This is a genomic window from Maritalea porphyrae (assembly GCF_027213965.1).
Classification (GTDB): Bacteria; Pseudomonadota; Alphaproteobacteria; order Rhizobiales; family Devosiaceae; genus Maritalea; species Maritalea porphyrae_A.
Window position 1 is genome coordinate 169,970 of the sequence record NZ_JAPWGX010000004.1, and the last position, 57,671, is coordinate 227,640.

Here is a 57,671-nt window from a genome sequence, read left to right on the forward strand (position 1 = left end):
GCGGGTGGATTAATCACCTTAAAGCAATCACTTGATAGGCTTCGCCAGCTTTCTGAAGGTGAGGACGGAATCTTTTCGCTTGGCCGACGTCTGGTTCAAACAAGACAATTGGTTTTTCTTGAATTGGCGGCAACGCAACAAAGTCTTTCTCGATTTCAAAGTAAGCTTTCTGCAATAGGTTCTGAACGACGCAATATTGCAGCGCAGGTTGCTGGCAGTGCCTTAGAGGGCATGCAAATGGCGAGCGGTAGAGTGGTTGCGCTGACCATCGCGGGCCTTTTGGCTGCAACCGCAATTGTTGTGTTTTATGTTCGCCGGCGGATTGTTGCGCGCCTTCGTGAATTGTCTGTGACTTTGCGGGCAATTGCGCGGGGGGAAACAGAAGGTACACCAATACCGAGTGGTAGTGATGAGATTGGGCGGATGGGACACGCTGTTGAGGTGTTTCGTCGTTCGGTTCGTGAAAGGGAAGAAAACCTTTTGCGGCTTGAAACCGAAATCGTTGAACGTGAACGAACGAACCAGCAATTGCAGAAAACACAGGCAGATTTGGTGCAGGCCGGAAAATTGGCGGCGCTGGGGCAATTGTCGGCAGGGATTTCACACGAACTCAATCAACCTATTTCTGCGACACGGTTTGCTGCGCATAACACTCTTACAAGACTGCGGGCCGGAATTGATGAACAGGCAATGGAAAAGGCGCTACTGAAAATCATAAGGATGACAGATCGAATGTCGGCGCTGGTAAAGCAGTTCGCCCGTTTTGCACGCAGGTCTGACTATACAGTCGCTCGTATGTCTCTTTTGCAATCTGTAGATCGTTCTATTGAGCTGTTGCAAGCGCGACTGGCCGAGCACTCAAATATTGCAATTGAAATTGTTCGGGACGGGCTTGACCATGAAGTGCTGGCGGATCCTTTGTTGGTTGAGCAAGTTTTGGTGAATTTGATTTCGAATGCAGTAGATGCGATTGAAGAAGCTAGCCAACAAGACGGATTGATATCCCTAACGGGAAGTGTTTCAGGTCAGTTCTTGACCATTACGATAAAGGACAATGGCGTTGGGTTACAGCATACGTCTCAAGATCCGTTCGATCCATTTGTAACAACAAAAGAAGTTGGTAAGGGGACAGGTTTGGGGCTCAGCATTTCCTATACGATCGTTCAAGATCTTGGCGGCACATTGCGGCTTGAAGACAATATTGGTGCGGGTGCATCCGCGCACCTGGAGCTGAGGCTTGCAACATGAAGAAACGCCAGAAACAAGAAATCATTCTCGTCGATGATGACACGGATTTGTTGGAAGAAATCGCCGAAAACCTAGAGTTAGCAAACCATGCCGTTACCACTTTTTCTGACCCGACTGTTGCGTTGGAGCACATAAATCAAGGGCATGATGGTATTATTATCAGCGATGTTCGTATGCCTAATTTGGACGGTCACGCTTTGCTTGATGCGGTGCAAAAGATTGATCGCGATATTCCATTTGTCATGATCACTGGACATGGCCAGGTTACACAAGCAACCACCGCCATGAAGGCGGGTGCTTACGATTTCTTGGAGAAACCAATTGATCCCGATCAGCTGCATGCTGTTGTGGGGCGAGCTTTGGAAAAACGAAATCTGCATTTGCAGAATGAACGCTTCAAGTCCCTTTTATCGACCGGCGATCTTGAAGCGAAAATAATTGGTACTTCGAAACAGGCCCAGCAGTTGCGTCAGCAGGTTTCTGTGCTGGCGTCGCTTCATGTTGATCTGATAATCAAAGGTGAAACGGGCACGGGAAAAGACCTCGTTGCCAGATGTTTGCACGAGCATTCCCCGCGCAAAGATGGTCCCTTCGTTGCGGTCAATTGCGGAGCGTTGCCGGCGAGTTTGATTGATAGTGCATTTTTTGGCCATGAGCGCGGTGCATTCACCGGAGCTGAGGGGAGCCACAAGGGATACTTTGAAGCCGCCGATGGTGGCACATTGTTTTTGGATGAATTGGAATCGATGCCCATTGCATTTCAGGCATTGCTGCTGCGGGTGTTGGAAACGCGAGAGGTAACGCGTCTTGGCAGCTCGCAAGTGATTAAATTGGATTTCAGAGTTGTTGCTGCGATCAAAGGTGAACTGAGCGAACTCGTGGATGAAAATCGTTTGCGCTCGGATTTAATGTATCGCTTAAATGTTGCTGCATTGGATTTACCTGATTTGGCTGAGCGCAAGCAGGACATTGAAATGCTGTTTTCTCGATTTGCAGAAGTGGCGGCGGTGACGCATGATCGGCCAGTTCCCGATCTTGACGAAAAAACACGGCGTTTGATCAAACTGCACAATTGGCCGGGCAATATTCGTGAACTTAAGAATGCGGCCGAGCGCTTTGTAATCGGACTGCCGTTCGATTTTATCGAAAGGCCGACCGGACGCGATGGTTCACCCGAGCAGGGTCTGGATGCCGCGTTAGCAAGTTTTGAGAAACAACGAATTCAAGATGCGCTAAATCAGTCAGACGGTGTCATTGGGGAGGCGGCCTCGCTCTTGTGTATCCCGCGTAAGAAACTCTACTTACGCATGAAAAAACACGGCATTTCAAAGCAGTTTCTATCAGATTAGTTTGGGTCAAAATTGACACATTTGCGTCGATATTTGAAATAGCTCAGACTTTTCGATGTTCTTCTGCGATTAAAAATTCTTTATAGTTCAAATGTTTAGCCGTTTTGGCTGAGTTGGCACACCCTTTGCAATTAATAGGCTGTAGGCGCAATCGCTTACGCGACATTAATTGGGAGGAAATTAAATGAATATACTGCGCAAAGTCTTATTGGCGAGCGTGGCGCTCACAACCATTGCAAGTTCTGTTGCGATGGCAGGTGAGAAGCTAGTTGTAGTGACATCTTTTCCAAAGACTCTAACCACTCCATTCGAGAATGGCTTTGAGGCCATGTATCCTGACATCGATGTTGAGGTGATCAACAAGTCGACTTCTTCTTCTGTGAAGTACATTCAGGAAACCGCAACGTCAAACACCAGCGACATCTTTTGGGCATCCGCACCTGATGCGTTTGAAGTGCTCAAAGGCGATAATTTGCTGATCAAATCTGGTGTGTCAAACGCAAAAATTCCATCTGATGTTGGTGGTTATCCCATTAACGACCCAGATGGTTTTTACAACGGTTTTGCCGCTGCAGGCTACGGCATAATGTACAACGAACGGTATTTGGCTGCCAAGAATTTGCAACCTGCACAACAATGGGATGATCTGCAAAAGGCTGAGTACTATGGACATGTGGGCATGTCTGCCCCATCTCGTTCTGGCACAACTCATCTAACAGTTGAAACCCTTATACAAGGGGATGGATGGGAAGAAGGATGGTCCAAGTGGAAGTTCATTGCGGGTAACTTCTCCAACGTTACAGAACGTAGTTTTGGTGTTCCCGATGGTGTGAACTCTGGCCAATTTGGCTTGGGTATTGTTATTGATTTCTTCGGGCTTGCCTCTCGAGCATCTGGTTTTCCAGTTGATTTTATCTACCCGGAAACAACTGCGATCGTTCCAGCAAACGTTGGCGTTATTGCCAATGCGCCAAACGAGGATGCAGCGAAAGCGTTCATTTCATATCTTTTGTCTGTTGAAGGGCAAGAGCTTTTGATGCTGCCTGAAATTCGCCGTCTACCTGTAAACGCAGACGCATATTTTAATGCGCCAGAAGGTTTCCCCAATCCATTTGACGGTTCAATCAAAGCTTCTGTGAGTTTTGACGTGAACAAGTCTGGGGACCGTTACAATGTGGTCAATTCGCTCTTTGACGTGATGATTACCTATAGATTGGACGATTTGCGCGCTGCTGTGCGGGCCGTGCAGTTGGCTGAAGAAAAGCTTGGCGACAAAGACAATGCACAAGCAAGAGCCTTGATTGCTGAAGCACGTGCATTGATCGCTGAAATGCCAATTGACGAAGCAAAGTCTTTGGATCCTGATTTTTCGGCGATCTTTAAGAAAAAGCGTAAAGCAGCGACCGACGTTATTGAAGGTCGTCAGGCAGAAATCGAGCAACAGTGGGATGCAATGGTAGTGGCAAACTACAAACGCGCCACAGAGCTCGCAAATGAAGCTGCTAGCCTTTTGTAGCTTCCTCCCTCCGAGGGTGTGCTGACGCAAACTGCGTCAGCACATTCTGTCTGTCAAAGGACCCATCATGGATACGTCATCTTTACGTGCCGGCCAAGAGCCGCGCACAAAGCGATCCCTCACGGATCGTTTGTTCCCATCTTTATCGGGGACCGCCCTTGCTGCCATCTTTATCGCCACTCTGCTCTTTGGCTTTCTCATCTTGCCGGTTGCCAAGGTTATCTATGTTGCATTCCTTGATCCCAATTCAGGTGCAATAACACTTCAAAATTTTGGCGATTTCTTTTCGTCGGCACTCTTTCGAGAGTCGTTTTTCAACTCGTTCTATGTTTCCGCGATGTCGGTTGTGCTGGCGAGTGTTTTTGCTCTGCCGCTAGCCTACATAACGTCACGCTTTGAGTTTAGTGGCGCCATGGTTATTCAGAGCCTTGGTTTTATACCGTTGATCATGCCGCCTTTTGTTGGCGCAATCGCAATGCAGTTGCTGTTTGGTCGCAACGGATCGTTCAATTTGCTGCTATCCAACTACGGCATCAACATTCCCTTTATGGAGGGTTTGAATGGCGTCATTTTGGTCCAAAGTGTGCACTATTTTCCATTCATTCTGATCAATCTTTCTGCAAGCTTGCGCAATATTGACCGATCAATGGAAGAAAGCGCGCAGAACCTTGGAGCGCATGGATTACGCCTGTTTAGACGAGTGGTATTTCCTTTGGCGGCACCAGGGTATCTTGCCGGGGCTTCATTGGTGTTCATCAAAGTGTTTGATGATCTTGGTACACCCCTCCTATTGAACGTCAATAATATGCTCGCCCCCCAAGCGTACTTGCGCATTTCATCCATTGGGATTTCCGATCCAATGGGGTATGTGATCTCATTTATCCTTGTGGCATTTTCTGTGTTTTCATTGTGGGCAAGCTTTTTGCTAATGCGTGGCAAAGACTATGCGACCACTCAAAAAGGTGGTGGTGGACTAAGTCGGCGAAAACTATCGACGCGCGAAAATGTTGTTGCCTACGCAATCGTAATCGCAATTCTATTGCTTGTTTTGTCGCCGCATATCGCACTTGGTTTGTTGGCATTTGGGACCATTTGGTCTTACAGCCCCTTGCCAGATGGATATACGCTTGAGAACTTCAATACAATGTTTGGCCAATCCGGCGCGTACATCAAAAACACGTTGGTTTATGCAGGCGCTGCGGCCTTTTTGGACATCGTGCTTGCGACCGCAATTGCCTATATCGTGCTGCGAACCAAAATTGTGGGTCGCAAGTGGTTGGACTATATGGCGACAGCGGCGCTCGCTGTTCCCGGCGTTGTGCTTGGCATCGGCTATTTGAGGACCTTTAACGACTTTAATGTTCCGTTTGTTGATAAGCCTCTTGCGAGTTGGTGGGTGATTATCGTTGTTGCGCTAATGATCCGGCGGTTGCCTTACGCATTGCGAGCCTGCATGGCAGCGCTTCAGCAAGTCAGCATTGCATTGGAAGAGGCAGCCGAAAACCTTGGTGCTACACGTTCACGGACCATTCGCAAAGTGGTTATTCCATTGATGTCAGGTGGAATTCTGGCGGGATTTGTGACGAGTTTTGCAACTGCGGCAGTTGAGCTTTCTGCAACCATCATGCTGGTGTCTTCAGACAGTGATGCCCCACTCGCATATGGTATCTACTTGTTCATGCAAACTCCATCTGGACGTGGGGCAGGAGCGGCACTCGGTATTCTTGCTGTAGTAATTGTTGCTGCTGGGACGATGTTTGCCCAATTTATTATCGATCGTGAACGCAAAGCACGGACCGGTGAGCACTAGTTGCGCACCTAAATCAGGGAGAAGATTTATGACGAAACGTACAACAACTGCAGGAATAAGTGTTCGCGATCTACACCTTTCGTTTGGAAATACGAAAGTGTTAACGGGCGTTAACCTAGAAATCAAAGCCGGCGAATTCTTTGCCTTTTTGGGACCTTCTGGTTCTGGAAAATCGACCCTCTTGCGTGCAATCGCTGGCTTCGGGCCAGACCCAGTCGGGGAGATCAAGGTTGGCGACAGAAACTTGTCGGGTTTGCCACCTTGGGAGCGCAATGTTGGTATGGTTTTTCAAAGTTATGCGCTTTGGCCCCATATGTCGGTTCGAAAAAACGTTGCATTCGGTTTGGTCGAGAAAAAAATACCGACAAAGCAAATTGATGACAAAGTTGAAGCTGCTCTTTCATTGGTTGGGCTGTTAGATTACGCAGAGCGGATGCCATCACAATTGTCTGGCGGGCAGCAACAACGGGTCGCCCTTGCGCGCACAATTGTAACGGAGCCAGACGTCTTGTTGCTTGATGAACCCTTGTCAAACCTAGATGCCAGTCTTCGCGTACAAATGCGTCGCGAGCTGTTGTCTTTACAACGTAAGCTTGGTCTAACGACCATTTTTGTGACCCATGACCAGGAAGAGGCGAACACAACGGCTGACCGCATGGCCGTGCTCGATCAGGGTGTTGTTCAGCAGATTGGCTCACCCCAGTCGTTGTATGATCATCCTGAGAACTTGTTCGTCGCTGGGTTTCTGGGGACGGCCAATATTTTGACGGGAAAATTGGTGAATTCAAATGGTGTGACAAGGCTTTTGCTGCCTACCGGCGAACAACTAGCAATTGACAACTCGGCAATTGGTGCGGGCAGTCTTATTTTGCGACCACAAAACATCACGCTTTCTGAGCAGGTAGAACTATCTGGCTTACGGGGGCAGATTTCCCACCGGGAGTTTTTGGGTGCGCAGGTGCGCTATTTGGTTGACGTTGCCAATACTCAAATTGTGGTAGATCAAAGCCATGCGGTAGATCAGCCAATTCTTGAGGTTGGGGCAACAGTTGGGCTCGTTATCAACTCGCGGAGTGCGGTGTTTTTGCCAGAGATGCGAGCCGCTGATGCCGCCTAAACTTGAAGCGGTGGTCTTTGATCTGGATGGAACGTTGGTGGATAGTCTTGGCGACTTCCACCACGCCGCCACAGTTATGCTCGACAGCTTGGGGCTTGAAGAGATTTCCCGCGACGAACTCAAAGGGTTTATTGGTAACGGTCAGGAACTCTTCATCGCTCGCTGTCTTGTGCGGGCAGGTGCATCACTTACAGCAAATCAGTTGGCAACGGCCACCACGACCTTTGAAAAAGCTTACGATGGGGCGAAAGGCCGGTTTACCAAGTTGTACCCTGGGATTTCTACTTTGCTTGAGGCGTTGCGGTTGAATGGGGTCAAGATTGGGCTATGTACGAACCGTCCTGTAGTTCGTGCGCAATCGATTTTGGAAGCGGTTGGCGTTTTGCAGTTCTTCAATGTTATTGCTGGGTTTGAGACCACGCCGCGACCAAAACCCGACCCCGGCCCCATTTTGTATTGCCTAAATGAAATTGGTGTTGAAGCGCACCATGCGCTTTTTATTGGTGATAGTCATGTCGATGCAATTGCGGCAAAAGAGGCGCACGTTGAATTTGCATTTCACACTGGCGGTTTCGGAACCCTTGGCAGTGAATACGCGCACATGATGATCAGTGATTTCAAGCGTTTTGAGGTCTTGCAGCTATTGGAGCGTTGAGTTCATCACCCAGCACCGATGTTGTTGCGGGCTGGGAACTAGCTTCTTCCCAAAAGAATGGGGCGGATTTATCCGCCCCATTTGTGTTTAGTTCGTTTTGCGCAGCTGTTCTCCATCCCAATCTAGCAAAAATACGTCACTGCGCGCATCACCTTGATTGTCTTCGCCGCCGATGAACAATACGCCACCATCAAGTGTAATGGATGCGCCGTAGGCCAACCCTTCTTCCAAAACGCCAACTTGTGTCCAAGTGTCATTCTGGAACGCAAAGACGCCATCAGCGCGCGTTTTGCTCAGCCCCTCATGTGCAAACCACTCGCCGCGATCGGCCTTCGCGCGTGCTCCAGGGAAATTGGCTCCGCCTGCAACCAGAACGGCACCGTTCGTTGCCATGCCAACATATGGTGCAGCCAAACCCTCTTGGACTTGTGATCCATCTTGCGCAGGCAGCGCGGGATTCAAAGTCCAGCTTACGTCGTTGCTGTTAATAGCAATTGACTTGACTTGATCGGTTCTAAGGCCGGGTTTGATTTCGCCATTGATGACCATGAAGTTGTCAGAGCCGAGTGCTGCGATGCCACTGCCAGTGTTAGGATCATAAGGGTTTTCCCCAAGATCTGCCCAAGTTGCTTTCGCTGGATCGAAGGCCCAAACCTGTTTGTTCCAAAGATAGTCAGCTGGCTCCATGCCCATGTAATCGCCAACGATCTTGTTCCATTTCTTAGGTTCCGCTGCTTTATCGGTTGTAAGAACTTCCAGCAGGTACTTGTCGAACAGTTTCTTATTATAGCCCCCAACAATTGCGATACGGCCGTCTGACAGCGAAAGCCCCGACGCGCCCAAGAAGCCAGTTGGCGTTTTGGTTTCAATTTTCTGCCAGGTGTCGGAGGATGGGTTGTAGGCATGCACATCTTCAAAGATGATGGGGGCTACGTCAGCTTCTGTCTGTTTGCCAGACCCGCTAAACACAAATAGCTTTCCATCAGAAATGCCGAACGCTGGTTGAGCGGGGGCAGAACCTGTAAATCCTGCCTTGTCCTGCCAGCCTGCGCTTGGGTTGTCCAAGTCTAGGGCATAAAGCGCGTTGCCCGCCGTACCTAGTCCGGCAAAGATCTGATTACCGATCTTCACCGCGATGCCGTTTTTCAATCCAACAGGCAAGTCTGGCCAAGTGTCGGCCAGGGTCGGTTATACGCCGCCAAGCAGCATTGTTGCCCCGAATACGGCGCCCATAAGTTTAGTTTTCAGATGCATCTTTTCCTCCTGTGAATGCAATGTGAACTCGCTTTTTTGTGATTGTTATTTCGCCAACCATTGTTGGTATTCAGGTGATTGAATAAGGCTTCTGACGGCACTCTCACCTTTTGCTGACTGCACCATAAAAGGTGCTCGTGTTGGGCCACAGTCGACGCCAATTTCTTGAAGGGCAATCTTTACGCCTGGCAGGACGCCCGTTAAAAGAATGGTCGCGACAAACTCTTGAGATAGCTCTTGAAGTTCGCGCGCTTGAACGAGGTCGTGATTGGCAATTGCTGAATGAAGTGCGGCATATAGTTTGCCTAAAATATTGTAAGTTGTGCCGATGCCGCCATCAACGCCAAGGGCAGCCGCCGCTAGGTAAACCTCGTCAAATCCAAAAAAGACAAGCTTTTGGGGGTGTGCTTTGCGCAATCTCGCCATTTTGAACATGTCATTTGAGGTGAATTTTATTCCCGCAACATTTTTGATGTCCAGAAGCTGTGCCAAGACGTCGTTGCTCAAAGGACGGCCCGTGCGGATCGGCACTTCATAGACAATCATGGGGAGGTCTGTCGCAGCGCTAAGTTCTTTGTAATAGGCGATGATTTCTTGATCTGAGAACGGGTATGCGTGTGGCGGCAAGGCACTTAGTGCGTTGTATCCAAGTTTCGCCGCCGAACGGGCAAGTTGGATTGAATCGCGCAAATTTGGCGCGCCCACATGCGCGATGAGTTGGCAGTCTTGTGATCGTGCGTCTTCAGCGACAATTGCCTGTTGGTCTAACAATTCGCCCGCAGTGAGTAGTCCAGACTCACCACTGCTGCCTCCGACATAAAGGCCGTCCAGGCCTTGTCGTAAAACATACGCATTGATGCTGCGTTGGCGCTCCGGTGAAAACTCACCATCGTCTGAAAGCCCGGTAAGTAGCGCTGCGTACATGCCTTTTAGCCGATTCATTGTCATTCCTTACGTCTCTTCGTGGAAGAATCTCACCTGGATGACATTCTTGTATGTCTAAAATTGTTATATCTATTATTTTTGTTTGACAATACGAAATTTTAGTAATACCAAAATGACAACTTGGTAAACCAGTGACTTGAGCGACAGGCGCTCTTGCCCTATCAATGGGGTGTCTTTGTTTATCAGGAGGAGGACTGAAAATTGGCGACAGTAAATCAAATGCAAGAACCCAAACGCGCAGCTGATGCGATTGCGGATGCATTGATCGGCCAAATTCGCAATGGTTCTATTACATTAAATGACGCATTGCCCACTGAGCGGGAGCTGTGTGAACAGTACTCTGCTTCAAGGCCGACTGTGCGTGAGGCGCTGACTCAAATGCAAATGCGCGGTTATGTCGAAACAGGTGGCGGTAAACGTCCGCGTGCGGCCAAACCATCGATTCAAGCTATCTTACTGACCACGGGTTCGCATCTGCGCGAGATTTTGGGGGATGCTGAGAGCGCCGCACATCTGGAGCAAATGCGTCAATTTATTGAGGCTGGGGCTGCCAGAGAGGCTGCAAATCGTGCTGACAATGTACAGATCACAAAGTTACAGACGGCTCTGGAAAAGAACTTTACCTCAATCGGAACTGTTGATTTCCCGGCAACTGACATCGCTTTTCACAGGGCAATTGTGTCGGTTGTGGGCAACCCGGTGATTTTGCAACTGCACGACATGTTTGTCAGTGCGTTGCTCGAGCATCGACCAGCCATGTCAGAGCCTGAGAAGCATGACACAATCGCATACGAAGAGCATCGCGAGATCTATCAGGCGATTCTGAATGGCGATGTAGTTACCGCAACAAATGTAACTGAAAAGCATTTGGCACGTTCGTATCGGGCAAGATTGCGGGTCCCCAAACACGCTGACCTTTCAAACCAAACTAAACTTTCAGGGCAAGAACAAAAGCCTTGATCGACTGGCGGAGCTTGTCTTTGCCATTCATCATCAAACGGAGGAAACGATGAAAAACAATAAAACAATCCTAGGTAGCTTGGCTGCCATATTGTTAGCAACGACAAGTGTGCACGCCACAGAACTAACTTTTGGTATGCAAGACAATGAAGTGTCAAACGTCTATCAAGGCGCGTTGGAATTTAAGGCAAAGCTGGAAGCACTATCTGGCGGCGAAATGAAGGTTAAACTTTTCCCTTCAGCTACATTGGGTGATTTCAAAGCCATGGTTGCCCAAGTGCAAGCCGGTGAGCTTGATATGGTCATGACTGGCTATCCAGACATGAGCTACACGATCCCTGAGCTTAAACTAATTGGTGCGCCATATGTTGTTGAAAGCTACGATCACCTAAAGAAGATCGTTGCCGGCCCATGGGGTCAAAAGATGGACGCAAAGTTCCAAGACCAAGGCGTGATGCTTCTTGACGTTTGGTATTATGGAACGCGCCAAACAACTTCTAACCGCGCGATTAACTCAATGGACGACATGAAGGGTTTGCGTTTGCGTACACCAAACGTGCCGTTCTTGATTGCTTTTGCTGAAAACACTGGCGCAACGCCTGCGCCTGTTGCCTTCCAGGAAGTGTATCTTGCGCTGCAAACCAATCAAGTTGATGCGGAAGAAAACCCGCTCCCAACGATTGACGCTATGAAGTTTTACGAAGTGCAAAGCCACATTGCTATGACAAATCACTTCATCGCATCGGCTGCAATTCAGATTTCAAAGTCAACTTGGGACGGATTGAATGCGCAAGAACAGGCTTGGGTTGCTGCTGCTGTAAATGCGGGTGGTGACAAATCCAACGGTCTGACAATTGACGCTGAAAACGACCTAATCGACACATTCAAAGAGCGTGGTCTGGAAATTACATATCCTGATCTAACACCATTCCGCGCTGCAATGAAGCCATACTACGATACGCTTGAAGCCGAGTTCGGCGAAGGCGCAATCGCTGAAGTAATTGGCGAGTAACTCCCTCGGGCTGGGGGGAGACCCCCAGCTCACTTAAAAGGTAATCACAGTGAAATCGAACTCCAGATACAGCTTTGAAGGCATCATCGCATCAGTCATATTTATCATGCTGTTGCTTGTTGTTCTGCTGCAGATCTTGGGCCGTACCAATATTGTTGCGGGACCCGTGTGGACAGAGGAATTGGCCCGTTGGCTCTGGGTTTGGATGGCATTTTTAGCCATTGCAGAAGTAGAGCGAAACGATGCTCAGCTGAACATGGGATTCATTACCGAGCTCTTCGCAAAGCGCGTTCGTATCGCCTTGTTCACACTGATTGATTTAGTCTATTTGGCTGTTTTGTGCAATCTGAGTTGGATCGGTTACAAAACAGTTCTGCGCACCTTGCGCAATGAATCTGTGACCCTGCCAACGAGCGACGCTGCGCTTTACGCATCCGCTTTTGTGGCTTCATTCTTCATAATATTTCGTGTTTTGCAGCGCTTGAACAAGCGCAAAAATGAACTCCTGGCTGAGGCATAGCAAAATGATCCTTGGAACAATTGGACTTGTTTGGCTCTTTCTCGTGCTGTTCGGTGTGCCTATTGGCATAGCGATGATCTTCGTATCGATGGGGTATTTCTATTTCACTGGCATGGGGTTAGCCTTTGCCGTTCAGCGCATGGTTGATGGGCTAAACAGCTTTCCTATGTTGGCCGTCCCGTTTTTTATTCTTGCTGCTGCCATTTTGAATTCATCAAGAATTACCCATCATTTGTTTGGGTTTGCGCGCGCACTTGTGGGGCATATAACAGGCGGGCTTGGCCATGTGAATGTGCTTGCTTCACTCTTCTTTTCTGGCATGTCCGGATCGGCGCTTGCAGACGCGGGTGGATTGGGCAAAATGGAAATTGAAGTGATGCGCGAGGCTGGATATGACGACGAGTTTTCAGGCTCGGTGACCGCAGCATCTTCCATGATCGGTCCGTTGGTTCCCCCCTCGATTACAATGGTCCTTTATGGTGTTGCCTCAAATACGTCTATCGGCAAACTCTTTCTCGGTGGCATTGTACCAGGCGTTTTATGTGCATTGGCGCTGATGGCCATGGTCTATTTTGTTGCGAAACGCCGGAACTATCCGGTTGATCCGAAAAGCACAAAACGAGAAATTGGTGGTCTGTTTATACGCTCATTCCCGGCGCTATTGACACCAGTTGTCATTGTTGGCGGCATTTTCAGCGGGCTGTTTTCGCCGACCGAAGCTGCTGCGATCACCGTCGTTTATGCGATTGCCATAGATTTGATTTTTTACCGCGAGCTGACGTTTCGCCGTCTGTGGGACGCGTTGTACGAAACGGTGACAACGTCTGCTTCTATCGCCACCATTATTGCTGGGGTGAGTTTGCTTGGATACGTTTTGGCCCGAGAGCAAGCACCCCAGCAAATCGCGCAAATGTTCCTTACAATTGCGAATGATCCGATCTCATTTTTGATTGCGGTTAATCTGATGATTTTTGCTTTGGGATGTTTTGTGGAGTCCCTAGCGATATTGCTGATCATTGTTCCGATCTTGGTGCCAATTGCACTTGGTTTTGGAATTGATCCTGTGCACTTTGGGATCATCATTGTGTTGAATTTGATGATTTCAATTCTGACACCACCGATGGGTATGGCCCTGTTCGTTGTGGCGCAGGTTGGGGGCATTGAATATCAGAAACTGGCAAAAGCCATCTTGCCGTGGCTGCTTCCGCCAATCGTGGTTTTGGTACTTGTTTGCATGTTCCCAATACTGGCAACTGGCCTACCAAGTTTGATGGGATAAATCATGAGCCTTTTGGATAGTCTAAATGGTGGGGTGGTGGTTTCCTGCCAGCCCGTTTCCAATGGTCCTATGGATCAACCAAGTATCGTTGGCGCCATGGCTTGCGCTGCTGTGGCCGGTGGTGCTGTTGCGGTGCGTGTTGAGGGCATTGAAAATGTTAGAGCAGTGCGCCCTTTGGTCGATGTTCCGCTTATTGCAATTACAAAGCGTGATTTGCGTGTTTCCGATGTGCGGATCACGCCGTCGGTAGAAGATGTCAACGTGCTGGCTGCTTGTGGCGCAGATGTTATTGCCTATGACGCCACCGACCGGTTGAGAACAGACCGTCGCGAAGACATTGTGCGAGCCATTCTAGATAATGATATTCTTGCAATGGCGGACAGCGCCAGTGTGGAGGACGCTAAACAGGCCATCCAAGATGGGGCTGCAATAATCGGCACGACACTTTCCGGCTACATCGGTACACCAGCCCAATCAACGGACGCGCCGGATTTGGAGTTGGTGCGCGAATTTGCCAAGCTTAATGCCTTTGTTATGGCTGAGGGGCGCTACCGCACGCCGGAGCTCGTGGCGGCAGCAATTAATTGCGGCGCAAATGCCGTGACTGTTGGCAGTGCATTGACGCGTCTGGAAGTGGCCACACATTGGTTTGTTGAGGCGGCGTCACGCAAATGACGGCTGTGACCGATATGGACGGGATAAATGGGTTCGCTGTTGACCTTGGCGGGACGAAGCTAGCTGCAGCTCGCGTGGAACATGGAAGAGTTGTTGAACGCATTCAGAACGTTACCGAAGCAGAAGCACCAGCTGATAAGCAGGTTGAGGCGATAGAGGCTTTGTTGCGTAAAATTGGTTGGAATCATTCGTATCCGGTCAGTGTTGCTGTGGCGGGGCGCGTTTCCGACGACGGCACTTGGTCGGCGGTTAATACTGGAACCTTGACGAGTATTGCGGACATACCAATTAAAGCCCTGCTTACTCATCAACTCAACACAGACGTTTATGTGTGCAATGACGCCAATGCGGCGGCATTCGCTGAGGCAAGCTTTGGCAGCGGTGTTGGCGTGTCGCACTTTGCCTACATCACAGTTTCAACGGGTGTTGGCGGCGGCATTGTGATTGAGGGAAAACCCCTTACCAGTGCCAACGGTTTGGCCGGTCATGTTGGGTTTGTCTCCAGCCGGTTTTCAACCGCAATTTGCGGCAGTGGTCGGCGTTCCACAGTGGAAAGCGTTGCAGGGGGAAGGGCAATTTCAGCCATTGCACAGGAGCAAGGGCATGGGGTTGCTACCGCCCGTGAGGTTTTTGATGCGGCGGCAGGTGGAAACGAGTGGGCGCAAACAATTATTGAAACGTCTGCACAAGCGATTGCAGCTTTGTGCTCAGATTTAACGGCAATATTTGGCCTGGATATGGTTGCATTGGGTGGATCAATTGGCATGGCACCGGGATATATCGCATCAGTGGAACGGCATCTGAAGTGTGAGCCTGCGCTATTTCGCCCCAAAATTGCGGCGGCCGACTTTTCACATGATAGCGCTTTGATTGGTGTGATTGCGCTTAGCCAGTCTTCCAAGAGGACTGAAAAAAGACATACAATACGATGCAATGGAGTGTCAGAATGAGTACCAATGTCGCTTACCGCGGTGAAGGGGTTTTTGATGGCACGAAGCTTCATTGGGGGAAAAGTCTAGTTCTCTCAGATGGGATTGTTGAAGGCTTTGTTGAAAACGAGCTTGTTTCCCCGGACTGCAATATCAAAGATTTTACAGGACAAATTGTGTCGCCCGGCTTCGTTGATCTGCAGGTCAATGGAGGCGGTGGTGTTTTGCTCAGCAATGATCCATCACTTGAAACTATTGAGCGGATGTCCAACGCCCATCTGCGCACTGGCACGACTGCGTTGTTACCAACATTGACAACGGATACACCGGACAAAGTTGATCGGGCAATTGACGCTGTTTCAAAGGCGATCAAAAGTAAAGTGCCAGGTATCGTTGGGTTGCATTTAGAGGGCCCACACCTTGCCAAGTCGAAAAAGGGTGCTCATGACGCATCGTTAATTCGGTCAATGGAAGCGCGTGATTTAGAAACGCTTTGCAACGCCGCCAAGCATTTGCCCAGCCTGATGATTACTGTTGCAATTGAATCCGTTTCGTCCGAGCAAATCCGGAAACTGAGCGAAGCCGGTGCTATTGTTTCATTGGGGCATACAAATGGCGATTATGAAGCCTGCATGGCGGCTGTAGCGGCGGGAGCAACCTGCGCGACGCATTTGTTTAACGCCATGAGCCAAACATGCGGGCGTTCGCCTGGTTTGGTTGGCGCGGTGCTGTCCAATAGTCAGTTATCGGCCGGAATAATTGCTGACGGGCATCATGTTCATCCAGCCAATATCGACATTGCTTATCACGCCAAAGCGCCAACACAGGGCCTTTTTCTGGTGTCCGACGCGATGGCGTTGACAGGCTCAAGTGCGACACAGTTCGAATTTGGTGGCCGCATCGTCGAGCGTCGAAATGGGCGCTTAGAATTGGCAGATGGTACACTTTCTGGTGCCGATATTGACTTGGCCAGCAGCGTTCAAAATCTAATGAAGTTCGCCCATCTCGATTTGGCACAAGCCTTGGCTTGTGCCACAAGCGTTCCAGCAAGCGCGATCAAACGATCGTCTGAATTTGGACGTTTCTGCGTTGGAGAGCCTGTGCAATCTGTCATTTGCCTTGAAGCAAATAATGTGAGCTCAGTGACATATGTGAAGACTTCAGGTTTTTCAAACCAATGCAAAAGCTCCAGTTTGCCCCTGGGTTTCAACGATCCAATTGTGGGAAATTCGTTGCGCTAAGTCTACTGTTGTAGGTGGTCGTGCCAGTGAAAAGCTCTTGCTTGCCGGTTTTGAACCAATGACGCCCAAACTGGAAAGGTCTCTTAAACCCTAGTAGCCATGGCTCGTCGTTCCTGTTTCAACTAGTCCGCTTTCATAAGCAAAAATGACTGCTTGGGTGCGATCGCGCAAACCAAGTTTGCTCAGGATGCTTGAAATGTGTGTTTTTACCGTAGCGACTTCAACGAACAGTTCACTTGCGACTTCTTGATTGCTGAGCCCTTGCGCAACGGCCGTCAATACTGCTCTTTCTCGGTTTGTAAGTCTTTCAAGGCGCTTTGCGATCCGCTCGTCAATAAATCCTCGCTTTGCGAAACTACCGATAAGGCGTTTGGTAATGGATGGGGCAAGCAAAGCACCACCCCCGGCAATCGTTCGAACTGCACTAATTAGTTCCACCGGTGGCGTGTCTTTGAGCAAGAAGCCACTGGCACCTGCTTGCAGTGCCCTATAGATGTATTCGTCTGGGTCAAAAGTTGTCAGCACCAACACACGAGCGGCCAATTCTGGGTCTTGCACTATCTTTTCGGTGGCCAACAGGCCGTCCATTTCTGGCATACGAATATCCATAAGCACAATGTCTGGTTTATGGATTTTCGTTAGGGCAATAGCTTGGTTTCCCGTTCCCGCTTCTGCAACGATATCAATATCATTTTCATTGCCAAGGATCATGGCAAATCCGCTGCGCACCAATGCCTGATCGTCTGCTACGATAATACGAATAGTCATGAGGCGAGTTGGGGATGTGGCAAGCAGGCGCGCACCTCATATCCGCCCACAGAACGTTTGCCAGCGCTGAAGGTGGCCCCCAATAGGCTCGCCCTTTCCGCCATACCGATGAGACCGTGCCCAACACGGGACACATTCGCTGACGCGACACCATCATCGCAAACTGTGATTTCGGTGCTGCTTTGGTTTACGATCACACTGACCTTTGATGTTGCCTTTGGCCCTGCATGTTTGAGCACGTTTGTCAGGGCCTCTTGGATAATGCGATAGGCCGCTAAGTTGCTTCCTTTGGTTAGCATTTCTGAGTTGCCTTCAATTTGCAAGTCTATGCGAAGCCCTGCATCTCGCATTTGTTCAACCAGTCGAGGCACATCATCAAGCCCAGGTTGGGGATCAAGTGCATCATTTTCATTCCCCAGCCGCAAAACGCCTAATAGCTGCCTCAACTCGGTTAGTGCTTCTCTCCCGACCTGTTCAACCGCTTCCATAGCATCGATTGCACGCGGCAGGTCCTTTTGTGCAATAGTTCTTGCTGCGGCGGCCTGCACCGTCATCAAACTGACGTGGTGCGCTACGATATCGTGCAGGTCTCGCGCTATTCGTGTTCGCTCATTTGCTACTGCTTGTTGCGCCTCGTTTGTACGTTGTCGTTGTTCTTGCTTTTCCTGTTTTGCAACTAAAGCCCTGTTTTCGGCGCGAACGTTCACAAAACGCCCAACATACCAGACCAAAACGACAGACAGAAGCTGAACGAAAACCCAGAGAATACCATTGCTATGCTGTTCATTCGTTGCGGATATTGCAACAAATACAAGTGTAAAAAAAAGCCCCAAAAAACTATGATCCGACCGCTTTACAAGGCGGCCGACACCGTAGAGTCCGACCAAAACTGCAATCAGTGGCCCTTCAAAATACCCCAGAAATATGGCTAAGCCAGAAGCGGTAAGACCTGCAAAGAGGACGGTAATTGGAAACCTTCGTCGCCACATCAGCGTACCGCTAGTAAATGTAAAGATTAATACCGCAGCCATCGGCACGTCTAAAGGCGAATAATCGATCAAGGGCTGATCGTCATATCCGGTGGCCATCAAAATGGTTGCGAACAACACCGCCACGGCCAGAATGGCATCCAAAAGCAGCCGCCGCCGTTCATCTTCGGAACTTGGTCGTTTTGAGCCGACGATTTGTGCGTTTGTTATACTGTTTCTCGGGTTTTTTGAAACGGTTTGAGCATTGATTTCCATTGTATCTCACTACCATGTGGCGCTGATGGTTGTCATCATTCTTAGGGTTAAGCACGGCCTCCGTCAAAAGGGGGACAGGTGAGTGGAGCGACCCCGTAAAATCAGTCTTTTGACTGAGTTTAAACTCATCACTTGGGGCGAAGTCAGAACTCCCTAAAGCGACTATCTTTGCAAGGATCGGAACGGGTCTTTCAATCGGTTCCATCAATTCTCGTGCAGCCTACAAAAGGACCACCACATGTTTGGTACACTAAACAACAGCGCCCGCTGGGCCGGGTTTTTCTACTTTTTACTTATCCCTGTCGGTATGTTCGGGCTCGCCTATGTGCCTTCTGTAACGATTGTTGCGGACAACCCTGCCGCCACGATGGAAAACATCAGAGCATTTGAGCTTTTGTTCCGCAGCGGCAATGCGGCAACGCTTGTTATGAATATAATCGCAATCGCCTTGGTGCTTTCATTGTATGAGCTTTTTCGGGGTACTGGCCGCATTCTGTCTGGCTTTATGGTTGCGCTCCTGCTGATTGGTACAACGATTTCTTTGGTGGCTTCGGTAGGCATAGGTGCATCGATCTTGTTTAGTAAGATGGGGGCACAAGAGGTACTTCCTTTAGCGCAACAGATCCTGTTCACTAAGGTTTCGCTCGACCTTTGGAAATATACATCCATGGTTGCCGGTATTTTTTGGGGCCTTTGGCTCTTTCCCTTGGGAATACTGACCTACAAAAGTGGTTTCTTCCCAAGAATTCTGGGCGTGCTTTTGCTCGTGTCGGGTCTTGCATATGTTGTTGATGCCTTTGTCTTCATTCTTCAGTTGGACATACATTTCGCCCTTGTCGATTACCTGTGGTTTGGAGAAGCAAGTTTTACGCTTTGGTTGCTGATTTTTGGGGTGCGCAAAGGCGCAGACACTTCGATCTAATACCCATCTATTTTCAGTGTGCCCGGGTGGCATCACTTTGTTTCCCTTCGGCAAGACAAGGACAGCAATCAGCATGAGTAAAATTGAAACCCTCCACATGTCGCTCTGGCATGTGTCGGGGCCACTCTCCGACAGGGCCGGAAGATGGCTGGTCACATGAAAGCTGCGATTTTCACAAAGTATGGTCCGCCGCAAGTGTTGGTTGTCCAAGAACGTGCAATGCCCGTGCCTTCGCCGACGGAAGTGTTGGTGAAAGTACACTGTGGCTCAGTTACCACCGCAGATGTGCTTTTGCGCAGCAATGATGTGCCTTGGCTATTTTGGCTGCCAATGCGTTTAATGCTCGGCTTTTTTAAAATGAAACACGAAATTCTTGGCAACGAATTTGCAGGAGAGGTTGTTTCCATTGGCAAAAGTGTAACGCGGTTTAAGCCGGGTGACATTGTTTGCGGGCGTGCAAGTTTTGGCTCCAATGCGCAGTACCGTACACTTGGTGAAAACTCTATTATGCGTAAGCTTCCAACTCTAGATCACATGACCAAGTCGGCCCTGTTTTCGTTTGGGGGCATGACCGCGTTGCAGACTTTGAGAGACATTGGAAATCTTAGGGGAGGGGAACGCGTTTTGGTCATTGGTGCCGGTGGCGCATGTGGCACAATGGCCGTTCAGATAGCAGGGCTCTTGGGTGCACATGTGACAGGGGTGTGCAGCAAGGGCAAAAAAGAACTTGTTCTCGCCCTCGGTGCTGATGAAGTCATCGACTACGCGAGCGAAGACTACACGTTGTCCGATCGAACATATGATGTGATATTTGATGCTGTGGGCAATAGGCCCGCAAGCGCAAGTTGGCAGGTTTTGGCGGAAGGTGGGCGGTACTTGTCTCTAAGCCTTTCGGCGCGTGACTTCCTTTGGTCTTTGATTTCTAAGTTGAACAGCAACAAGCGCCACTATTTCGGCACATCCAAACCCAATCAAACCGATTACGACATTTTGTGCGACTGGTTTTTGGACGGAAAAATTAACCCAATCGTAGATAAGGTGTTCCCACTTTCGCAGATTGCGCGGGCACACTCCTATGTACAAACCGGTCGAAAAACCGGAAATGTTGGCTTAGAGATGGAGCATACACATGACTGAAGCTGAAAAACGAGTTCGCAGATTTACAATAATTATCTTGGGATACCCCGTAGCCTTGATTTTGGGTGGCATCTTGCTCAACCTCTTCGCTTTTGGCGTTTCCCCCATTGTTGTCGCCCTTCCGTTAAAAGCCGTCTTGGTACCGTTGATCATTACAGCTACTCTGTTGGTGATCAATCACACTTGGTTGATGAACAGCACCGAAATCACCCGCATGAAACATCATATGTATGCCTCCAGAGAGGAATGGAAAGAAGCTGGTGTAAAAAGAGAAGATGTTTCTGACGAGGGGTGGCTAGAGCTTGAACGACGCCACAACTCACATCGAAATGCGACTGAAAATACGGTCTATTTTGCGGTGCTTGCAACAATCTTTTGTTTGGTCACGCCATCGCAACTTGCAGCCTACGTTTGGATTTTAGGTTTTGGCGTTGGTCGTCTTGGGTATACATTTGCCAGCTTGCAAGGCAGGAGCAATCTAAGAGGATTTTTCATGAGCGTAAGTCTGGTGGCCATGTATGGTATGGCTGGATATTTGTGCCTTGGCCTATTGGTGTAGGTTTTGCATAACGAGCAACGCTGTTCCCCTTGTCGAAGCTGCTGCGGCGAAACTGTAATTGGTTGCAATCGCAGTGGTATTTGGGGCACGGCCTTCGCCTCTGCCATGTCCGCAGTTTCCAATTCATGAGCGCGCGAGGGGTTATTGCCGTAATGCGCTTTACTGGTAACTCCAGTTATCGACCAATGCCTTTAGAACATCTGCTCGGCTAATTTGCCCGACCAAGTGTCCATCACGTTGAACAGGAAACCGTCTAAAATGGCTAGAGAGCAAGTGTTCAGCGGTTTCCACAATGTCCAAGTCCGCCTCCAGCGTCTCGACGGGGTAACTCATATAGTCTGAAACCGCGCCGCCCCAATCTTGGTAATAGCTGGCGTTGAGTGCTGCTTTCAGGCAGTCTTTCATCGATAAAACACCAACCAGCTGACCGTTGGCGTCCACAACAGGTGCGCCCGAAATGTTCTTTTCAAGTAAAAAGCTCACCGCGTGGACGATCTCTGTGTCAGGCAAAAGCGTCATTAGTTCTGTTGTCATATAATCGGAAATTCGGCGCCCTTTTTTCATGATCGGTCTCCTTGGCCCCTCTTTTGTTTGCAAAATGCACATTGTACCGATTTTAGGCACGCAGCGCTGCCACAAGAGCCCTTAAGCGGCGGACGCCGGAACAATATCCCAACAGCAAGGCCGCCCATGCACAAAAGGATGAGAAGGAAAGTCGGTACAAATATTTCCATAGCATCACCTCAAGTCAGAAATTGATTGGCAAAGGCGCCGGTGGTGGTTTGGGTGAAATCAATACCGTCTCGCAGTAAAAACAGTGCGGAAATACCTGTTTTGTCCGCAAATTGTGGCCCGGCATCCGCACCCATTGCAAAGAGTGCTGTGGCAAGTGCATCTGCGCGCATGGCGGTTGTGGCCAATACGCTTACGGATGCCAGCCGATCGTTGGCAGGTTTTGCAGTGCGCGGGTTCATAATATGACTATAACGTTGCCCCTCCACAATATAGCTGTTCACACTGTCGCCTGATGTTGCCAATGCATGACCATCAATCGTCACCAATTGTTGAAATGCAACGGGCTGGGAGTGCGGCCGTTCAATCCCCACGTACCAAGCGCGACCGGTTGGGTGCGATCCCCGAGCAAAGGTTTCTCCGCCTAGTTCGATGAGAAAATTCTTAGCACCGGCAAAATCAAGAACTGCAACCATCTCGTCCAGCGCGTAGCCTTTGGCAATGCCACACAAATCAAGGGACATGTCCGCATAGTCCTTTTTGCAGCGACTATTTTCTAGATAGATGTTTGTGTAGTTGCCTTGTGAAGGTCTGGTGATGGGGCCAAAGCCAAACCTTCCCACAAGTGCGCCTATGGTGGGGTCAAACATTCCGTCGGTTTCGCGTGCTATTTCTAATGCGGCGCCAAGAACGCGGCTGGGGCCTTTTGACAAGGGTGTCCAGTTTGAATGATGTGAGTTGTTGAAGGCCGATATTTCAGTATCGGGCCGAAAGGGAGACATGGTTGCATCCACGGATGTGATTATGGCCTGGAGTTGATGTTGCAATTCGAATGTATCGATCCCTGCTGGCAAAACCAGACGCCAGGACGCACCAAAGGCCGGTCCCTCTATAACCGCGGTGCTACTGATTGCGCGCGCAGCGTATGGTGTGAAGAGCAGAGCGCCAGCGCCCAACAGAAAGCTCCGCCTTGTCTGTTTCATCTTGCTAACTCCCAAAATCATCGTTGAATATATTGCTTGGGTCTACGCCGACGTTGTCCAACATTGTAAGCACCGCTTTGATCATGAGAGGGGGGCCACAAAGATAATACTCGCAGTCTTCTGGCGCTGGATGTTCTTTGAGGTAGCGATCGAAAACCACATCGTGGATGAAACCGGTCGGACCATCCCATTGTTCAACGGGTGAAGGATCGGAAAGGGCAACGGTCCAATGGAATCTATCGTGGTTTGCTTGCAAGCGGTTGAACTCGCGTTGGTAAAAAAGGTCGACACCACTGCGCGCACCATACCAGAAACTCATGCGACGAGTGGTTCCCAATCGCTCAATCTGTTCTGTAATGATGGCTCTTAGGGGCGCCATGCCCACTCCACCACCAATGAAGATCATTTCTTTATCACTATCGTTCGCCCTGAAATCACCGAACGGTCCGGCAACGGAGACTTTGTCTCCAAGTTTTAGCCCAAACAAAAAAGAGGAGACAATGCCGGGGGATGCGCTTTTCATGTTAGGTGGCGGCAACGCCAAGCGTATCAGCAGCACAATATGTCGCTTTCCATCCTCTGGGGTGTTGGCAATTGAATAGGCACGCGAGACGGGGATATCACTTTGTGCGCTAAGCTTTCCAAGACCCAGATTTTGCCAAGCGTTATGATGCTCGGGTGCGATGTCAAAGTCCGCGAAAGATAGTTCGTAGGCAGGCGATGTGACTTGGACAAATGCGCCTGGGCTAAATGCGATTTCCTCATCTTTTGGCAGTTCAAGGATGATCTCCCGGATCAAAGGAGACACTGTCTTGCTTGAAACAACAGTGCATTCCCAGCTTTGTGCGTGAAGCAGTTCGGTTGGCAGCTTCAGGCTCAGATTATTGCGCAAAGTGAGCTGGCAGCTCAGTCGCAATCCTTTGGCGATTTCCTCGCGTGTCAGTTTTGCTCGCTCGGTTGGCAACGCAGCGCTGCTGCCTGCAGCGACAGTGACGCGGCACTGACCGCAGGTGCCTGCACCACCGCAGGCGGCAGGGACTTTGATGCCGTTGTCAACAAGTGCTTCTAACAGACGCGTGCCCGCTTTTGCCAGAAGTGGTTCTTGGTCCACAATGCTGATCAGGACTTTGTGAGAAGGCATCAAAACTGACCGCGCAAACACTACGATCAGGGTGAGTGTTAAGACAATCGCAACGAAGACGAGGCTGCCGAAAATGATTTCGTTCATGGCAGCCTTACCCCGACAAAGGCTGAAAAGCCCATCGACATGAACCCGGTGGCGATAAAAGCAATGCCAAGCCCTTGTAGACCCGCTGGAATGTCCGAATATCGAAGCCTTTCCCGGATAGCAGCGAAAGCTGCGATGGCGAGTGCCCACCCAATGCCACTGCCCAAACCGTAGACCATGCTTTCTTCTAGGTTGTATTGGCGTTCTGCCATGAACAGGCTGGCGCCCAAAATTGCGCAATTCACTGTGATCAACGGTAGAAATATCCCCAGTGATCGGTGCAGGACTGGGACAAAGCGATCAAGTACCATCTCAAGGATTTGAACCATGGCTGCGATGACGCCAATAAAGCTGATCAATTTAAGGAAAGTCAGGTCCATATCTGGCAAGCCTGCCCAAGCCCAAGCGCCTTTATTGAGCAATAGCACCAGGATCAAATGATTGACTGGAATGGTGATCGTTTGCACGACTATGAGCGCAAGGCCGAGCCCTACGGCTGTATCAACACGCTTTGAAACCGCAAGGAACGTGCAAATGCCCAGGAAGAAAGAAAGCGCAAGGTTTTCTTCGAAAATCGCGCGCTGGAACAGATCGATCATGATGTCCTCGAGACGTCGGTTGTGCGGATGCGAAATTCAGGTTCTTCAATTTGCGCTGGGCGTAGGGTGCGGATCGCCCAAATCAACAAGCCAATTATAAAGAATGCGCTGGGGGCCAGTAGCATTAGTCCGAGAGGTTCAAACCAACCTCCAGTTTCAACAGTTGGCAAAATAGTTCGGCCAAGCAACATACCGGTTCCCAGAAGCTCGCGGATTGTACCAACCACAATCAGAACCGCACTGTAGCCAAGCCCGTTCGCTAAACCGTCCAACAGACTTGGCCATATCGGATTGCGCATGGCAAAGCCTTCAGCGCGGCCCAACACCAAGCAGTTGGTCACGATCAGCCCAACAAATATAGACAATCGCTGGCTCATCTCGAAAGCAAAGGCCAATAGGATTTGATCTGCAACGATAACCAGCGAAGCGATGATTGTGATTTGCACGATCAGTCGTATTGACGAGGGAAGGTGATTGCGGATGAGGCTAATTGTGCCGTTCGACATCATAAGAACGACGGTCAAAGCGGCGCTCATGGTCAGTGCGGTACCCAGTGAAGTTGTGACGGCTAACGCAGAGCAAATGCCCAAAATCTGCAACGTAATCGGATTGTTGTCGAGCAACTGTGTCAGAAAAGTTTTCATGTTTCCCCCACTCATGTCTCAAGATCTCCCCTTTTAAGGCGGGTCAGAAACGGCCCATAGCCGAGGTCGCCGAGCCAAAAATGAAGGAGATTGGCGACCCCAGTGGTTGAGCGCGTTGCACCGGTGATGCCATCGACTTCAAACACGGTTGTCGCGCTTCCCCGAACGACAGATATTCTTATAACGCCGTCATCATCCGCAATTTTGCGGCCGGGCCAAAGCGCCTGCCAAGCGGCATCGGTGATGCGCGAACCTAGGCCCGGTGTCTCGCCTTGTTCGTATACCTGTAGGGCTGCGACGGTATTTAGATCGCCTTTTAAGGCGAGATAGGCGTGAATTGTGGACTGGTAGCCTGTGCCATAAACAGGCAACACAACAAGTGCCAGTTCGCCCTTTGAACGCAGCATATATACTGGCATCAAGTTTGGGCGACGACCAATACCAGCCGTGTCGACGTCGCGAGAAAGCGATATACTTGATGCTGGGTCTGTCATGGCATCTCGAAAATTGTAACTTGCCGGGTTTACATTGGTTGCGGTGTTGGCGGTCGCAAAATCCACAAGAAAGGATTCCATTGTGTCAGCACCTGCTTCACGCAGAATATCGGCCATGCCGGGCAAGGCTGAGATCATCGCTTCCATCTGCGCGGTTCTTTGCCGCTCCAGATTGGCTTGCTGAATCGGGCGAAGAGCCACGGCTGTAACGGAAACCGCAATGGCGGAAAAAAAGGCCACAAGGAAAGCAACGGCAAAGGTTTTTGTGCGGCTTTCATTCGGAAGTGAAAGCAGGCGTCGCCACCACATGATTGGATTAAGTTCAACCATGTCGCTTTCTCCTTTTATGTGCGTTCAGTGTCACCACGGTGTGATCGATCAACGGCGCAAATATGCTGCCAAGCAACGCGGCAAACACCACGGCGTTGACGGACCCTGGCCCGGCCCCCGTCTGTCCCAAAACCACAACAAGTGTGCCGATTAATGCGCCATAAAGCCATCGCCCTAAGTTGGTTGAGGCGGAGGATATGGGATCGCAGGCAAGGAACACCAAACCAAAAATCAACGAGCCGCTGAGCAGTTGCTCCCTGTCAAAGGCTGACCTTGCCAACATAGCTGCGCCAAATAATCCAAGCGATATGCCAACAAGTGTGCGCCAAGAGAGCAAGCGGAGACGCAAGAGCAATATCGCGCCTGGCACCACCGCGGCAATTAGGTTGATGCCAGCGGGATCGGATGCTGGTTCGTGAAAAGAGAAAAACAAGAACGCCAACGCAAGTGTCGCGGGATTAACAAAACTTCGGCCTCGACCGCCAAAAATCTGTTCACCCAAGACGACACCAAATGTAATCGCAAAAATCAGTTGCCAAAGTGGGGTTGATGGGGGCGCTAAGATGGTGAAGATGAGAGCTGTTCCAACGCCGTCCCAAGTGAATGCTCGATGTCTCAAAATGGCAAATAGCAGTTGCCAGCCCATTACGAGAATAACTGCCAGTGCGATATTTGTGATCCCAACTAGACCATTTTCGAACAGGAATAGGCTTGTCGGCAGAATTAGGGCCAAAAGACTGATCGCTGCAATGCGGTTTGCGTCCCATGTACCTCTGATATGCGGGCCCAAAGGGTGCTCGGGGGCGGCGCCGGGGTGAAGGATTTTCATTCTTGTTCCCCCGCGATCTCATCAAGGATATGCCTTAGCAACATCCCATAGTCTGCCCGACTAGGGCAAAGATAGGAGAGTAGCGCCACGTCTTCCTCTATTAATTCAAGGCATCCAAGGTGAATGGCTGTTTCGATATCGCCCACACTAAGTGCGCGCATTAGCGGTGTGGCAAGAATGTCGAACGGCAAAGCGGCATCGAGTGCCTCTGAGGGGATCGTGGGCCCCACCGAACCGTTCGGCAATAAACTCAGTGCTCGAGACCAAAACGTAGGTTTTTTAGCGCTGCGGGTGCTGTCAAATACGGCAACTTGGGTGTCATAGCGGCCTAAATGTGTGGCAACGCGCCCCGACAATGCCGATCCTGAAATAACACGCGAACCCACTGTCGTCTCCCTATCGAGGAGTTGATTAAGCTGCGCGCCGAGCCGTGTTCTGATCAGCCGCGGGTGACGAACTCCACTTCCCGCAATCGAGACGATGCGTTCTGTCAATAATTGTCCTTTGCCAAAAAGGTGGCCGATGGCGATTACATCACTGAAGTCAATATGCCAGACCGTTCTGCGCTCTGATGCGGGCATCAAGTGATGAATGTGCGTGCTTGCCAATCCCGCAGGGTGGGGACCGTCGAAGAATGCCGTTTTGATCTGTTCATCTGTTTGCGCAAATTGTGCGCCAGATTGTTGGCAAACGAAAACTGGACCTTTTGTGAGTGTTTTTAAGGCTTCCAGTCCTTGAACAAAATTGTTGTGTTGAGGTGCCATCACAACCGCGGCGTCGGCGCTTAAGGGGTCTGTGTTTATGGCGGTCACAAATATGGCGTGAGGCACAGCAGCTGGATCCGGAATGCGACCAAATGGACGTGTTAGAAATGCGACCCATAATCCACTCGCTTGCAATAGCGATCTCACGCTCTCTGGGGTGAGTTTGCCATCTGAAATAGGAAATTCTTTCGGGTTTTCTTCTTCCACTGAAATAGTCAATGTTTCCAGCGTTCGTCGGCGTCCCCGAGAAATTGACGCAATTGTGCCCGTTGCGGGGGCGGTGAAGGCAATCTGGTTGCGCTTGCGATCTACAAAAAGGGTATCGCCTGTACGCACTTTGTCGCCGACCGCTACGCAGAGTTTTGGGCGAATGTCTGGGAAGTCACTTCCCATGACGCCAACTTCACTAATTGCAGCGCCAGCGCTGATCTCTTGTTTTGGTTGACCAGCCAAATCAACGTCCAAACCTGCACGGAGTTTTAAAGTGCTTACGCCAATTTCATCGGATACTAGAGATGACATTAAATAATCCAATAAACCGAAGTACCAGCTAAATGCTCACTTCGTGATTTCTGCATTGCGTACGTGCAAATCAACGTCTTTGTGCTCTGGTTTCTTTCTCACAAATCATTGCAGCGCGTGTTTGTGCTAGATTATCTTTCATGTTGGCTTGATTTGTTGATTTGAATCAACCCAACGACCGCCACTCGGCGTAGATTTGTCTGATATTTAGGAGGGGATCATGTTGAAACTTAAATCCGTCTATTTGGCAATTGCTGTGTTTCTTGGCGTCGCCGGTGCTACGCTTCCAGCGCTTGCGCAGCAAACGAACCCGGTAAATTCAATTGTTGAAAAGTGGCTAGGATCAGGGCATGGCGACGCGTCGTCCTTGTCTTTCTCTTATTGGAATGAGGCCGGTGAAATTCCGCCCGCTTGTGCGAAGTGTCACTCAGGCGCAGGGTTTAGTGCGTTTCACGGTTTTGATGGCAGCGAACCTGGCGTTATCGCCCAACCCATTCCAACCGGCGATACGGTGGAATGTGTGACGTGCCATAGAGAGGGGATTGATGAGATTGACAGCATCGTGTTTCCATCGGGGCTGGTTGTTTCAGATGCTGGACCGCATGCCACCTGTTTAACTTGTCACCAGGGGCGTCAATCGTCGATTGGTGTGCAGCGCGCCGTTGGCGATACAGGGGAAGATGAGATCAACCCCGAGCTGACTTTCCTAAACCCACATTATGCGGCTGCGGCTGCCACGCTTTACGGAACTGAAGTGAAAGGGGCGTATGAATACCCTGGAAAATCATATGTTGGCCGGTTTGCGCACGTGCCGACTTTCGCTCAATGTAGCGATTGTCACGATCCGCACAGTTTGGAAATCAAAATAAGTGAATGTGTTGCGTGCCATCAAACCGAAGACCCTAAAGCGATGCGCATCTCACCAGCAGATTTTGATGGCGATGGTGATGTAAAAGAAGGAATCTATCACGAAATCGCCAGCCTTAACGCGACGCTCAAATCCATGGTGATTGAATATGCGAGCAAGGTGACGAAAAAGCCAGTTTTGTACGCAGATGCGTACCCCTATTTCTTTAACGATACAAACGAAAATGGGGTTGTTGACGAGGGTGAAGCAACGCGTTCAAACAGCTATGTGTCTTGGACACCGCGCATGTTGAAGGCGGCCTACAATTATCAATATGTCGCAAAAGACAAAGGCGCATATGCGCACAACCCCCATTATGCGTTGCAAGTGCTCCATGACAGCATTGAAAGTCTGAGTGAGCCGCTTGGTGCAACATCAGAAGGTCTGGTTCGACCCTAGTCACGCGTGATAACCCCGGCTGAAACTACCGGGGTTATCACTCTTCTCTGATGGCGACGGTGGTTTGAATTTGCACTGATAAGACAAGATGAGCGGGCCAGTTTTGACCGAATGAAATCGCGTAAACATCTTTTGCTGAATTCGCGCTAAAACTGAAGTGGCTCTTGGTTCTTTGTGAGCGAGAACTGTGAAGTTAGGTAAGCCGACATTTTGAACAAACATGGTTTTCAAACGCGGTGAACTAAACGAGTTTTGCTCACCGGCACCGCGTTCGTCGGGGATAGCGTCGCTTGCTCTTTTTTGCGGAATTTGCCCACAAGTAGTTTGACCGCGCGCATGGCACAAAGGTTAGAACATCATTATAAACGCGGCAACTAGAAGCAATCGTATTTGAACCAAGTTTTTCGACGCCATTGGATGACAGGGGTTTGCTGTCTTGCCAATCCAAAGTTCGAGATTCCGTCGGGGAGCGCATGAGTGCAAGTCAAAGATTATTTGAAAACTGAGCGGGCAACGAACATCAGTCGGTCAGAACTCGGGCGATTTGGTACTGCTGCTATTTTTGTGGTCATCGTTGTCATCTACACAGGCAGCAATTTTGCGCATGTAGAACAATCCTACCTGTTGATAGCAGCGGCAATTATTGGCGCCTATATGGCGATGAATATCGGTGCAAATGATGTCGCCAACAACGTTGGGCCAGCGGTTGGGTCTTTTGCACTTTCATTGACCAGCGCGATTATAATTGCTGCGATATTTGAGGCGGGGGGCGCGCTTTTGGCGGGCGGAGACGTCGTTTCTACAGTAAAAAAAGGCATCATCGATCCAGCTGATATCAATAATCCGAACGTTTTCGTTTGGGTGATGATGGGGGCGCTGATGGGGGCTGCGATCTGGTTGAACGCGGCGACTTGGCTTGGCGCCCCGGTGTCAACGACACACTCAATTGTTGGGGGCGTGATGGGGGCGGGTATCGCTGCCGGTGGTTGGGGAATCGTGAACTGGGATTCCATGGCGAAAATTGCCCTGAGCTGGGTTGTTTCGCCAGTAATTGGGGGCATCGTGGCTGCCGGGTTCTTGTTTGCGCTCAAGAAGTTGGTGTTTTTCAGGGCGGATCCAATTGAAGCTGCAAAGCGCGTCGTGCCTTGGATGATCGCTGTAATGGCGTGGGCTTTTACGACATACCTTTTTCTGAAAGGCGTAAGTAAGGTCATCAAGGTCGATTTTGTGTTTGCGTTGATCGTTGGATTTGGAGTTGCCTTGGTTGTTTGGGTTGCCATCAGGCCAATTGTCCGTAGGGCCGCTACAAATATGACGCAGGATCGAGATGGCGTGAATCGTTTGTTCACGATACCGCTGATTTTTTCTGCTGCGCTGCTTAGCTTTGCCCATGGGGCGAATGATGTGGCCAATGCAGTTGGACCATTGGCAGGTGTTGTTGATGTTTTGACTGAAGGCAATGGTGGCGCAAAAGTCGCTATACCTCTTTGGGTTATGGCGATTGGGGCAGTGGGGATAGCTGTTGGTCTTGCTCTTTTTGGCCCCAAATTGATTAGAACGGTGGGGTCCGAGATCACCGAGTTGGACCGTTCACGTGCTTTTTGTATCGCGCTTGCAGCTGCCATTACGGTTATTGTTGCCAGTCAATTGGGCATGCCGATCAGTTCTACCCACGTGGCGCTTGGCGCGGTGTTTGGGGTTGGTTTTCTAAGAGAATATCTTGAGAAACGTTTGGGGCGGGTTGTTGAAAACGTGATCGCAAGTCACGAGGGCCAAGCGGATTTTCTTGAAGTAGAAAGGGTTATGCATAGTTTTCAAAATGCCCCGCCAGAGGCCAAAGTTCGGCTGTTGGAGGAGTTGAAGAAAATGGGATCGGAAGCTGTTATTTCTGCCGCTCAACGCAAGGAACTACAAAAGGCATTAAAACGCCATTTGGTGAAGCGTTCCGCATTGCTAAAAATCGTTTCTGCATGGATCATTACGGTACCAGCTTCCGCGCTGCTGGCTGCAACATTCTATTTCCTCTTGCGAGGTATTCTGCTGCCATGAGCGATAAATGAAAATATCATTGAAACGCCTGGCGCTGCCTTTCATAATTGGAATTCTGATTGCTGGGTTTTGGATAAGTCCTGATTTTCAGCAAATAGCGGCAGGTGTTGCCATATTCCTTTTTGGCATGCTGATGCTAGAAGATGGTTTCAAACTGTTTAGTGGTGGGTTTTTGGAACGCATTCTGGAACAAGCCACCAAGTCTGTTCCAAGGTCGCTGTTATTTGGGATTGTTTCCACAACCCTCATGCAGTCCAGTTCGCTGGTTTCAGTAATAACAATTTCGTTCCTGAGCGCCGAACTAATCACACTATTGGCAGGCGTTGGTATAGTTTTCGGCGCAAATATCGGCACAACCACTGGTGCGTGGTTGGTTGCAGGACTGGGCCTTAAGGCAAACATATCGGCCTATGCGATGCCCCTTCTAGCGATCGGTGTCGTTCTGGTTTTTCAGAAATCAAAATATCTTCGCGGAGCAGGGTATGCGCTTGCCGGGTTAGGTTTTTTGTTCCTTGGCATTCACTATATGAAACTGGGGTTCGAGACTTTCAGGGATTCATTCGATCTCATCCAATATGCCCTCACCGGTGTTTTGGGGTTGATCGTTTATACGCTGGTTGGCACGTTGGCTACGGTTGTCATGCAATCAAGCCATGCAACGATGGTCCTCATCATAACAGCTTTGGCTTCAGGACAGATTTCTTATGAGAACGCGTTGGCGCTCGCAATCGGCGCCAACATTGGCACAACCATCACCGCAATTCTTGGTTCTTTGACAGCAAACTATCAAGGTAAGAGGCTGGCTCTGGCGCACTTGATATTCAATGCCGCTACCGCCGCAGTCGCGCTGATCTTTATCAGCCAAATCAGGGATTCAGTTGATTTTGTTAGTCAATTGGTTGGTATTGCTGATGACGATTTTGCGTTGAAGTTAGCAGTGTTTCACACGATTTTTAACGTTTTAGGCGTTGCGATCATGTTGCCGCTCATGACGAGATTGATTGTGGTTATAGAGCGGATGATTGCTGAACCTGCAACGGATTTAAGTTTGCCAAAATACTTGTCCGATGCCGTTGAGGAATTTCCGGATACGATTGAGAACGCGTTGCGCAAAGAGGTGAAACATCTCTACGACAATGCTGTTGAATTGATCACCCACGGGCTAAATATTCACCGCACAGAACTGTTTAAAGCAGAAGACGTTGCGGCCTTGGTTTCTACTAGCAACAAGCCAGTCGAAATTGATATTGACCTGCGTTACGAGCAACGAGTTAAAACGCTCTACTCTGCGATTTTGGAGTTTTCAACACGCGCGACAGGTAGAGAATTGCCTGCAGATGTCACTTCACGGGTTTACGAGTTACGCGACGTGTCTCGGCGAATTGTTCGTGCAGTCAAAGACATAAAGCACATGCGGCGCAATACATCCCAGTATACCCGGCGTCACAAGGGTGAAATGTCGGAATTGTATAATGAGTTACGCACAAAAATTGCTCGCATTTTGGTGCAGATCGAGAAGCTTGAACAGGCGACTCCAGAGACGCGCAGCCACTTGTGGTTGGAGGAAGAACGTACGAATATCGAAAGTGATTATCAGCGCACGAGCCAGCGCGTGGAAGGGTTGATAAGGGACGGAAAAGTCAGCGCCGCCGAAGCCACGTCTTTTTTGAATGATAGCAATTACGCCTACGGTGCAATGCGTCAGCTCATTGCAGCCGCACGCGGGATATATGTTGAACATGATAGTGCCGTGGCGGAAGTTGAGCAAATCATAGCGATGGATGATGATGAGTTAGAAGCTTACGCGTCAGAAGTCGCTGCAAAATTGAAAACAGGTAAAATGGACTGAGGTTGTTTCAACGTGGTGCGATATGATCTCACTAGAAGAGGATTGATACCGTTGACCAAAGCAATTGAAAAACTAAAAAAGTATTACAAAAAGCTTGAAGCTGGCAGAACCGATAAGATCAAGCCAAGTCATGTTGTCAGAGTTATTGAAAAACTGAAGGCTAAGAAAGAAAGCCTTCAGGATGAAATTGCAGTTGTAGAAAAAGCTGAAAAAAAAGAACGGCTTGAGCAAAAGCTTGCGATGACGAAAGAGCAGATCAAGCGTGCAAAATGGCTCTTGGAACATGTTCGTGAGAGCGACAGCGCTAAACCAAATTCGTAGCAATTCTTTGATGGCTTGCAAATCTGTTATGGCGGAGATGGATCATGGAAACAATCGGTGCGCTTTTGGTGCTGCTGCTTGCCGCCCGGCTTTTTGGGGCGCTATCGCACCGTGCGGGTTTACCGTCCGCAGTTGGCGAAATGATCGCAGGCATGGTTTTGGTTCTAAGCGCAATTGTAACCGGCCCGCACCAACCCTTTGTTGCAAATCTCGCTCACAACGAGGCTTTGGCCAAAGTCGCCGAACTTGGTATCTTCTTTCTTGTTTTGATGGCCGGTTTGGAAATGCGATTGGCCGACACAATGCGCGACGCTCGCAAGTCCTTTGTTGTAGCTGTAGGGGGAGTTGTCTTGCCCCTTGTGGCGGGCATCATTTTGGGATTTGTTTTTTTGGAAGAAGGGCCGCAACGCACCGCGCAGGCTATCCTTGTTGGAGTGGCAATTTCAATTACTGCCATTGCTGCATCCGCCAAGCTTCTTCAAGAGTTTGGTTTGCTGAATGCAGAGTCAGGCAGGGTTTTGATAACCGCAGCGTTGTTTGATGATATTTTTGGTTTATTTCTGCTGGCGTTGCTCAGCTCCATGATTGCAACTGGCGAATTGCCGGACACCTATGCTTTTGCGATAATGCTAGCGAAAGTTATTCTGTTTTTTGTTGTGACAGGACTTCTTGGCGTTCATGTTTATCCCCACATCAGCAAACGCATGCAGCGCAATCAGTCTGCAGCCATCGAGTTTAGTGCGTTGGTAATTGTTGGATTGGCTTATGGATTTCTTGCAGAAACACTTGGTCTTCATTGGGCAGTTGGTGCGTTTATGGCTGGCCTTTTTATGGAGAAAACACAAATTGGCAAACAACCTTATGAAAGTATGCGTTTAATCCTCAACGCACTAACTGCAGGCATTCTTGGTCCTTTGTTCTTTGCATGGATTGGGCTGCAGGCGAATTTGACTGCGATTTTTGAAATACCGGTGTTCTTGTTGATTTTGAGCCTTGTAGCTTTCGCCAGCAAGGTGTTGGGCGGGGGACTAGCAGCGCGTTTTGTCGGATATACAAAACAGGAGGCGGCAATCATTGGTGTGGGACTTGCCCCCCGCGGTGAAATCATGATTGTGGTCATGTCGATTGCGCTTGGCTCAGGGCTAATTAACGGTGCCTCTGCCGACCCTATCGCTAGGCACCTTTTTTCCGCACTCATTCTGATGGCGCTATTTAATACCGCGCTGGCGCCGATGGTGCTGCGCTTTTTATTGCGACGTAAACATCGCCTCAAGAATGAACGCTAGCTGAAGAGCCACTCGTCTATAGTTTGGTATGGACTTCTGGCACGAAGCTTTGTGTGTCCATGGGCGGACGTTCATAATCAGACTGTTCAGGGCGTGGTTCAAGTGCTGCAAGGGCTGGCGCTAAGTCTTCATAAGGAACTTGAGACAAAAGATGGCTGATACAATTTATGCGTGCATGTTTTTTGATGTCCGACTGGACAACGTACCAAGGCGCTTCTTCAATATCGGTATGCACAAACATGTGGTCCTTTGCCTTTGAATAGTCGACCCAACGCTTTCTGCTTTCTAAATCCATAGGGCTGAGCTTCCATTGCTTGGTCGGGTCATTCAATCGCTTTTGAAACCGTCGTTCTTGTTCCTCATCTGAAACTGAAAACCAATATTTGATCACTTGAATTCCCGACCGCACGAGCATGCGCTCGAACTCTGGGCAACTGCGGAAAAACTCGTGATACTCCTCATCGGTACAAAAACCCATAACGCGTTCGACACCAGCGCGGTTGTACCAAGATCGATCAAAAATCGTCATCTCGCCTGCTGCGGGAAGATGGGCAACATAACGTTGAAAATACCACTGGCTCTTTTCGCGTTCTGTGGGGGCGGGCAGGGCCACAACCTGGGCGATGCGCGGATTAAGTGGAGCGGTAATCCGCTTAATGGTTCCACCTTTGCCAGCTGCATCTCGCCCTTCGAAAATGACCACCACGCGATGTCCTGAGCGCTTTATCCATTCCTGCATTTTCACCAGTTCGATTTGCAGTCTGGCTAACTCTAGTTCGTACTTTGAATTTGATATCTTTTGTGATGGGGTGTTGAGTTTATCAGTAGAGCCTTTTGCGCTTGTTGGTGCCATGAAATCATCCTCACCGTGTGGAATTAAGTGAGGTTACCACATTTTTGAAAAGTTATCAGAGCGGGAAACATCTTGGATGTATGTGCAAGCGCAAGGCTTTGATGAGTAGTCCATTGGGCAGGGAAACCCGAATGCTAGAAGGTTTTGGCTTGGGCAAAGTCCGGTGTTTTCACCGTTCTATATCCCTCTTGGAAGTTGTTAATTTCGAAGTGCCAAATTGCGCCGGGCCAATGAATGTCCATTTCACCCAAGCGGGGGCGATATACAGCTGTGTAAAGCGTACCAAAGCCTTGCGCATAGGCTGTGGAATAGAGCGGTGGCTTCAGAAATGCGCCAATGAATTTTTCTTCTGGGTCAACGTGCAGGGTTAGCCTGTTGAGCAAAAACCGTTCCCGTTCGACAGTGGCTGTAAACCGCGCGTGGTGCACCCAATCGACGGTTTCTTGATGGTTGGTTGCCACGGCTGCATGTGTGATTATTGTGGGTTTATCAGGTGCCATCATGGCAGTGAGATATTGCCGTTTTTTGTCTAGTACCGTTACGTTGTAACTCATGTGGGTGGGCACTCTTATGAGTACCTTACGTGCTTGCTCAGCGGTTTCACAGGTCTGCAGAATATATCGAATGATCAGCGGTATGCCGAAACCCTCACCAACGTTTCTTCGCCCGCCAAATGTAAGTGAAACGGCCAGTCCCGCATCATTTACCCCGTCGACCAATCCCCAAAGCCCGTCGCTTACACCCATGACTTTGCGGCCAAGCCAGTTGGTGTGCAGCAACACACTGTCAAAGGCATTTGGGTTGTAGTCATAGTTGCGGACAAGGACCGGCTCTGCGCCCGGCCAAATGGCTTGTGAGCAACCAGACAAATAGGGGGGCGGGCAATAAAAGCTTAGGAAACGGGCCGCCTTGTCACCACCACCCGCAAGCTCGCACAATTCGTCATACAACGGGATCAATTCGGGCATGTGATCGCGCAAAGCATTGCGGCTTTCGCTATAGGTTGGGCGCGCGGTTTCGCCCTCTCGCAACCACCAGCGGCGATAGTCCGGCCAATAGCCTTTGAAAAGGTCAGCCCATTTCGGTCCGGGCTGTTGCTCGGATATCGCGCGCCAAATGGTGTGCTTCATAACTACATTATCTTAAAGGCGGGCTCTGCCACCGCCGGGCCTGCGTCGGCAACTGGCAGCGGATTTGCAGCATAAGCCGACTTAATCCCATGAATCCACTTTTGTGACCGATCGTTCAATTCGAAATTCTTGGTCATGGACCGACCTCTTGTGACGAGAATGCCAAGGTCGGCGCCCTCATAACGATAGTCGCCAACATTTTGGATGCGAAGATAGAACGCTTCGTTTTCATTTTCCACAGCACGCCGGTGATAGTCAAACCGATCGAACACCACACGGCCATCTTCAAGCATTTTGTAGATGCCGGTTTCAGGGGCTTGTGTGATAATGTCGACGTTATCTTCGGTGTGTTTGATGACCATTTGCGACCAGCCATCAATCATGTCGGGATCTGCCCATCGTTGATTGAGTTCGTTCACGTCCAACTTGAAATCTTGTTTAGAGAATTCCAGGAGATGGAAAAGGAACAAGGGTGCATCAGCATGGGCGAACGCCGCGTGGTTTGTCATAGAGCTTGCGCCTGTAACCCGTGGGTTCAATTCACCAAGCCAAATATCACCTGTTTCATTGTCGATGAGAAAATCCAGTTCAAAGTACCCGCGGTATCCATTGGCGCGCAGTTGCTCCCCGAATTTGAATGTAAGATTACGTGCCCGTTCGCGAATTTTCTTTGGAAATGCCGTCGCAAGAATTTCATTGCCACACCATCCGCCACGATATGGGGTCAGTTCTTTAAAACCAACGAGTTCTGTCATCAATGGCCCAACAATGGTTCCTTGCGCGGTGGCGCAGGCTTCAATTGCTGATCCACGACAATTGATCCGCTTCATGACCTTTATTTCGCCTTGCCCGACAATTTCATGTTCGTGCTTGCGGAAGTCCTCTTCGGATTTGATGAAAAAAGTGGTGTGACCAGAATCCCCAAACGCCGACTGCAGCACAACATCGTGCCCAAGCTTTGCTTTTTCGCACACTGCTCTTAGGTGGTCATAGTCTTCTATTTCAGAAAGCGTATTGGGCACAGAAGGGACGCCGGCTTTGTCACCAATCCGAACAGTCTCAATTTTGTTGTCGCACTTTGTGCGCAATTCAGCGCTTGGGAACCAAACTGTGCCGCCCAATTGTTCGGCAAGGCGTTCAGTTTCTTCATCAAACATAAGGAAAACAAAGTTTGGTTTTCCACCACGCCTTTTAATGAAGTCAATAACTTCCTTATGTTGAAGGAGATAGTTGTTGATGTCTTCGATTGACGTGAATTCTGCGTGCGGTTGTTCGCTGGGGCAAAATACATTGGGGTGTCGGCCATCGTAGCAGTCGATGTACGAAATATATTTGAAATTCTTGCACCATTCATCAATGCCCAAAAGATTGAAATTGGTTGCAGAGACGAAATAGATGGGTTCATCATTACGGTGAAAGAACCTCCGGATTTCCGAGATGTTTTTCAACACTTTTGCTTTTGTTTTGTTTTTTTTCTTAGTCAACATGCCTATTCCTCCCATATTTTACTCTGCAGCTACTTTTTTTGCGTTTGTTTTTATGCCCAGTGATTCATCGGTGAAGACCCTTAAGCCCAAATCGGGCCGATAGCCGTGAATTTCGCTCACATCTAGCGCCCGCATAAATGCCAATATTTCAGTGCTCACAACCTGACCTGGCACAAGAATTGGAAATCCAGGTGGATAGGGAATAATAAATGAGGCTGAAACGACCTCACGACCGGCCTTTATTGCCGCGTCTACTTCACCCTCAAGGCTCAAGTAGTCACAATTGTCTTCGTCATAACTCAAGAAAAATGCTCGTCGAATATCGCCCTCGGGCGTAACGTCATCCGTTCTGAATGATGAGTGAAAGCGGCTAAAGTCTGGCAAAGGTGGCAAGTCTTCATTGAGCGTTTTCACGCGCTTTTCAAAACTGAGACGTTCCATTTTTGAGGCGTCATCATAAAGGTCATTCAACTCGTTCGCGATTTCGACAAGTGCCTCTATCAGATAAGCAACCGAGGAACGCGTTGTGCCAATATTGGTCATAAACAGGACGGTATTGCGCGATGTTTTGTTGATCTGAATGCCGTATTTATCCATGAGGATTTTGGTCTTAAACGTGTCGCCGTCCCAACCTGTGCCACCCACAGCCAATGTGACCCGGCTCGCATCGAGCACAAACTCATCACGTGACCAACATTCCCACATATCGGTCCAGCCCTGTTCAGGGTCGTAGTAGGATTCAACGCCGCTCTCGCGAAATTCTTCTGGGATTATGTCGCCTGCCGCAAGAACGGTGAAGTATTTTTGCAGGACGGGATGCGTCGAAATTGCTTTTCGCATCGACATTGCGGCTTCGATTTGACGTTGAACAAATTCATAGCCCTCCAGTTCAACTTGCCGTCGACCCACGTCCAAAGACGCAATGATTTGGTAGTTCGGCGATGTTGATGTGTGGGTCATGTAAGCTTCGTGGAAACTTTGTTCCACTTCGCCTTTGAAGTCTTGGTCATTCACATGGATCATTGAACCTTGGCGCAATGATGTGAGCGTTTTGTGTGTCGATTGTGTGGAGTATACCCGCACGCGTGCGTGCGGTGGTGGCACAAGCCTATTTTCCATCAGGGCCTTATTGTCATTCATGTCGATGCGTTTAACTTGCTCGTTCCACGCAGCTTCAACTTCTGGTGTGCGCAATTTGGCGCGCAAGTTGTTGGCGGCATTCATTCCTGTGCGCTGCCGATAGGTTGGGGTAAACCGGGCAAATGCAAACCAAGCTTCGTCCCACAAGAAGATCAGATCAGGCTTGATTGCTAAGCATTCTTCCATCACACGTTCGACATCATAAACAATGCCGTCAAAGGTGCAGTTTGTGAGCAGCAGCATGCGTACTTGATCAAGCTTTCCAGCATCTCGAAGGGCCAGCAACTGATGTTTGATCTCACGTATGGGTACGGCGCCATACATGGAGTATTCGCTTAAGGGATAACTGTCGAGATAGACGACTTTTGCGCCTGATAATACCATGCCGTAGTGGTGCGATTTATGGCAATCTCTATCCACCAGCACAATATCATCTGGTTTTACCAGCGCCTGCACCACAACTTTGTTGCAAGTGGATGTGCCATTTGTAGCAAAGAAGGTTTGCCGCGATCCAAAGGCCCTTGATGCAAGTTCTTGGGCTTTTTTGATTGGCCCGGTTGGCTCGAGCAGGCTGTCTAACCCGCCTGACGTGGCCGACGTCTCAGCCATAAAGATATTGGGGCCATAAAATGCGCCCATATCTTGAATCCAGTGAGATCTGGAAATGGATTTGCCACGGCTAATTGGCATGGCGTGAAACACGCCTGTGGGCTGTTTGGAATATTCCTTTAACGCGGAAAAGAACGGTGTGCTGTAGCGTGATTGCACGCCACGTAGGATGTTTAAATGTAATTCTGTGAAGTCTTCCTGATTGTAAAACACTCGGCGACATAGTCCTAGCTCCATGCCCGCAATTTCTTCGACAGAACGATCGGTGATCAAATAGGCATCAAGTTCAGGCCTTACTTTGGCTATTAAGCGGCAAAGTTCTGGACCATATTCTTCTGGCTTGAGCGCGTCCACATCTTCGTCCTCACCTACACGGGCGAGGAATTTCTTCAGTATTGGAAGTGCATTTTTAGACTTGAGCGTCAAGCCGGGCCGGATCACAACGGCTTGGATATTGTGATTGAACAGGATTCCAATCAAGGCGTCTTCAAGGCTTGAGACGACCACTGACTCATAGTGGAATGCGTCGTCTGTTCTGCGCATGTCGTGAATGCTTTTTCTAAGCCAGCGCGACTGTTGCTCACCAAGGCTGTCGACAACGAGTATTTCGAAATAGGGTTTGCTTAGCGCGCGTGCTTCAGGTGAAAGCAGTGCCTCATCATCATGTTCTTCGTTGTCTTTATCTTCTCGATCTAGTGGAATTGAACGACGGCGGTAGGCGCCTGAGCTCAATGCCCTTGCAACGCGACGGACGCTGAATTCTAAGTCTTCAAATTTCTTGTGGTCAAACAATCGGCGCATTGCGTCAAAGGCGTGAACGCCAGGGAAGGCCCAATATTCTTCGGTGACAGACAAGGCATCGAAGTAATCTGAGATCAGTTTCATGTTTTCGGCCGCTGACTTGCCGGTCGGTTTGCGGACTAGTTCTGATGTGGTCTGTTGGAGGCCGCTCCAACTATCAGATCGCATTTGGACTGCGCTATAATGGTCGCTAACAGTTTTCACCTTTTTCTTCCTCCACCCTGAAGTGAGAAAAACAAACAAAAGCGACTGCTTGTTATCCCTCACACTTTGCCGACATTTGCCGGTCGTTTTTATTCACCTCTTAGTCAGCCTTCGTTATGGTTGGGCCTTCAATCATTGAATTCAATAGTTCTGGTTCATTCACACTAAGTCCACCCCGTGAACCTTGGCTAGGCACTTGCAACGCCCCTAAGCTGTATAGGTAAGAATCTGTGCCGCTTGCTCGATCATAAACTGGGAATTCAGCCGAGCGATCACGGAAGCTCTTTAGGACTTGGCCAAGGCCCTTCATGCCGTTTTCACGCTGGCGACGTACCAGATCCAAATCGACTTCAATTGGGAACATTTCTTCCTGGCCCGCGGCTTGATATAGAACCATCGCTGAGGGGTCCACAACGCACGAACGCCCCACACCACCTGCTGAAAGACCATTTACATCAATAACATAACACTGGAATTGAGCCGCTGTGGCCCGTGCGATTGCGAGTTCTGCATCTCGGTCCGTGGTGCCCGTGAGCACCGGGTGAAGCAGAACTTCCACACCCATGCTCGTGAGCTGGCGGGTGGTTTCGGGGAACCAGATATCATAACAAATAGAAAGGCCAAATCGGCCAATTTCCGGCACGTCGAATACGCAAAACTCGGTTCCACCTTCAATATCCGCTTCATATGGCTTGAATGGAAACATCTTACGGTATTTTGCTACGATCTCGCCGTCTGGGTTTATAACGACTGAAGTATTGTAAATCTTGCCTTCCGGTGTTTTTTCAAACATGGAACCTGGAATGAGCCAGATTTTATGACGCTTGGCGTCTTCTTGGAACTTTGTGATCGTGTCGTTTAAAAACGGCTGAGCGAACTTATGTAGGGGGCCGAATGGGGCGAGTTCACTGAACAAAACCATTTGGGTCCAAGGAAATCGGATCATCAAAACATTCAAACGTTCGCGCATGCCTTCAACATTGGAGTTGAGCGCGTCGACGTGCATCTGTATTCCGGCAATTGCAAATGGAGTCATTCAGCAAGACTTCTTTCTTTGAAACATACGCTGCAGACATCCATCCGCCAGCGAAAACTTTTTACATTTGACCGCCGTTTGTTTTGGGCGGACTTCAGTGAATGACAACGGATGATAAATGGTATCAAGTTTGACAGATTTCTCCCCGTAGAATGGCGCTAAGGTTTGTCCTGCACGTTCAAGTGATGCACTTGGCTAGGAGGTGCGAAAGGCTCACAAACCAATTTTTCAATTCGCATCTCACTCACCAACATGTATGGCGGTGTTGGCACAATGCTCCTGCCTTGTCGGCGCGAACTGCGAAGTTCAAGCATCAATAACATGCCTCCCACTTCGATGATGAGCCAATTGCGACAAAGCCACCTCAGCTATCCAGTCGTTCGAGTATTCTGGCCCCACTTGACCTCACATTCTCATCTTATAAAAAAGCTATCAGTGTTTAGAATATTGATCAAGTGATACGTTGAACATGCTAAGTTGACACATTTACTGCTAAATGTTTGATGCTAATGTGATGTTCTGACTTGATGCAACAGCGACGACTGGGAGTCGATTGAATGGAAGTGGGTGAACGACTTCGAAAACTTCGGACGTCAAATGGCTTGTCTCAGCGCAAACTCGCAAAAATGGCCGGTGTCACCAATGGTCTAATTTCGATGATTGAGCAGGGCCAAACCAGCCCATCTGTCGCCTCTCTCAAAAGGATTTTAGACGCCATACCCATGACGTTTTCCGAGTTTTTCAGCTTGGAGTATCCAGGTAGTGAAGAGGTTTTCTTTGAGGAAAGCCAGCTGCGTGAAATCAATCCCGTTCGGGTCTTTCGTGTCGACAATGCTTCCAACTCACTCGTTTCTCTTCGGCAAGTGGGGGACGCGTCAAAGCACTCCTTGCAAATGTTGCACGAGACTTATGCACCGGGATCTGACACAGGGACCGAAATGTACAGCCATGAGGCCGAAGAGGCCGGAATTGTGATTTCGGGTGAAATTGAGATCACGATCGGCGAACAAACAAAGACTTTGAAAAAGGGCGATGCCTATATTTTTGACAGCAGATTACCGCATCGTTTCAAAAATACTGGCGATGACGAATGCGTTATCGTTAGCGCCTGCACACCACCCTCATTCTAGTGATTGGTTTTTCCTGACGTAATTAGGAAATGCCACCCAGACAGACGTATTTCATTTCCAAATAGTCATCGATGCCATATTTTGAGCCTTCGCGCCCTTGGCCTGACTGTTTGACGCCACCAAATGGTGCGAGCTCCGTTGAAATAAGTCCTGTATTCACCCCGACCATACCGTATTCTAGCGCTTCTGCGACTTTCCAGACCTTTGATAGGTCCTTTGCATAAAAGTATGAAGCTAGTCCAAAAATGGTGTCGTTGGCTTGCTCGATAACCTCGTCAACGTTCTCAAATTTGAACAAGGGGGCAACGGGGCCAAACGTTTCTTGCGAAGCCACTGCCATTTCACGCGTCACATTTGCAAAAACCGTTGGTTCGAAAAATGTTCCGCCACGCGCGCTGCGTTTGCCGCCCGTCAAAAGCTTTGCGCCTTTTGCATGTGCATCTGCGACATGTTCTTCAACTTTTACAACCGCAGCATTGTCGATAAGTGGGCCAGCGGTGACGCCGTCATCAAAGCCGTCACCAACTTTCATCGCATTAACCGCGACAACCAGTTTTTCGGCAAAGGCGTCATAGACCCCAGCTTGCACATAAATCCGATTTGCACATACGCAAGTCTGACCGTTGTTGCGGAATTTTGAAATCATCGCCCCTTCGACCGCCGCGTCCAGATCCGCGTCATCAAAAACGATAAATGGGGCATTCCCGCCAAGTTCCATGGAGGTTTTCATGATTTGGTCGGCGGACTGCTTCATCAGGATCCGACCAACTTCAGTTGACCCAGTGAACGTTAGTTTGCGCACCTTGGGATTTGAGCAGAATTCTTCGCCAATTGCAGCACTGGATGAGGATGTAATGACGCTCAACAAGCCTTCGGGCAGGCCTGCTCGCTCAGCAAGAATGGCCAGTGCCAAAGCTGAAAGGGGCGTTTGCTTTGCAGGCTTTGCAACGAATGCGCATCCAACAGCCAGAGCGGGGGCTACTTTTCGGGCGATCATTGCATTTGGAAAATTCCAAGGCGTTATGGACGCGACGACACCAACAGGTTGCTTGATGACCACTATTCGTTTGTCGGGCTGATGTCCTGGGATGATGTCGCCATAAACACGCTTTGCTTCTTCTGAGAACCATTCGATATAGCTGGCGCCGTAAAGAATTTCGCCTTTTGCCTCTGCAACCGGTTTGCCCATTTCTGCTGTTAAAATAGCTGCCAAGTCATCAGCATTTTCAACCAATAGATCGTACCATTTGCGCAATATGGCTGAACGCTCTTTACCAGTCTTAGCTGCCCATGATTTCTGCGCAACAAAAGCGGCATCAATCGCGGACTTTGTCTCCTCGACACCCATGTCTGGCAAAGTAACAATTACCTCTCCAGTTGAAGGGTTGGTGACGTCAAAAGTTTTGCCAGACGATGCCTTGGAAACCCATTTGCCAGCGATTGTCGCTTTATCGGTGAGCAGAGAGCGGTCTTTAAGACGGTTTGAAAGTGATGTTTTTACAGACATTATTTTTTCCCCGCTTCAGAAGAGGCATGTTGCATGGCGGTTTCCAAAATATCGAGCGCTTCATTGAACACTTCATCTTGAATTGTAATTGGCGCAAGGAACCGGATGACGTTTCCATGGACGCCGCACGTTAGCAGGATCAGGCCCTGCTTTTGGGCATTCATACGAACCGCATTTGCAAATTCGGCGCTGGGCAGTCCGGTCTTGACGTCATTGAATTCGACGGCGTTCATGAATCCGGGCCCGCGGATGTCTACCATTTCAGGTACGGCGTTTCGTAATTTTTCCAAGCGCTGCTTAAGCTTTTTGCCTAGAGTGTTCGCGCGCTCGCACAATTGTTCGTCCTCAATAACGTCCAATACCGCATGTGCGGCTGCGATGCCTAGTGGGTTGCCACCATAGGTTCCGCCCAAGCCCCCAGGCTTCGGTGCGTCCATAACTTCTTTTCGACCTGTAACGGCTGCCAGAGGGAACCCGCCGGCCAAGCTTTTGGCCATCGTGGTAATATCTGCGGCAATCGCGTGATGGTTCATAGCAAACATTTTGCCGGTACGGGCAAACCCGGTTTGCACCTCGTCAGCAATAAGCAGAATGCCGTGACGATCACAAAGTTCACGTAGTTTTTCCATAAACGCAGGCGGCGCTTCATAAAAGCCACCTTCGCCTTGAATGGGTTCAAGAATGATCGCTGCAACCCTTGATGGGTCAACATCAGCTTTAAATAGCGTTTCGATTGCTGCCAGTGAATCTTCAACCGTTACGCCGTGCAATGGCACCGGGAATGGAGCGTGAAATATGTCATTCAACATTGACCCAAAGCCCAGCTTGTAAGGGGCAACTTTGCCGGTCAGTGACATTCCCATGAATGTGCGCCCATGAAAGCCACCTGAAAAGGCAATGATTGCATTTCGACCAGTTGCTGCTCTGGCAATTTTTACCGCGTTTTCCACGGCTTCAGCACCAGTGGAAACAAACACTGTTTTCTTTTCAAAGTTGCCCGGCACAATAGCATTGAGCCGTTCGGCAAGCCGAACATAGTTTTCATATGGCAAAACTTGATGACATGTGTGCGTAAACTTATCCAATTGCTCTTTCACAGCAGCAATTACTTTGGGATGACGGTGCCCAGTGTTAAGGACAGCGATCCCTGACGAAAAATCGATATAGCGGTTTCCCTCAACGTCCCATATTTCGGAGTTTTGGGCGCGGTCAGCATAGATTTGAGTCATCATGCCAATCCCTTGGGAGATGGCCTCGTTTTTTCGTGCTGAAATGTCACAATTTAGCATTGCATCGGTCTCTTTGCTTACGTTTAGGGATGGTGTTTATTATTTTAAACAGTCTCTGGGCGGTTTTCCAAGTGTTTTTTTCAAAGCAGTGAGATTGGGTATTCTGGTCGGTGTGGGATGCTAGTTTGCTTCTGCAATAAATGGTTTCAAGCTGTTCTGAAATGCTTCAATAAAATCGAGAACCAAAAGTGATCGATTGCCAGCCAAAGGTCGCAATATGGATAATTTATGTTCTAGATTGGGGCTGAACGGACGGATTATAATGCCGCGATCTGCATATTGAGCTGCGTCAAGTGCACTTACAATTGAGGCGCCGTGGCCTTCACCAACAATAGTGCAGGCTGCCGTGAACTGACGGACTTCAATCCAGGAGTTCATCCGTGCGCCATCTTGCGTAAAACTTTGTGTTAAAGCCACGTTGAAGGGACTGTCCCGGCGGGTGTGGACCATTTTTTCATTTTCTAGATCCTTCGGAGAAATCGTGTCTTTGGCGCCCAACGGGTGACCTTTTGGCAAGATGCAGACGGTTTTGATCGAAATGTCTGTGCGCTCCGTGGCAGGGTGGCCAGAAAATCCGTCTGTAATACCACAGTCATATTGCTGACCAATAATCCACTCAAGGATTCGCTCTGGGCGATCGGGTTCCAGGGTCAAAGTGACCCCTGGTCGGTTATCCAAAAACTCAGTGAGAACCCTTGGAAGGTGACTGGTGGCAAAACCCGGCAGGCACGCGATGCGCAAATGACCTGCTGTGCGTTCTTTCAGATCGCGTCTTAGGTCTTCAAGATGATCAAGGCTTTCAAAAACACGGGAAACCTCGGTCAGCATATAACGTGCTTCACTGGTGGGGGTAAGGATGCCACTTTTTCTTTCGAACAGTTCAAAGCCGATGGCTGTTGAAAAATCTGCCAGCAATCTGCTCACTGCAGGTTGTGAAACGCCTAAAGATTTTGCAGCTCTGGTCACGGAACCCGTTTTGGCTGTGGCTTGGAACGCTTCGAGCTGTCTTAGTTTGAATTTCAATGACTTACTCCAATTTCACCCTTATGATTTGCCCTTGAATATAACATTATGTTATGAAATTGGCAAAAAAAATCTGCTTGCGTTATTCTTTTTGTTGGATAATGCTATGGCCTTAATTTGCTATCTGGGAGGATAGAATGGCATTAAGAACTCTTCTTTTGGCGACAACTGCACTTACACTCGGAGCTAACTCAGCGTCTGCACAAACTGAAATTCAGTGGTGGCACGCAATGGGCGGTACCAATGGTGAGCGCGTTGACAAAATCGCGACGGACTTCAACGCTACTCAAACTGAGTACAAAGTTGTCCCTGTATATAAAGGCAATTACACAGAGACCATGACTGCAGCGATTGCTGCTTTCCGTGCAGGTCAGCAGCCGCACCTAGTACAGGTGTTTGAAGTTGGTACGGCAACAATGATGGCTGCAAAAGGCGCAATTTATCCTGTTGAACAGCTCATGGCTGATGCGGGCGAGCCTTTTGACAAGTCTGATTATCTACCAGCGGTTATTTCTTACTACCAAACGCCAGAAGGCGAACTGTTGTCGATGCCGTTTAACAGCTCGACGCCAGTTATGTGGTACAACGCAGACGCGCTAGAAGCGGCTGGGGTTGAGCCACCAAAAACTTGGGATGATGTGAAAACGGCGGCCAAGGCACTCGTTGACAATGGAATGGCATGCGGCCTTTCTTTTGGTTGGCAGTCTTGGGTGATGGTTGAGAACTTCTCCTCTTGGCACAACCTACCAATGGGTACCAAGGAAAACGGTTTTGCCGGGTTCGACACGGAGTTTACCTTCAACAATGATCAGGTGATCAACCGTTTGGCGGATATCGCGTCCATGGGCGCTGACAAGCAATTTGTTTATGGGGGGCGTCGCGGAGATAGTTTGCCTTTGTTCACCAATGGTGAATGTGGCATGTGGATGAATTCATCTGCCTATTATGGTTCAATTAAGAGCCAAGCGACATTCAACTTTGGCCAAACCATGTTGCCTTTGGACACGGATGTTGCTGATGCGCCGCAAAACTCTATCATTGGTGGTGCAACATTGTGGGCGCTGGCTGGTCACGAAGACGAAGAATATAAAGGGCTAGCGAAGTTTCTAACCTATATGTCTTCTGCTGACGTGCAAGCTTGGTGGCACCAAGAAACGGGTTATGTGCCGATCACGAAAGCGGCCGCTGAGTTGAGCAAGAGCCAGGGGTTCTATGAAGCCAACCCTGGTACCGACACTGCAATTAAACAGCTTAGCCTGAATGAGCCAACACCCAATTCACGTGGCATTCGCTTTGGTAACTTCGTGCAAGTGCGCGATGTGATCAATGAAGAAATGGAAGCGCTTTGGGGCGGCGAAAAAACTGCGAAGGAAGCAATGGACACCGCTGTAAAACGCGGCAACGAATTGCTTCGACGCTTCGAGCGTTCGGTGAAGTAACTTAATAGTCCAATTAAACTGGGTCCGGCGACAATTGGTCGCCGGGCCTATCTGAAACGCTTTCTCATTGAGAGGCAATAATGCTCAAGCGCGTTCATTTTCAATCGTCGATATTGCCCTACCTGCTGGTCGCCCCACAGATTGTCATCACTCTGGTGTTTTTCATTTGGCCGGCCAGTCAAGCCGTTTATCAATCATTTTTGATTGAAGACGCCTTTGGCCTTTCGACCGAGTTTGTGTGGTTTGAAAACTTTGAATATTTGTTCGGCGATGAACTATATTTGGATAGTTTTTTGCGAACGCTTTTCTTTTCGGCTGCCGTTGCTTTTATGTCCATGTCATTTGCGCTCATTCTGGCGGGCTTTGCAGATCGTGTTGTGCGCGGCGCAACAACATACCGCACGTTGTTGATTTGGCCCTATGCAGTTGCTCCGGTTTTAGCGGGTGCGCTCTGGGTGTTTATGTTTAATCCTACCCTTGGCATTTTTCCTTATTTTTTGGGCTTTCTGGGGTATGACTGGAACCATTATTTGAATGGAAACCAAGCAATGTTGCTGGTCATAATGGCCGCGGCATGGAAGCAGGTTGCCTATAATTTTCTATTCTATTTGGCTGCGATGCAGGCCATACCGCGCTCCATAATTGAAGCGGGTGCGATCGATGGCGCACGACCGCTCAGGAGGTTCTGGACGTTGATCTTCCCTCTGGTCTCGCCCACGACGTTCTTTTTGCTGGTCATCAACGCGGTGTATGCCTTCTTTGATACATTTGGGATTATCCACGCGGTAACTCAGGGCGGTCCGGCAAATTCAACCACGATTTTGGTCTATAAGGTTTTCAACGACGGATTTGTGGGGCTCGATCTTGGCGGGTCTGCTGCTCAATCGGTCATTCTAATGTTCCTAGTCATCGTGATGACCTTCATCCAATTCCGCTACATCGAAAACAAGGTTGAGTATTAATGGTTGAGAACCGTCCAATATTGAACATTGTCACCCATCTTGTTTTGATCTTGGGAGTTGCCATTGTTGCACTACCGATCTGGATAACCTTTGTGGCGTCGACGCACGAAGAAACGCGCATGCTGCAAGCGCCTTTGCCTTTGTTGCCGGGTGGGTTTTTCGTCGAAAACTTCAAGCAAACCTTTTTTGGGTCAGGTCTGTCAGGATCTCAATCCGCTCCCGTGTGGCGTATGCTTCTCAATAGCTTGTCCATGGCATTGATGATCGCTTTTGGAAAAATCTCGATCTCGCTGCTTTCGGCATTTGCGATTGTATATTTCAAGTTTCCGTTCCGCATGGGCTTTTTCTGGATGATTTTCATCACACTGATGTTGCCTGTTGAGGTTCGCATTTTACCAACATTTGAGGTGGTGGCTGACCTAGGGTTATTGAACAGCTATTGGGGTTTATCCGTGCCGCTGATCGCATCTGCGACGGCAACCTTTATGTTTCGGCAGGTGTTCTTGACCATCCCGGATGAAATGCTTGAGAGCGCGCGCATAGACGGTGCAAAGCCCATGCAGTTTTTTTGGGATATATTGCTGCCCTTGAGCCGCACCAATATCGCTGCACTGTTCGTTATTCTGTTCATTTACGGCTGGAACCAATATTTGTGGCCGCTTTTGATCACAACGGACACAGATATGACCACGATTGTGATGAGCATCAAGCAAATGCTTGAAGCGGCAGAACAATCGCCGCAATGGAACATCATTATGATGACTGCACTTTTGGCGATGCTGCCGCCGGTCTTTGTGGTGGTCGCAATGCAAAAGCTCTTCGTCAAGGGCCTCACCGAGACGGACAAGTAGGAAGAAACTATGGCATCAATTGTTTTAAAAGACCTTGTGAAAAACTACGGCAAAGTCGAAGTGTTGCACAAAGTTACGGGTCAGTTTGAGGATGGCGAGTTTATTGTGATTGTCGGCCCATCTGGGTGCGGAAAATCCACGTTGTTGCGCATGGTTGCGGGGTTGGAAACCGTTTCAGGTGGCGAGATTTACATCGGTGACAAATTGGTCAACGACCTTGAGCCGGCCGACCGTGATATCGCCATGGTATTTCAAAACTACGCGCTTTATCCGCATATGAGTGTGCGCGAAAACATGGCCTATGGCCTCAAAATCCGCAAACTCTCCAAGGTCGAAATCAACAAGCGGGTTGATGAGGCAGCCGACATTTTGGAAATCAAGGACTACCTTGATCGAAAACCCCGTCAGCTATCGGGCGGGCAGCGCCAGCGCGTGGCGATGGGACGGGCGATTGTGCGGGACCCACAGGTGTTTCTGTTTGATGAGCCATTGTCGAACCTTGATGCTAAACTGCGCGTGCAAATGCGCTTAGAAATACGAAAGCTACAGCGCCGACTGGGCGTTACCTCAATTTATGTAACGCATGACCAAGTGGAAGCTATGACATTGGGTGACCGTTTGATGGTGCTCAATGGTGGTTATGTGGAACAATTCGGCACGCCAATTGATTTATATGATCGCCCCGCGTCCGTTTTTGTTGCTGGCTTTATTGGCAGCCCAGCAATGAACTTTTTGAAGGCGAAAACCATTGGCGGCAATGTTGAGTTGAGCAATGGCACGCGGCTAAAAACAAATACAAAGCTTGATTTAGATTTGACGCTTGGCATTCGCCCTGAGCACTTGGTTGCCGACCCAAATGGGGTGATAGAGCTTGAAACAGAAATGTTTGAACAGCTTGGTGCAACAACTCTGGTGCATGGTCGGTTGGCGGGCAGCGGGGAACAGTTGGTCGCCAGCATGCCTGGGCATGTGGCGCAAGAGCCTGGTTCTATTATGAAATTTGGCGCGAACGCCGACGCATTGCATATGTTTGATGCTGCTAGCGGCAAGCGACTGGAGCAATAATGTCCCAATCTCAACTCGATGCATTTCGCGGGGGCGATCGCTTGGTGCGCATTATTGGGCACCGGGGTGCGCGCGGTATTATGCCTGAAAACACCATGGTGGGATTTGAGTGGACACTGCGCATGGGCGTTGGCGCGCTGGAATTCGATGTGCTTTTGACCAAGGACGACATTCCAGTAATCGTTCACAATCATCAACTTACGTCCTCCACGACGCGGGATCAGGATGGGCAATGGTTGCGTGACCAGGAACCCACGATTTGTGATCTGACTTATGCAGAAATTTGTGGGTTCGATGTGGGGGGAATTGATAGCCGGAGTGCCTATGGGCAGCGGTTTCCCGATCAGGCGTTCTTGAGCCACATACGGGTGCCGCGCCTTGTCGATCTGTTGGAATTGGTTGCCCGTCCGTGTTTTGCAAAAACGGCACTTATGCTGGAGATTAAATCAGACCCCAAAGCTGAACAGCCAGGTGTTGCCCGCATAAATACTGTTAAACGGGTCGTTGATGCTGTGCGCAATACGGGTCTGTCCCATCGCACGATTTTGCATAGTTTTGACTGGGACATATTGGCAGAATGTCAAAGACAAGCACCTGATATGCCGGCTTCGTTTCTGACACAGATGCCAGAGAACGAGGACGATGCGGGGGAGGATTCGGCGCTTGGTTTCGGTGCAGAATTGAGAAAAGCGAGATCAATACCTGAACTCGTCGCAAAAGCTGGCGGTGAGCTGTGGTGCCCTTATGTCAAGGACATTAATGCCCAAGACATTGCTCGTGCGAAAGAGCTGGGCCTGCTGGTGGTGACGTGGACAGTCAACGAAATTGATGACATTAACCAAGCCATTGAACTTGGCGTGGATGGCATTGTTTCAGACTATCCCGGTCGTGTGCAACATGCATTGTTGTCGCGTGATTATCATTGGTTGCCGACACTGCAAGATAAAGAGCCGCACGCGCGCCGTTTTCCGGAATCGGCGACGGTGTAGCCAATGGCACTTTTAGATTTTTTGGTCTCCATTTTTGGCGCAACGATGCTGCTGCTTTTTGCCGTGCGTTTGGTGCAAAATAGCATCGAACGTGTAAAGGGTCCTGAGTTCAGACGGCTCCTCACGCAAACGCGTAGTCCTTACCGAGGAGCTGCGGTTGGTTTTGTTCTTGCCATTCTGTTGCAAAGCTCTGCGGCGGTGGCGGTTCTAACATCGGGGTTCTCTGTTGGGGGCGCGTTAAGTGCGGCCACGGGGCTTGCAATTATTCTAGGCGCTGATTTGGGTTCAGCAATTGTGGTGCGCATGCTGTCGTTGGACTTGCATTGGCTTGCGCCCATTTTGTTGGGCATCGGTGGATGGCTTTATTTAAAATTCAGTGCAAGGAACATCAGGCAAGTTGGGGGCATCTTGCTTGGTATTGCACTGATCATTGTGGCACTGGGCATGTTGCGCGCTACAATTGAACCCTTGCAGTCTAGCGACTTGTTGCCTGCCATCGAAAGTTCATTGGCCGCCGATCCGGTTTTAGCTTTTGTTCTGGGGGCCGTTTTGGCCTTTGTTATGCATTCAAGCGTCGCTGCCATTTTGATGTTTGGCGTTGCGGTTTCTGCCGGTGCGTTGTCTTTGGATGTTGGTATTGTTCTGGTGCTTGGTGCCAACCTGGGTGGCGCGTTGGTGCCCTTGTGGATCACACGCACTATGCCCATTGAAGCGCGGCGCGCGGTCACCTTAAATGTGGTGCTGCGTGGGCTCACCGCTGCAACCTTTGCATTAATTTTTGCACGTGGTTGGCTTGCCAAAATCGACTTTGCGCAAATCGGCCTTATCGGTATCCATGTCTATTTCAACGCGGTGTTGTTGATCTATTTGCCTTTTGTTGGGTTGGTCGCCAAACTTGCGACCCGTCTAATGCCAGAGCAATTGCACAATCAAAACTCTGAACGATCTATGTTGGAACGCTCTTTGTTGGATGAGCAAGCGCTAAAGTCTGCCTCCACAACCATCATTTCCCTTAGACGCGAAGTTGTTCGGGTCACCCAGTTGACCGAGCAAATGACCAAAGAAGTTTTGACCTGGTTTACGATGGGAACAGCGCCGGATGCTGAACTGTTAAAACGCGATGCGCGGTTGGTGCATAATGCGGGCCAAGCCATTCGACAATATGTGACAAGAATTTCAGCTGAAAAACTGAGTAAATCCGAATTCAAACGTATGCGAGATCTGGCCGACTATGCTTTGTCATTGGAAGCTGCCGCCGATATTGTGGTCCAGCGGCTGCTCAATGTTGTTGAAACCTGCAGAAACGAAAAGCTGCGGTTCTCTGATAATGGACGCAAAGAAATACAAAGCATTGCTGAGCAGCTGTTGCAAAATATGTCGAAATCTTATGACCTTCTGGTCACAGATGATGTTGAAGCCGCACGTGAATTGTTTCGCGATAAGGATGAATTGGGGGCTTTGGTCGGACGGTCCAGAAAACGCCACTTGATGCGTCTAAAAGACGGGCTTGAAACAAGTGTGGCCACGAGCGAATTACATCTTGAGTGCTTGTCGGCAATGAAAGAGCTAAACGCGCGTACTGTTGCAAACGCTTATCCAATATTAAAACGTGAGGGGCAGCTACTCCAATCACGTCTGATCCTTGAGGGGTAGCCTCAAGGATTGCAGCAATATTGGCTGTCGCAATACCTTAGACTAGGCCGACTTTGCGCTCCAACTAAGAATTTGCAAAGCAACGTCGTGCAAGGCGGAATCAAGGCTTGCAATTGCACCCACATCGACGGTTCTTTGCAAGGGAACTGTCGCCGAAAATACTGCGGACGCAAAGATGCTGCCACGGCGTTCGTTGACCAACTTTGCGGACAGCTTCACCGAAGCTTGCGGTGGCGTGCTTGTTGTGTCGATTTCAAAGGCGCGAATTTCTGTAGCAAGGGTCACGTCAACCGAAAGTTGATCGCTTGGGCGCCCAACGTTCTTAAAGGCTGCATTTTCAAATGTTTCTAAAAGGCGGGTTTGAATGAGAACAGGAAGACTGTCTGACCATTGGGCCTTTGGCAGATAACTTAGTACGCCACCAGCAGACCGTACAACAACGCGCTCAGTTTCATAGGTTTGCACGGAAATTGGCCGTGTGATCACAAGTGTACGCGAACTGGCGCGGCGCACCCTATCGGTTTGAGCCGCGGTGAGATCAAACGTTTCGCGAGGAGCGGCGGTGATCGTGCACCCGATTACTGGCAGCGTTAGGCAAGCAGCGCCAGAAAGCAGAAAGAGGCGTCTTGTGTGAAGCTTTAGGTCATGTGTCATTGTTTAGTGTACTCCCGAACAGTATCGCCGCCAAATATGATGCCTTGCGGGTTACGTTCAACTTTTGCCAATACATTATCTAGTCGACGCAGGGTTGCGCGCGCATCAGATGCTAGCGCTTGGTATTCAGACAAGCCACCGCTTGTAAATTTATTTAGACCAGTAGCGATGGTTGAGGTTCGTGTGTCTAGGTTTTCAGCCAAAGATTGAATTGCTGCGGCGGCTGTTGAAAACTGTTCAAAAAGACCTTCATCACCAGCGCCATTTGCCATTTTATCGATTGCATCAACGATTGAGCGAACCTGGGCCACGGAGATGGTCAACTCATCCGAAACGGTTGTCATATTACCCATGAAGGATTCTAGGTTGCCTTTGTTTTGCTCTAGGACTGAAGAAATAGCACCGATGTTTTCGATAAATTGTTTCACCGTCTCTGGGTCAATTCCATTGGTGATCGTTTCTACATTTTGTGTGATCTGGCCAATTTGTTCAGAGGATTTGTTAAGGCTGGCAGAAAGCGCAACCGCGTCATCAAAGAAGCTGTCGACGCTGTCTGAATTGCGGGAAATTGCCTCTGAGAACTTTGAGGCGTCTTCGATGATTTTGGCAACTTGGCCAGGTTCAATATCACCAATAATACCGCGCAATTGTTCTGAGAATTGGCGCAGTTCTGCACTGAGGGGACCGATTTCCTTGCCGGCGCCTGCAAGGCTTGCCAAAAACTGTTCGACCCCATCTGAATTGGCTGCAAGAGCGGCACTAAATGCTTCCACGTTGGCTAGAGTTGTTGACGTGGTTGCCTCATTGTCATCCAAAAAGTTGTTGAGCCGATCAAAAGCTACGCTGGCACCGACAATCGTATCTTGCAGACCATCAAGTATTGATTGAAAATCGGATTTGTCGGCAAGGATTGTCGCCGTACGGGTGCTGGTCGATGGGGGGAGCGCATTGGCAGTTGGTGAGCCACCTGAGAACTGCACATAGGCAACGCCGGTTAAGCCTTGGAACTCAAGAATTGCTTTTGTGTCAGTTTTGATCGGGGCTTTTGAATCCACTTCCACACTGGCAATAACCTTGCCCGGATCATTTGGATCAATGGCAACAGAGCGGACCTGCCCAATTTTGATGCCGTTAAACAACACGGGGGTGGAAACACTTAGTCCGGTAACCGTGCCTGTAAACACCACATTGTACTTGTTGGTGGTCACATTGCTGTCAAGAATAGCAAACCAATAGATGAAGCCGCCCGTTAAGAACATAACAAGCAGTGAAATCAATCCAACAAGCGAATAGTTTGCTTTGCTTTCCATCTATTTCTCTCCAATGCGGCGTGCCCGTGGGCCGCCGAAATATTCTCTTATCCAAGGATCGTCGAACTTGCGCACTTCGTCCAAATTTCCCTGACACATTAGTTTGCCTTTTGAAAGGATAACGAGATCACTACAAATTGCGCCAAGACTGTCCAAATCATGGGTAATCATGAAAACGGTGAGATCAAACGCTGCGCGCAGCTCCAAAATAAGCTTGTCAAATGCGGCCGCCCCAATGGGGTCCAGTCCGGCGGTTGGCTCATCCAAAAACAGCAATTGCGGATCAAGTGCTAGGGCGCGTGCCAATGCTGCGCGTTTTATCATACCCCCCGAGAGTTCGGAAGGAAAAAGATCGCCCGCATGTCGCGGTAGGCCAGCCATTTCGATTTTGGCGCGTGCGGTCTGACTGATTATTTTTGGATCAAGGTGAAAATGTTCTCGCATGGGAAGTTCGACATTTTCTTGCACCGTAAGAGATGAAAACAACGCGCCTTGCTGGAACAGAACACCGGTTTTCTGCCGAATGCGCAGAAGCGCATTTTGGCCGACTTGTCCCAAGTCTTCGCCTAAAATTTGAACTGATCCTGCGCGTATGGGCACGAGGCCCAATAGTGCGCGCATCGAAACGGATTTACCACAGCCGGAAGGGCCGATGACGCCGACCACGTCGCCCCGTTTGATCGAGAACGATAGATCATTCAAAATCAACCTGTCGCCAAAGCCGACGCCAAGGCCTTCGACATTTATGATGGGTGCTGAGGTCAAAATCCGATGGCTCCAAAATAAACCGCAAATATGCCATCCAAGACGATAACAATGAAAATTGATTTCACCACAGAGGCAGTTGTGTGACGGCCCAATGATTGGGTGGAGCCAGAAACTTGCAAGCCCTCTTGCACCGCAATAATAGCAATTGCCAGTGCCATCAGAGGTGCCTTTATCAATCCAACCGCAATTGATTGCAAATCGACCACATCGTTTAGCCGTGCAACGAAAACATCAAGTGCGACGCCCCCGGTTATGCGTGCGGCAAGCGCTGCGCCCAATATGCCCGCGAGTGCACCGATCAACCCAAGTGCTGGCAAGCCAACGATTAGCGCAATGACGCGGGGCATAACGACGGCGCGGTAAGTGTCGAGCCCCATTACTTCCAAGGCATCAATTTCTTCACGCATTCTCATGGCGCCAATTTCCGCGGTAATGGCTGAACCTGAGCGACCAGCCACCATGATTGCTGCTAGCAAAATACCGATTTCACGCAGCATGAGTATGCTGCTCAAATCAACCACAAATATGATGGCGCCAAAGTTTTTGAGTTGCTCAATTGTTTGTTGAGTCAAAATGACACCAACCACCAATGAGATTAGAATTACGATGGGGATGGCGCGTAGAATGATCTCGTGGAACTGGTTGACAACAGCGGCAAAACGGATCGGTCCGCGCAGAGTGATCATGCGAAGCAG

Annotated in this window: 51 protein-coding genes and 1 pseudogene (2 of these 52 running past the window's edge); 28 read left to right on the plus strand and 24 right to left on the minus strand. The window is 49.5% G+C overall.

Annotated features, from left to right (window positions below; translation table 11 throughout):
* The 6 genes from O4H47_RS13705 to O4H47_RS13730 all read left to right on the plus strand — a co-directional run.
* Window positions 1-1,248, plus strand: partial view of an ATP-binding protein gene (locus tag O4H47_RS13705; protein ID WP_269394565.1) — the 3' portion only. Its footprint begins 705 nt before the window's first position; 1,248 of the gene's 1,953 nt are visible here — the last part of the coding sequence; its start codon lies off the left edge, out of view; the stop codon is at window positions 1,246-1,248.
* Window positions 1,245-2,597, plus strand: coding sequence for a sigma-54-dependent transcriptional regulator (locus O4H47_RS13710; protein ID WP_269394566.1), 1,353 nt, complete (start codon window positions 1,245-1,247; stop codon window positions 2,595-2,597). Before O4H47_RS13705 ends, O4H47_RS13710 begins: the two co-directional genes overlap by 4 nt.
* A 184-nt stretch (window positions 2,598-2,781) precedes the next feature.
* Window positions 2,782-4,113 carry an extracellular solute-binding protein gene (locus O4H47_RS13715; protein ID WP_269394567.1) on the plus strand — a complete coding sequence of 444 codons (1,332 nt, stop codon included), beginning with the start codon at window positions 2,782-2,784 and terminating at the stop codon, window positions 4,111-4,113.
* 67 nt (window positions 4,114-4,180) lie between these two features.
* Window positions 4,181-5,923, plus strand: a complete 1,743-nt coding sequence (locus tag O4H47_RS13720) for an ABC transporter permease (protein WP_269394568.1) — start codon at window positions 4,181-4,183, stop codon at window positions 5,921-5,923.
* 28 nt (window positions 5,924-5,951) lie between these two features.
* Window positions 5,952-7,040: an ABC transporter ATP-binding protein gene (locus O4H47_RS13725; protein WP_269394569.1), complete on the plus strand. Its 1,089-nt coding sequence runs from the start codon at window positions 5,952-5,954 to the stop codon at window positions 7,038-7,040.
* Window positions 7,030-7,695, plus strand: coding sequence for an HAD family hydrolase (locus tag O4H47_RS13730; protein WP_269394570.1), 666 nt, complete (start codon window positions 7,030-7,032; stop codon window positions 7,693-7,695). Before O4H47_RS13725 ends, O4H47_RS13730 begins: the two co-directional genes overlap by 11 nt.
* An 87-nt stretch (window positions 7,696-7,782) precedes the next feature.
* Here the strand turns inward: O4H47_RS13730 and O4H47_RS13735 are convergent, their stop codons facing one another.
* On the minus strand, window positions 7,783-8,856 hold the full coding sequence (locus O4H47_RS13735) for a YjhT family mutarotase (protein WP_269394571.1): 1,074 nt from the start codon (window positions 8,854-8,856) through the stop codon (window positions 7,783-7,785).
* A gap of 138 nt (window positions 8,857-8,994) precedes the next feature.
* Window positions 8,995-9,891 carry a dihydrodipicolinate synthase family protein gene (locus O4H47_RS13740; protein WP_269394572.1) on the minus strand — a complete coding sequence of 299 codons (897 nt, stop codon included), beginning with the start codon at window positions 9,889-9,891 and terminating at the stop codon, window positions 8,995-8,997.
* Between the two features lie 204 nt (window positions 9,892-10,095).
* Between O4H47_RS13740 and O4H47_RS13745 the strand changes: the two genes are divergently transcribed.
* Genes O4H47_RS13745 through nagA form a run of 7 tightly spaced genes read left to right on the plus strand, consistent with a single transcriptional unit; the run spans window position 10,096 to window position 16,510 of the window.
* Window positions 10,096-10,854 (plus strand): FCD domain-containing protein, encoded by a 759-nt coding sequence (locus O4H47_RS13745; RefSeq protein ID WP_269394573.1) that lies wholly within the window; start codon window positions 10,096-10,098, stop codon window positions 10,852-10,854.
* A 49-nt stretch (window positions 10,855-10,903) separates the two neighbouring features.
* On the plus strand, window positions 10,904-11,866 hold the full coding sequence (locus tag O4H47_RS13750) for a sialic acid TRAP transporter substrate-binding protein SiaP (RefSeq protein WP_269394574.1): 963 nt from the start codon (window positions 10,904-10,906) through the stop codon (window positions 11,864-11,866).
* A 49-nt stretch (window positions 11,867-11,915) separates the two neighbouring features.
* A complete protein-coding gene (locus O4H47_RS13755) occupies window positions 11,916-12,386 on the plus strand; it encodes a TRAP transporter small permease (protein WP_269394575.1) in 471 nt (156 codons plus the stop codon).
* Window positions 12,387-12,390: 4 nt separating this feature from the next.
* The gene (locus tag O4H47_RS13760; RefSeq protein WP_269394576.1) at window positions 12,391-13,665 is read left to right on the plus strand and encodes a TRAP transporter large permease; all 1,275 of its coding nucleotides are present in this window, start codon (window positions 12,391-12,393) and stop codon (window positions 13,663-13,665) included.
* Between the two features lie 3 nt (window positions 13,666-13,668).
* Window positions 13,669-14,340, plus strand: a complete 672-nt coding sequence (locus tag O4H47_RS13765; RefSeq protein WP_269394577.1) for an N-acetylmannosamine-6-phosphate 2-epimerase — start codon at window positions 13,669-13,671, stop codon at window positions 14,338-14,340.
* Window positions 14,337-15,290 carry an ROK family protein gene (locus O4H47_RS13770; RefSeq protein ID WP_269394578.1) on the plus strand — a complete coding sequence of 318 codons (954 nt, stop codon included), beginning with the start codon at window positions 14,337-14,339 and terminating at the stop codon, window positions 15,288-15,290. Before O4H47_RS13765 ends, O4H47_RS13770 begins: the two co-directional genes overlap by 4 nt.
* Window positions 15,287-16,510: an N-acetylglucosamine-6-phosphate deacetylase gene (nagA, locus tag O4H47_RS13775; RefSeq protein ID WP_269394579.1), complete on the plus strand. Its 1,224-nt coding sequence runs from the start codon at window positions 15,287-15,289 to the stop codon at window positions 16,508-16,510. Before O4H47_RS13770 ends, nagA begins: the two co-directional genes overlap by 4 nt.
* 90 nt (window positions 16,511-16,600) lie before the next feature.
* On the opposite strand, the gene O4H47_RS13780 is transcribed toward nagA, so the two are convergent.
* Together O4H47_RS13780 and O4H47_RS13785 are read right to left on the minus strand one after the other, a co-directional pair.
* Entirely contained in the window at window positions 16,601-17,278 is a 678-nt protein-coding gene (locus tag O4H47_RS13780; RefSeq protein ID WP_269394580.1) for a response regulator, read from the minus strand.
* Complete coding sequence (locus tag O4H47_RS13785; protein ID WP_269394581.1) at window positions 17,275-18,522, minus strand: sensor histidine kinase; 1,248 nt, start codon at window positions 18,520-18,522, stop codon at window positions 17,275-17,277. Before O4H47_RS13785 ends, O4H47_RS13780 begins: the two co-directional genes overlap by 4 nt.
* Before the next feature lie 238 nt (window positions 18,523-18,760).
* Here O4H47_RS13785 and O4H47_RS13790 point away from each other — a divergent pair, with 238 nt between their 5' ends.
* The 3 genes from O4H47_RS13790 (at window position 18,761) to O4H47_RS13800 (ending at window position 21,140) form a co-directional block, all read left to right on the plus strand.
* Window positions 18,761-19,444 (plus strand): DUF4386 domain-containing protein, encoded by a 684-nt coding sequence (locus tag O4H47_RS13790; protein WP_269394582.1) that lies wholly within the window; start codon window positions 18,761-18,763, stop codon window positions 19,442-19,444.
* Window positions 19,445-19,588: 144 nt separating this feature from the next.
* Window positions 19,589-20,581, plus strand: coding sequence for an NAD(P)-dependent alcohol dehydrogenase (locus O4H47_RS13795; RefSeq protein ID WP_269394583.1), 993 nt, complete (start codon window positions 19,589-19,591; stop codon window positions 20,579-20,581).
* Window positions 20,574-21,140 carry an MAPEG family protein gene (locus tag O4H47_RS13800; protein ID WP_269394584.1) on the plus strand — a complete coding sequence of 189 codons (567 nt, stop codon included), beginning with the start codon at window positions 20,574-20,576 and terminating at the stop codon, window positions 21,138-21,140. The genes O4H47_RS13795 and O4H47_RS13800 overlap by 8 nt, the downstream gene beginning before the upstream one ends.
* Window positions 21,141-21,299: 159 nt before the next feature.
* Here the strand turns inward: O4H47_RS13800 and O4H47_RS13805 are convergent, their stop codons facing one another.
* The 8 genes from O4H47_RS13805 to O4H47_RS13840 all read right to left on the minus strand — a co-directional run bounded on the left by O4H47_RS13805 (window position 21,300) and on the right by O4H47_RS13840 (window position 28,265).
* A complete protein-coding gene (locus O4H47_RS13805) occupies window positions 21,300-21,704 on the minus strand; it encodes a CBS domain-containing protein (protein WP_269394585.1) in 405 nt (134 codons plus the stop codon).
* Between the two features lie 179 nt (window positions 21,705-21,883).
* Window positions 21,884-22,855, minus strand: a complete 972-nt coding sequence (locus O4H47_RS13810; protein WP_269394586.1) for an FAD:protein FMN transferase — start codon at window positions 22,853-22,855, stop codon at window positions 21,884-21,886.
* A 4-nt stretch (window positions 22,856-22,859) separates the two neighbouring features.
* On the minus strand, window positions 22,860-24,083 hold the full coding sequence (gene nqrF / locus O4H47_RS13815) for an NADH:ubiquinone reductase (Na(+)-transporting) subunit F (RefSeq protein WP_269394587.1): 1,224 nt from the start codon (window positions 24,081-24,083) through the stop codon (window positions 22,860-22,862).
* Entirely contained in the window at window positions 24,080-24,682 is a 603-nt protein-coding gene (gene nqrE, locus O4H47_RS13820) for an NADH:ubiquinone reductase (Na(+)-transporting) subunit E (protein ID WP_269394588.1), read from the minus strand. Before nqrE ends, nqrF begins: the two co-directional genes overlap by 4 nt.
* Window positions 24,679-25,341, minus strand: a complete 663-nt coding sequence (locus O4H47_RS13825; protein WP_419719634.1) for an NADH:ubiquinone reductase (Na(+)-transporting) subunit D — start codon at window positions 25,339-25,341, stop codon at window positions 24,679-24,681. Before O4H47_RS13825 ends, nqrE begins: the two co-directional genes overlap by 4 nt.
* Complete coding sequence (gene nqrC / locus O4H47_RS13830; protein WP_269394590.1) at window positions 25,338-26,150, minus strand: NADH:ubiquinone reductase (Na(+)-transporting) subunit C; 813 nt, start codon at window positions 26,148-26,150, stop codon at window positions 25,338-25,340. Before nqrC ends, O4H47_RS13825 begins: the two co-directional genes overlap by 4 nt.
* Complete coding sequence (locus O4H47_RS13835; protein WP_269394591.1) at window positions 26,143-26,979, minus strand: RnfABCDGE type electron transport complex subunit D; 837 nt, start codon at window positions 26,977-26,979, stop codon at window positions 26,143-26,145. The genes nqrC and O4H47_RS13835 overlap by 8 nt, the downstream gene beginning before the upstream one ends.
* Complete coding sequence (locus O4H47_RS13840) at window positions 26,976-28,265, minus strand: NADH:ubiquinone reductase (Na(+)-transporting) subunit A (protein WP_269394592.1); 1,290 nt, start codon at window positions 28,263-28,265, stop codon at window positions 26,976-26,978. Before O4H47_RS13840 ends, O4H47_RS13835 begins: the two co-directional genes overlap by 4 nt.
* Before the next feature lie 220 nt (window positions 28,266-28,485).
* Between O4H47_RS13840 and O4H47_RS13845 the strand changes: the two genes are divergently transcribed.
* The 5 genes from O4H47_RS13845 to O4H47_RS13865 all read left to right on the plus strand — a co-directional run bounded on the left by O4H47_RS13845 (window position 28,486) and on the right by O4H47_RS13865 (window position 35,076).
* Complete coding sequence (locus tag O4H47_RS13845) at window positions 28,486-29,571, plus strand: hypothetical protein (RefSeq protein ID WP_269394593.1); 1,086 nt, start codon at window positions 28,486-28,488, stop codon at window positions 29,569-29,571.
* Window positions 29,572-30,048: 477 nt separating this feature from the next.
* Window positions 30,049-31,620 (plus strand): inorganic phosphate transporter, encoded by a 1,572-nt coding sequence (locus tag O4H47_RS13850; RefSeq protein WP_269394594.1) that lies wholly within the window; start codon window positions 30,049-30,051, stop codon window positions 31,618-31,620.
* 7 nt (window positions 31,621-31,627) lie between these two features.
* Complete coding sequence (locus O4H47_RS13855) at window positions 31,628-33,469, plus strand: Na/Pi cotransporter family protein (RefSeq protein WP_269394595.1); 1,842 nt, start codon at window positions 31,628-31,630, stop codon at window positions 33,467-33,469.
* Between the two features lie 51 nt (window positions 33,470-33,520).
* Complete coding sequence (locus O4H47_RS13860) at window positions 33,521-33,790, plus strand: hypothetical protein (protein WP_269394596.1); 270 nt, start codon at window positions 33,521-33,523, stop codon at window positions 33,788-33,790.
* A 44-nt stretch (window positions 33,791-33,834) separates the two neighbouring features.
* Window positions 33,835-35,076: a cation:proton antiporter gene (locus tag O4H47_RS13865; RefSeq protein ID WP_269394597.1), complete on the plus strand. Its 1,242-nt coding sequence runs from the start codon at window positions 33,835-33,837 to the stop codon at window positions 35,074-35,076.
* A gap of 16 nt (window positions 35,077-35,092) precedes the next feature.
* On the opposite strand, the pseudogene ppk2 reads toward O4H47_RS13865, so the two are convergent.
* The 5 genes and pseudogenes from ppk2 to O4H47_RS13890 form a co-directional block, all read right to left on the minus strand.
* Window positions 35,093-35,941 (minus strand): annotated as a pseudogene (gene ppk2, locus O4H47_RS13870) (polyphosphate kinase 2); the annotation flags it as partial.
* Window positions 35,942-36,063: 122 nt separating this feature from the next.
* On the minus strand, window positions 36,064-37,059 hold the full coding sequence (locus O4H47_RS13875; protein ID WP_269394599.1) for a C45 family autoproteolytic acyltransferase/hydolase: 996 nt from the start codon (window positions 37,057-37,059) through the stop codon (window positions 36,064-36,066).
* Between the two features lie 2 nt (window positions 37,060-37,061).
* Window positions 37,062-38,546 (minus strand): biotin carboxylase, encoded by a 1,485-nt coding sequence (locus O4H47_RS13880; RefSeq protein ID WP_269394600.1) that lies wholly within the window; start codon window positions 38,544-38,546, stop codon window positions 37,062-37,064.
* Between the two features lie 18 nt (window positions 38,547-38,564).
* Entirely contained in the window at window positions 38,565-41,300 is a 2,736-nt protein-coding gene (locus tag O4H47_RS13885) for an aminotransferase class I/II-fold pyridoxal phosphate-dependent enzyme (protein ID WP_269394601.1), read from the minus strand.
* Window positions 41,301-41,400: 100 nt separating this feature from the next.
* Window positions 41,401-42,336 (minus strand): carbon-nitrogen hydrolase family protein, encoded by a 936-nt coding sequence (locus O4H47_RS13890; protein ID WP_269394602.1) that lies wholly within the window; start codon window positions 42,334-42,336, stop codon window positions 41,401-41,403.
* A gap of 557 nt (window positions 42,337-42,893) precedes the next feature.
* Here O4H47_RS13890 and O4H47_RS13895 point away from each other — a divergent pair.
* Entirely contained in the window at window positions 42,894-43,466 is a 573-nt protein-coding gene (locus tag O4H47_RS13895; RefSeq protein ID WP_269394603.1) for a cupin domain-containing protein, read from the plus strand.
* 22 nt (window positions 43,467-43,488) lie between these two features.
* Here the strand turns inward: O4H47_RS13895 and O4H47_RS13900 are convergent, their stop codons facing one another.
* The 3 genes from O4H47_RS13900 to O4H47_RS13910 all read right to left on the minus strand — a co-directional run bounded on the left by O4H47_RS13900 (window position 43,489) and on the right by O4H47_RS13910 (window position 47,285).
* Window positions 43,489-44,973: an NAD-dependent succinate-semialdehyde dehydrogenase gene (locus O4H47_RS13900; protein ID WP_269394604.1), complete on the minus strand. Its 1,485-nt coding sequence runs from the start codon at window positions 44,971-44,973 to the stop codon at window positions 43,489-43,491.
* Window positions 44,973-46,262: a 4-aminobutyrate--2-oxoglutarate transaminase gene (locus tag O4H47_RS13905; protein ID WP_269394605.1), complete on the minus strand. Its 1,290-nt coding sequence runs from the start codon at window positions 46,260-46,262 to the stop codon at window positions 44,973-44,975. Before O4H47_RS13905 ends, O4H47_RS13900 begins: the two co-directional genes overlap by 1 nt.
* Before the next feature lie 120 nt (window positions 46,263-46,382).
* Complete coding sequence (locus tag O4H47_RS13910; RefSeq protein WP_269394606.1) at window positions 46,383-47,285, minus strand: LysR substrate-binding domain-containing protein; 903 nt, start codon at window positions 47,283-47,285, stop codon at window positions 46,383-46,385.
* A gap of 137 nt (window positions 47,286-47,422) precedes the next feature.
* Here O4H47_RS13910 and ugpB point away from each other — a divergent pair, with 137 nt between their 5' ends.
* From ugpB to O4H47_RS13940, 6 genes are all read left to right on the plus strand, one after another.
* Window positions 47,423-48,724: a sn-glycerol-3-phosphate ABC transporter substrate-binding protein UgpB gene (gene ugpB / locus O4H47_RS13915; RefSeq protein ID WP_269394607.1), complete on the plus strand. Its 1,302-nt coding sequence runs from the start codon at window positions 47,423-47,425 to the stop codon at window positions 48,722-48,724.
* An 80-nt stretch (window positions 48,725-48,804) separates the two neighbouring features.
* Window positions 48,805-49,686 carry a sn-glycerol-3-phosphate ABC transporter permease UgpA gene (gene ugpA / locus O4H47_RS13920; protein WP_269394608.1) on the plus strand — a complete coding sequence of 294 codons (882 nt, stop codon included), beginning with the start codon at window positions 48,805-48,807 and terminating at the stop codon, window positions 49,684-49,686.
* Complete coding sequence (ugpE, locus tag O4H47_RS13925) at window positions 49,686-50,537, plus strand: sn-glycerol-3-phosphate ABC transporter permease UgpE (RefSeq protein ID WP_269394609.1); 852 nt, start codon at window positions 49,686-49,688, stop codon at window positions 50,535-50,537. Before ugpA ends, ugpE begins: the two co-directional genes overlap by 1 nt.
* A gap of 9 nt (window positions 50,538-50,546) precedes the next feature.
* Entirely contained in the window at window positions 50,547-51,602 is a 1,056-nt protein-coding gene (locus tag O4H47_RS13930) for a sn-glycerol-3-phosphate import ATP-binding protein UgpC (protein WP_269394610.1), read from the plus strand.
* Window positions 51,602-52,591: a glycerophosphodiester phosphodiesterase family protein gene (locus tag O4H47_RS13935; protein ID WP_269394611.1), complete on the plus strand. Its 990-nt coding sequence runs from the start codon at window positions 51,602-51,604 to the stop codon at window positions 52,589-52,591. The genes O4H47_RS13930 and O4H47_RS13935 overlap by 1 nt, the downstream gene beginning before the upstream one ends.
* Before the next feature lie 3 nt (window positions 52,592-52,594).
* A complete protein-coding gene (locus O4H47_RS13940; protein WP_269394612.1) occupies window positions 52,595-54,244 on the plus strand; it encodes a Na/Pi cotransporter family protein in 1,650 nt (549 codons plus the stop codon).
* Between the two features lie 42 nt (window positions 54,245-54,286).
* On the opposite strand, the gene O4H47_RS13945 is transcribed toward O4H47_RS13940, so the two are convergent.
* The 4 genes in view from O4H47_RS13945 to O4H47_RS13960 are tightly spaced (each overlapping or abutting the next) and all read right to left on the minus strand, a layout consistent with a single transcriptional unit that may run on beyond the window.
* Entirely contained in the window at window positions 54,287-54,898 is a 612-nt protein-coding gene (locus O4H47_RS13945; protein ID WP_269394613.1) for an ABC-type transport auxiliary lipoprotein family protein, read from the minus strand.
* Window positions 54,895-56,208 carry an MlaD family protein gene (locus tag O4H47_RS13950; protein WP_269394614.1) on the minus strand — a complete coding sequence of 438 codons (1,314 nt, stop codon included), beginning with the start codon at window positions 56,206-56,208 and terminating at the stop codon, window positions 54,895-54,897. The genes O4H47_RS13945 and O4H47_RS13950 overlap by 4 nt, the downstream gene beginning before the upstream one ends.
* Window positions 56,209-56,973, minus strand: a complete 765-nt coding sequence (locus O4H47_RS13955) for an ABC transporter ATP-binding protein (RefSeq protein WP_269394615.1) — start codon at window positions 56,971-56,973, stop codon at window positions 56,209-56,211.
* Window positions 56,970-57,671 carry the 3' portion of an MlaE family ABC transporter permease gene (locus O4H47_RS13960; protein ID WP_269394616.1) on the minus strand. It continues 456 nt past the right edge of the window, so only the last 702 of its 1,158 coding nucleotides appear in the window; its start codon lies beyond the right edge, outside the window; its stop codon occupies window positions 56,970-56,972. The genes O4H47_RS13955 and O4H47_RS13960 overlap by 4 nt, the downstream gene beginning before the upstream one ends.

Bases quoted from the DNA above. Each gene is read 5' to 3' on its own strand.
- O4H47_RS13710 (WP_269394566.1), top strand. From the start codon at position 1,245: ATGAAGAAACGCCAGAAACAAGAAATCATTCTCGTCGATGATGACACG.
- O4H47_RS13715 (WP_269394567.1), top strand. From the start codon at position 2,782: ATGAATATACTGCGCAAAGTCTTATTGGCGAGCGTGGCGCTCACAACC.
- O4H47_RS13720 (WP_269394568.1), top strand. From the start codon at position 4,181: ATGGATACGTCATCTTTACGTGCCGGCCAAGAGCCGCGCACAAAGCGA.
- O4H47_RS13725 (WP_269394569.1), top strand. From the start codon at position 5,952: ATGACGAAACGTACAACAACTGCAGGAATAAGTGTTCGCGATCTACAC.
- O4H47_RS13730 (WP_269394570.1), top strand. From the start codon at position 7,030: ATGCCGCCTAAACTTGAAGCGGTGGTCTTTGATCTGGATGGAACGTTG.
- O4H47_RS13740 (WP_269394572.1), bottom strand. From the start codon at position 9,891: ATGAATCGGCTAAAAGGCATGTACGCAGCGCTACTTACCGGGCTTTCA.
- O4H47_RS13750 (WP_269394574.1), top strand. From the start codon at position 10,904: ATGAAAAACAATAAAACAATCCTAGGTAGCTTGGCTGCCATATTGTTA.
- O4H47_RS13760 (WP_269394576.1), top strand. From the start codon at position 12,391: ATGATCCTTGGAACAATTGGACTTGTTTGGCTCTTTCTCGTGCTGTTC.
- O4H47_RS13765 (WP_269394577.1), top strand. From the start codon at position 13,669: ATGAGCCTTTTGGATAGTCTAAATGGTGGGGTGGTGGTTTCCTGCCAG.
- O4H47_RS13770 (WP_269394578.1), top strand. From the start codon at position 14,337: ATGACGGCTGTGACCGATATGGACGGGATAAATGGGTTCGCTGTTGAC.
- nagA (WP_269394579.1), top strand. From the start codon at position 15,287: ATGAGTACCAATGTCGCTTACCGCGGTGAAGGGGTTTTTGATGGCACG.
- O4H47_RS13780 (WP_269394580.1), bottom strand. From the start codon at position 17,278: ATGACTATTCGTATTATCGTAGCAGACGATCAGGCATTGGTGCGCAGC.
- O4H47_RS13785 (WP_269394581.1), bottom strand. From the start codon at position 18,522: ATGGAAATCAATGCTCAAACCGTTTCAAAAAACCCGAGAAACAGTATA.
- O4H47_RS13790 (WP_269394582.1), top strand. From the start codon at position 18,761: ATGTTTGGTACACTAAACAACAGCGCCCGCTGGGCCGGGTTTTTCTAC.
- O4H47_RS13795 (WP_269394583.1), top strand. From the start codon at position 19,589: ATGGCTGGTCACATGAAAGCTGCGATTTTCACAAAGTATGGTCCGCCG.
- O4H47_RS13800 (WP_269394584.1), top strand. From the start codon at position 20,574: ATGACTGAAGCTGAAAAACGAGTTCGCAGATTTACAATAATTATCTTG.
- O4H47_RS13805 (WP_269394585.1), bottom strand. From the start codon at position 21,704: ATGAAAAAAGGGCGCCGAATTTCCGATTATATGACAACAGAACTAATG.
- O4H47_RS13810 (WP_269394586.1), bottom strand. From the start codon at position 22,855: ATGAAACAGACAAGGCGGAGCTTTCTGTTGGGCGCTGGCGCTCTGCTC.
- nqrF (WP_269394587.1), bottom strand. From the start codon at position 24,083: ATGAACGAAATCATTTTCGGCAGCCTCGTCTTCGTTGCGATTGTCTTA.
- nqrE (WP_269394588.1), bottom strand. From the start codon at position 24,682: ATGATCGATCTGTTCCAGCGCGCGATTTTCGAAGAAAACCTTGCGCTT.
- O4H47_RS13825 (WP_419719634.1), bottom strand. From the start codon at position 25,341: ATGAGTGGGGGAAACATGAAAACTTTTCTGACACAGTTGCTCGACAAC.
- nqrC (WP_269394590.1), bottom strand. From the start codon at position 26,150: ATGGTTGAACTTAATCCAATCATGTGGTGGCGACGCCTGCTTTCACTT.
- O4H47_RS13835 (WP_269394591.1), bottom strand. From the start codon at position 26,979: ATGAAAATCCTTCACCCCGGCGCCGCCCCCGAGCACCCTTTGGGCCCG.
- O4H47_RS13840 (WP_269394592.1), bottom strand. From the start codon at position 28,265: ATGTCATCTCTAGTATCCGATGAAATTGGCGTAAGCACTTTAAAACTC.
- O4H47_RS13845 (WP_269394593.1), top strand. From the start codon at position 28,486: ATGTTGAAACTTAAATCCGTCTATTTGGCAATTGCTGTGTTTCTTGGC.
- O4H47_RS13855 (WP_269394595.1), top strand. From the start codon at position 31,628: ATGAAAATATCATTGAAACGCCTGGCGCTGCCTTTCATAATTGGAATT.
- O4H47_RS13865 (WP_269394597.1), top strand. From the start codon at position 33,835: ATGGAAACAATCGGTGCGCTTTTGGTGCTGCTGCTTGCCGCCCGGCTT.
- O4H47_RS13875 (WP_269394599.1), bottom strand. From the start codon at position 37,059: ATGAAGCACACCATTTGGCGCGCGATATCCGAGCAACAGCCCGGACCG.
- O4H47_RS13880 (WP_269394600.1), bottom strand. From the start codon at position 38,546: ATGTTGACTAAGAAAAAAAACAAAACAAAAGCAAAAGTGTTGAAAAAC.
- O4H47_RS13890 (WP_269394602.1), bottom strand. From the start codon at position 42,336: ATGACTCCATTTGCAATTGCCGGAATACAGATGCACGTCGACGCGCTC.
- O4H47_RS13895 (WP_269394603.1), top strand. From the start codon at position 42,894: ATGGAAGTGGGTGAACGACTTCGAAAACTTCGGACGTCAAATGGCTTG.
- O4H47_RS13900 (WP_269394604.1), bottom strand. From the start codon at position 44,973: ATGTCTGTAAAAACATCACTTTCAAACCGTCTTAAAGACCGCTCTCTG.
- O4H47_RS13905 (WP_269394605.1), bottom strand. From the start codon at position 46,262: ATGCTAAATTGTGACATTTCAGCACGAAAAAACGAGGCCATCTCCCAA.
- ugpB (WP_269394607.1), top strand. From the start codon at position 47,423: ATGGCATTAAGAACTCTTCTTTTGGCGACAACTGCACTTACACTCGGA.
- ugpA (WP_269394608.1), top strand. From the start codon at position 48,805: ATGCTCAAGCGCGTTCATTTTCAATCGTCGATATTGCCCTACCTGCTG.
- ugpE (WP_269394609.1), top strand. From the start codon at position 49,686: ATGGTTGAGAACCGTCCAATATTGAACATTGTCACCCATCTTGTTTTG.
- O4H47_RS13930 (WP_269394610.1), top strand. From the start codon at position 50,547: ATGGCATCAATTGTTTTAAAAGACCTTGTGAAAAACTACGGCAAAGTC.
- O4H47_RS13935 (WP_269394611.1), top strand. From the start codon at position 51,602: ATGTCCCAATCTCAACTCGATGCATTTCGCGGGGGCGATCGCTTGGTG.
- O4H47_RS13940 (WP_269394612.1), top strand. From the start codon at position 52,595: ATGGCACTTTTAGATTTTTTGGTCTCCATTTTTGGCGCAACGATGCTG.
- O4H47_RS13945 (WP_269394613.1), bottom strand. From the start codon at position 54,898: ATGACACATGACCTAAAGCTTCACACAAGACGCCTCTTTCTGCTTTCT.
- O4H47_RS13950 (WP_269394614.1), bottom strand. From the start codon at position 56,208: ATGGAAAGCAAAGCAAACTATTCGCTTGTTGGATTGATTTCACTGCTT.